Source organism: Adlercreutzia sp. ZJ304, assembly GCF_011039075.1.
GTDB lineage: Bacteria > Actinomycetota > Coriobacteriia > Coriobacteriales > Eggerthellaceae > Adlercreutzia_A.
Map to the genome: position 1 here is coordinate 115,344 of NZ_JAAKEG010000006.1, position 57,671 is coordinate 173,014.

General features: G+C 52.3%; 50 protein-coding genes and 1 tRNA gene (2 of these 51 cut by a window edge). 13 read left to right on the forward strand and 38 right to left on the reverse strand.

Annotated features, from left to right (window positions below):
- Positions 1 to 25, reverse strand: the start of a protein-coding gene (locus G7Y46_RS04790; protein ID WP_165252868.1) for a molybdopterin-dependent oxidoreductase. Its footprint begins 2,645 nt before the window's first position; only the first 25 of its 2,670 coding nucleotides appear in the window; its start codon is at positions 23 to 25; its stop codon lies off the left edge, out of view.
- A 152-nt stretch (positions 26 to 177) separates the two neighbouring features.
- Positions 178 to 696 (reverse strand): FKBP-type peptidyl-prolyl cis-trans isomerase, encoded by a 519-nt coding sequence (locus G7Y46_RS04795; protein WP_165062924.1) that lies wholly within the window; start codon positions 694 to 696, stop codon positions 178 to 180.
- A 240-nt stretch (positions 697 to 936) separates the two neighbouring features.
- Between G7Y46_RS04795 and G7Y46_RS04800 the strand changes: the two genes are divergently transcribed.
- Entirely contained in the window at positions 937 to 1,758 is an 822-nt protein-coding gene (locus G7Y46_RS04800; protein ID WP_165252870.1) for an SDR family oxidoreductase, read from the forward strand.
- A 1,174-nt stretch (positions 1,759 to 2,932) separates the two neighbouring features.
- On the forward strand, positions 2,933 to 3,943 hold the full coding sequence (locus tag G7Y46_RS04805; protein ID WP_165252872.1) for a hypothetical protein: 1,011 nt from the start codon (positions 2,933 to 2,935) through the stop codon (positions 3,941 to 3,943).
- Between the two features lie 59 nt (positions 3,944 to 4,002).
- Here the strand turns inward: G7Y46_RS04805 and G7Y46_RS09215 are convergent, their stop codons facing one another.
- The 7 genes from G7Y46_RS09215 to G7Y46_RS04840 form a co-directional block, all read right to left on the reverse strand.
- Complete coding sequence (locus tag G7Y46_RS09215; RefSeq protein ID WP_346773616.1) at positions 4,003 to 4,434, reverse strand: hypothetical protein; 432 nt, start codon at positions 4,432 to 4,434, stop codon at positions 4,003 to 4,005.
- Positions 4,435 to 4,651: 217 nt separating this feature from the next.
- Positions 4,652 to 4,909 (reverse strand): hypothetical protein, encoded by a 258-nt coding sequence (locus G7Y46_RS04815; RefSeq protein ID WP_165062921.1) that lies wholly within the window; start codon positions 4,907 to 4,909, stop codon positions 4,652 to 4,654.
- A gap of 427 nt (positions 4,910 to 5,336) precedes the next feature.
- Positions 5,337 to 6,101 (reverse strand): 4Fe-4S binding protein, encoded by a 765-nt coding sequence (locus tag G7Y46_RS04820; RefSeq protein WP_165252876.1) that lies wholly within the window; start codon positions 6,099 to 6,101, stop codon positions 5,337 to 5,339.
- A gap of 81 nt (positions 6,102 to 6,182) precedes the next feature.
- Positions 6,183 to 7,553: a radical SAM protein gene (locus G7Y46_RS04825; RefSeq protein ID WP_165252878.1), complete on the reverse strand. Its 1,371-nt coding sequence runs from the start codon at positions 7,551 to 7,553 to the stop codon at positions 6,183 to 6,185.
- A 358-nt stretch (positions 7,554 to 7,911) separates the two neighbouring features.
- Entirely contained in the window at positions 7,912 to 8,538 is a 627-nt protein-coding gene (locus G7Y46_RS04830) for an SOS response-associated peptidase family protein (RefSeq protein WP_165062918.1), read from the reverse strand.
- A gap of 14 nt (positions 8,539 to 8,552) precedes the next feature.
- A complete protein-coding gene (locus tag G7Y46_RS04835; RefSeq protein WP_241157051.1) occupies positions 8,553 to 8,786 on the reverse strand; it encodes a hypothetical protein in 234 nt (77 codons plus the stop codon).
- Between the two features lie 105 nt (positions 8,787 to 8,891).
- Positions 8,892 to 9,788 (reverse strand): LysR family transcriptional regulator, encoded by an 897-nt coding sequence (locus G7Y46_RS04840; RefSeq protein WP_165062916.1) that lies wholly within the window; start codon positions 9,786 to 9,788, stop codon positions 8,892 to 8,894.
- A gap of 127 nt (positions 9,789 to 9,915) precedes the next feature.
- Between G7Y46_RS04840 and G7Y46_RS04845 the strand changes: the two genes are divergently transcribed.
- The 7 genes from G7Y46_RS04845 to G7Y46_RS04875 all read left to right on the forward strand — a co-directional run bounded on the left by G7Y46_RS04845 (position 9,916) and on the right by G7Y46_RS04875 (position 14,627).
- A complete protein-coding gene (locus G7Y46_RS04845) occupies positions 9,916 to 10,560 on the forward strand; it encodes an SDR family NAD(P)-dependent oxidoreductase (protein WP_165252880.1) in 645 nt (214 codons plus the stop codon).
- 33 nt (positions 10,561 to 10,593) lie between these two features.
- Positions 10,594 to 11,043 carry an NAD(P)H-dependent oxidoreductase gene (locus G7Y46_RS04850; protein ID WP_165252882.1) on the forward strand — a complete coding sequence of 150 codons (450 nt, stop codon included), beginning with the start codon at positions 10,594 to 10,596 and terminating at the stop codon, positions 11,041 to 11,043.
- Positions 11,040 to 11,849 carry an aldo/keto reductase gene (locus G7Y46_RS04855; RefSeq protein ID WP_165062913.1) on the forward strand — a complete coding sequence of 270 codons (810 nt, stop codon included), beginning with the start codon at positions 11,040 to 11,042 and terminating at the stop codon, positions 11,847 to 11,849. The genes G7Y46_RS04850 and G7Y46_RS04855 overlap by 4 nt, the downstream gene beginning before the upstream one ends.
- A gap of 7 nt (positions 11,850 to 11,856) precedes the next feature.
- The gene (locus G7Y46_RS04860; protein WP_165252884.1) at positions 11,857 to 13,059 is read left to right on the forward strand and encodes an MFS transporter; all 1,203 of its coding nucleotides are present in this window, start codon (positions 11,857 to 11,859) and stop codon (positions 13,057 to 13,059) included.
- A gap of 119 nt (positions 13,060 to 13,178) precedes the next feature.
- Entirely contained in the window at positions 13,179 to 13,541 is a 363-nt protein-coding gene (locus G7Y46_RS04865; protein WP_165062911.1) for a cyclophilin-like fold protein, read from the forward strand.
- A gap of 3 nt (positions 13,542 to 13,544) precedes the next feature.
- Positions 13,545 to 14,066 (forward strand): flavodoxin family protein, encoded by a 522-nt coding sequence (locus G7Y46_RS04870; RefSeq protein ID WP_165252886.1) that lies wholly within the window; start codon positions 13,545 to 13,547, stop codon positions 14,064 to 14,066.
- A 36-nt stretch (positions 14,067 to 14,102) separates the two neighbouring features.
- On the forward strand, positions 14,103 to 14,627 hold the full coding sequence (locus tag G7Y46_RS04875; RefSeq protein ID WP_165252888.1) for a cyclophilin-like fold protein: 525 nt from the start codon (positions 14,103 to 14,105) through the stop codon (positions 14,625 to 14,627).
- Positions 14,628 to 14,930: 303 nt separating this feature from the next.
- On the opposite strand, the gene G7Y46_RS04880 is transcribed toward G7Y46_RS04875, so the two are convergent.
- From G7Y46_RS04880 to G7Y46_RS04895, 4 genes are all read right to left on the reverse strand, one after another.
- Positions 14,931 to 15,497 (reverse strand): hypothetical protein, encoded by a 567-nt coding sequence (locus tag G7Y46_RS04880; RefSeq protein ID WP_241157052.1) that lies wholly within the window; start codon positions 15,495 to 15,497, stop codon positions 14,931 to 14,933.
- Between the two features lie 287 nt (positions 15,498 to 15,784).
- Positions 15,785 to 16,351 carry a hypothetical protein gene (locus G7Y46_RS04885; RefSeq protein ID WP_165252890.1) on the reverse strand — a complete coding sequence of 189 codons (567 nt, stop codon included), beginning with the start codon at positions 16,349 to 16,351 and terminating at the stop codon, positions 15,785 to 15,787.
- An 89-nt stretch (positions 16,352 to 16,440) separates the two neighbouring features.
- Complete coding sequence (locus tag G7Y46_RS04890) at positions 16,441 to 17,859, reverse strand: ATP-binding protein (protein WP_165252892.1); 1,419 nt, start codon at positions 17,857 to 17,859, stop codon at positions 16,441 to 16,443.
- Entirely contained in the window at positions 17,856 to 18,314 is a 459-nt protein-coding gene (locus G7Y46_RS04895; RefSeq protein WP_206214171.1) for a helix-turn-helix transcriptional regulator, read from the reverse strand. The genes G7Y46_RS04890 and G7Y46_RS04895 overlap by 4 nt, the downstream gene beginning before the upstream one ends.
- Here G7Y46_RS04895 and G7Y46_RS04900 point away from each other — a divergent pair.
- On the forward strand, positions 18,307 to 18,732 hold the full coding sequence (locus tag G7Y46_RS04900) for a YraN family protein (protein ID WP_206214172.1): 426 nt from the start codon (positions 18,307 to 18,309) through the stop codon (positions 18,730 to 18,732). The two genes, G7Y46_RS04895 and G7Y46_RS04900, sit on opposite strands and share 8 nt — an antisense overlap.
- A 472-nt stretch (positions 18,733 to 19,204) precedes the next feature.
- Here G7Y46_RS04900 and G7Y46_RS04905 read toward each other — a convergent pair.
- Positions 19,205 to 19,281, reverse strand: a tRNA-Met gene (locus G7Y46_RS04905).
- A gap of 66 nt (positions 19,282 to 19,347) precedes the next feature.
- Positions 19,348 to 19,827, reverse strand: coding sequence for a universal stress protein (locus G7Y46_RS04910; RefSeq protein WP_165062903.1), 480 nt, complete (start codon positions 19,825 to 19,827; stop codon positions 19,348 to 19,350).
- 243 nt (positions 19,828 to 20,070) lie between these two features.
- Here G7Y46_RS04910 and G7Y46_RS04915 point away from each other — a divergent pair, with 243 nt between their 5' ends.
- Entirely contained in the window at positions 20,071 to 20,868 is a 798-nt protein-coding gene (locus G7Y46_RS04915) for an amidohydrolase family protein (RefSeq protein WP_165252897.1), read from the forward strand.
- On the opposite strand, the gene rsgA is transcribed toward G7Y46_RS04915, so the two are convergent.
- The 4 genes from rsgA to G7Y46_RS04935 are packed head-to-tail and all read right to left on the reverse strand — an operon-like array spanning position 20,858 to position 24,175.
- Positions 20,858 to 21,859: a ribosome small subunit-dependent GTPase A gene (gene rsgA, locus G7Y46_RS04920; protein WP_241157057.1), complete on the reverse strand. Its 1,002-nt coding sequence runs from the start codon at positions 21,857 to 21,859 to the stop codon at positions 20,858 to 20,860. The two genes, G7Y46_RS04915 and rsgA, sit on opposite strands and share 11 nt — an antisense overlap.
- A 7-nt stretch (positions 21,860 to 21,866) precedes the next feature.
- Positions 21,867 to 22,496, reverse strand: coding sequence for a hydrolase (locus tag G7Y46_RS04925; protein WP_165252899.1), 630 nt, complete (start codon positions 22,494 to 22,496; stop codon positions 21,867 to 21,869).
- Positions 22,493 to 24,019 (reverse strand): TrkH family potassium uptake protein, encoded by a 1,527-nt coding sequence (locus G7Y46_RS04930; RefSeq protein ID WP_165062900.1) that lies wholly within the window; start codon positions 24,017 to 24,019, stop codon positions 22,493 to 22,495. The genes G7Y46_RS04925 and G7Y46_RS04930 overlap by 4 nt, the downstream gene beginning before the upstream one ends.
- Before the next feature lie 12 nt (positions 24,020 to 24,031).
- A complete protein-coding gene (locus G7Y46_RS04935) occupies positions 24,032 to 24,175 on the reverse strand; it encodes a hypothetical protein (RefSeq protein ID WP_165062899.1) in 144 nt (47 codons plus the stop codon).
- A gap of 290 nt (positions 24,176 to 24,465) precedes the next feature.
- Between G7Y46_RS04935 and G7Y46_RS04940 the strand changes: the two genes are divergently transcribed.
- Positions 24,466 to 24,780: a type II toxin-antitoxin system Phd/YefM family antitoxin gene (locus G7Y46_RS04940; protein ID WP_165062898.1), complete on the forward strand. Its 315-nt coding sequence runs from the start codon at positions 24,466 to 24,468 to the stop codon at positions 24,778 to 24,780.
- A 464-nt stretch (positions 24,781 to 25,244) separates the two neighbouring features.
- On the opposite strand, the gene G7Y46_RS04945 is transcribed toward G7Y46_RS04940, so the two are convergent.
- The 6 genes from G7Y46_RS04945 to htpG form a co-directional block, all read right to left on the reverse strand.
- Positions 25,245 to 27,443, reverse strand: coding sequence for an FtsX-like permease family protein (locus G7Y46_RS04945; protein WP_165252901.1), 2,199 nt, complete (start codon positions 27,441 to 27,443; stop codon positions 25,245 to 25,247).
- Complete coding sequence (locus tag G7Y46_RS04950; protein ID WP_165252954.1) at positions 27,433 to 28,212, reverse strand: ABC transporter ATP-binding protein; 780 nt, start codon at positions 28,210 to 28,212, stop codon at positions 27,433 to 27,435. The genes G7Y46_RS04945 and G7Y46_RS04950 overlap by 11 nt, the downstream gene beginning before the upstream one ends.
- 453 nt (positions 28,213 to 28,665) lie before the next feature.
- The gene (locus G7Y46_RS04955) at positions 28,666 to 29,748 is read right to left on the reverse strand and encodes a sensor histidine kinase (protein WP_241157053.1); all 1,083 of its coding nucleotides are present in this window, start codon (positions 29,746 to 29,748) and stop codon (positions 28,666 to 28,668) included.
- Entirely contained in the window at positions 29,745 to 30,419 is a 675-nt protein-coding gene (locus G7Y46_RS04960) for a response regulator transcription factor (RefSeq protein WP_241157054.1), read from the reverse strand. The genes G7Y46_RS04955 and G7Y46_RS04960 overlap by 4 nt, the downstream gene beginning before the upstream one ends.
- Positions 30,420 to 30,430: 11 nt before the next feature.
- On the reverse strand, positions 30,431 to 32,323 hold the full coding sequence (locus G7Y46_RS04965) for a lipase family protein (RefSeq protein WP_165252903.1): 1,893 nt from the start codon (positions 32,321 to 32,323) through the stop codon (positions 30,431 to 30,433).
- Positions 32,324 to 32,644: 321 nt separating this feature from the next.
- On the reverse strand, positions 32,645 to 34,624 hold the full coding sequence (htpG, locus tag G7Y46_RS04970) for a molecular chaperone HtpG (protein ID WP_165252905.1): 1,980 nt from the start codon (positions 34,622 to 34,624) through the stop codon (positions 32,645 to 32,647).
- 229 nt (positions 34,625 to 34,853) lie between these two features.
- Here htpG and bfr point away from each other — a divergent pair, with 229 nt between their 5' ends.
- A complete protein-coding gene (gene bfr, locus G7Y46_RS04975) occupies positions 34,854 to 35,318 on the forward strand; it encodes a bacterioferritin (RefSeq protein ID WP_165063056.1) in 465 nt (154 codons plus the stop codon).
- A gap of 29 nt (positions 35,319 to 35,347) precedes the next feature.
- Here bfr and G7Y46_RS04980 read toward each other — a convergent pair whose 3' ends face one another.
- The 13 genes from G7Y46_RS04980 to G7Y46_RS05040 all read right to left on the reverse strand — a co-directional run.
- The gene (locus tag G7Y46_RS04980) at positions 35,348 to 35,566 is read right to left on the reverse strand and encodes a hypothetical protein (protein ID WP_165252717.1); all 219 of its coding nucleotides are present in this window, start codon (positions 35,564 to 35,566) and stop codon (positions 35,348 to 35,350) included.
- A gap of 378 nt (positions 35,567 to 35,944) precedes the next feature.
- Positions 35,945 to 43,948, reverse strand: a complete 8,004-nt coding sequence (locus tag G7Y46_RS04985; protein ID WP_165252907.1) for a hypothetical protein — start codon at positions 43,946 to 43,948, stop codon at positions 35,945 to 35,947.
- A gap of 28 nt (positions 43,949 to 43,976) precedes the next feature.
- Complete coding sequence (locus G7Y46_RS04990; RefSeq protein ID WP_165252909.1) at positions 43,977 to 44,792, reverse strand: hypothetical protein; 816 nt, start codon at positions 44,790 to 44,792, stop codon at positions 43,977 to 43,979.
- A gap of 42 nt (positions 44,793 to 44,834) precedes the next feature.
- Positions 44,835 to 45,629, reverse strand: a complete 795-nt coding sequence (locus tag G7Y46_RS04995; RefSeq protein WP_165252911.1) for a hypothetical protein — start codon at positions 45,627 to 45,629, stop codon at positions 44,835 to 44,837.
- A 319-nt stretch (positions 45,630 to 45,948) separates the two neighbouring features.
- Positions 45,949 to 46,578: a hypothetical protein gene (locus G7Y46_RS05000; protein ID WP_165252913.1), complete on the reverse strand. Its 630-nt coding sequence runs from the start codon at positions 46,576 to 46,578 to the stop codon at positions 45,949 to 45,951.
- Between the two features lie 89 nt (positions 46,579 to 46,667).
- Positions 46,668 to 49,064, reverse strand: a complete 2,397-nt coding sequence (locus G7Y46_RS05005) for an InlB B-repeat-containing protein (protein ID WP_165252915.1) — start codon at positions 49,062 to 49,064, stop codon at positions 46,668 to 46,670.
- A gap of 190 nt (positions 49,065 to 49,254) precedes the next feature.
- On the reverse strand, positions 49,255 to 50,889 hold the full coding sequence (locus G7Y46_RS05010; RefSeq protein WP_165252917.1) for a hypothetical protein: 1,635 nt from the start codon (positions 50,887 to 50,889) through the stop codon (positions 49,255 to 49,257).
- Between the two features lie 73 nt (positions 50,890 to 50,962).
- Positions 50,963 to 52,387, reverse strand: coding sequence for a leucine-rich repeat domain-containing protein (locus G7Y46_RS05015; RefSeq protein ID WP_165252919.1), 1,425 nt, complete (start codon positions 52,385 to 52,387; stop codon positions 50,963 to 50,965).
- Positions 52,345 to 53,112 (reverse strand): hypothetical protein, encoded by a 768-nt coding sequence (locus G7Y46_RS05020; RefSeq protein ID WP_165252921.1) that lies wholly within the window; start codon positions 53,110 to 53,112, stop codon positions 52,345 to 52,347. Before G7Y46_RS05020 ends, G7Y46_RS05015 begins: the two co-directional genes overlap by 43 nt.
- Before the next feature lie 42 nt (positions 53,113 to 53,154).
- Positions 53,155 to 53,949 carry a hypothetical protein gene (locus G7Y46_RS05025; protein ID WP_165252911.1) on the reverse strand — a complete coding sequence of 265 codons (795 nt, stop codon included), beginning with the start codon at positions 53,947 to 53,949 and terminating at the stop codon, positions 53,155 to 53,157.
- Between the two features lie 319 nt (positions 53,950 to 54,268).
- Positions 54,269 to 54,898, reverse strand: coding sequence for a hypothetical protein (locus tag G7Y46_RS05030; RefSeq protein WP_165252913.1), 630 nt, complete (start codon positions 54,896 to 54,898; stop codon positions 54,269 to 54,271).
- 89 nt (positions 54,899 to 54,987) lie between these two features.
- Positions 54,988 to 57,384 (reverse strand): InlB B-repeat-containing protein, encoded by a 2,397-nt coding sequence (locus G7Y46_RS05035; RefSeq protein ID WP_165252915.1) that lies wholly within the window; start codon positions 57,382 to 57,384, stop codon positions 54,988 to 54,990.
- A gap of 190 nt (positions 57,385 to 57,574) precedes the next feature.
- Positions 57,575 to 57,671, reverse strand: the final stretch of a protein-coding gene (locus G7Y46_RS05040; protein WP_165252917.1) for a hypothetical protein. The gene runs 1,538 nt beyond the window's last position; 97 of the gene's 1,635 nt are visible here — the last part of the coding sequence; its start codon lies off the right edge, out of view; it ends in the stop codon at positions 57,575 to 57,577.

Below are 57,671 nucleotides of genomic sequence, written 5' to 3' on the forward strand. Positions count from 1 at the left end.
CGCTTGCGACCTCATGCTCTGCCATATCCACTCCTCTCTTGTTTTGTCAGATTATTCCGACATTACAAAGGTAGGAGACGGGACTAAGTCAACTCAATTCTCAAAAAGGTATGCTTTGGCAAAACAGTTGACAGTTTTGCCAAATAGAACAAACCGGGTTACAAAAGAAAAGATTCGTCACTCATTATCATGTTCACAGTGAAGATGCGCCTTACACCCGCATTCCTTTTCATGATGGTATTCTTCGTGGCTTATCGCATCTTCTTCGGAGTTGATAATTTTTACTACAGAGATCTTGTAGTTAATAGCATTTCCCGCTAGTTCATGATTGTGGTCAAAAGTAACGGTATCATCTGAAACTTCGACTACCTTTGTCCGCATAGGCCCCATATCAGTGTTGAAGATTATATAGTCGCCAACAGGAAGAGCGTCTGCGTTTGGAATGTCTGATCTCGGAACTTTTTCAATAAGATTTGGATCGTATTCACCATAAGCATCTTTTGCTTCGACCCTCTGTGTGATCCGGCTATCTTTATCCAAACCGAGTAGAATCTCATTCAGCAGTGGCAGGATTTCTTTTTGCTGCAAGTCAATTTCTATAGGTATCCCACCTTGGCGATGGGTGTCGAAGAAGGTTCTTCCATCGTCAAGGCTAGCTGTGATGTGAATCTTAGCCTTGCTGTTTTTCTCTATCATCTCATCTCCCCTTTTTTTGAATCTATCAAGTGATTCGCGATCATGGAACTTCTCAATATGTATATTTGTATAACTTCTTCAGGAACTTTACTGGATTATGTCACCCGCATTGTTTGAGACATCTTTAATTGAGAATGGTAAGCAACGGGGATTAAGGGTAGCTTTAAATCACTTGCAAGTTCAGAAAGAGCGCATCGGTCTCTTTCTGGCTCGAGAACAATTTTGAGAGGACGATGGCGTATGGAAAGCGAGATGAAAGTAGATGTAAACAAGGCATTCGATTTAACTGGCAGAGTAGCACTTATCACTGGTGCTAGCTCATGGGGTATCGGATCCGCTTCGGCCGAGGCTATGGCAGAAAAAGGAGCAAAGGTTTTCTTAGTTGCACGTCGCGAGGAACAGCTAAAGCAAAAGGTTGAAGAGTTCGAGAAGAAGGGCTATACAGCTGCATATGCGGTTTGTGATGTTGAAAAAGAAGAAGAATGCAAGGCAGCAGTTGATAAGTGTGTGGAGGCGTTCGGTCGCCTTGACATCCTCGTGACGTCCGCAGGCAATGCTGGTGAAGCGCCCTATGAGATCGCAGACGAGTTCGATACAGACAATTGGAGATGGGTGCATAGCCTGAATCTTGATGGAAGCATCTGGTTCATGAAGTATGCATGGAAAGAGTGTTCAAAACACAAGGTTGGATCGATTATCTTCATCTCTTCGCTCGGAGCATTTACTGCAGATGGGTGTGCTGCATATTGCTCGACAAAAGGCGCTTTGCGAAGTCTGACAACCCACTTTGGTTATCATCTGGCGCCATTCGGCGTGCGCGTTAATAGTATCTATCCAGGATACATTGCTACAGATCTAACCAAAGAAGCATTCCTGAATCCCTATTCCAGCGGTAATTTCATCGAAAGGGTTCCGATGGGGCGTCTTGGTATGCCAGAGGATATTGCATACGGAGCGTTATTCCTTGCGTCTGACGCATCGGCATTCATGACAGGGCAAGGCCTCATCATAGATGGCGGTCAGATCATCGAAGGAAGGGGCTTTCTTGAGTATGAAGGATAAATTATAAGCACTGCGCCAGTTCTTACTTTTCCCATTCTCTTGACTACCTGACTCCCCTAGATCAGGTAGCCTTTTTTATGTTAATCCTCATTGAAGTAGACGAACTTTTCTGTATAGGTTCAGAGCTTTCCTAAGAAGTTATCTCTGGGCAACTGATGTATCTTCGGCTTGTTCGGTGGCTTGTTCGGTATTCCCGCTTGTTAGCGCATCATCTTGTTCCCCAGCCCAATCCAGGTGCATGAACCGATTCTTCAATACGTTGTCCTCCCCGAGCAAAAGATTCCTGAAGAACGTCTCCAAGCCCTTGGCATCCGATGCTGTCGTTCAAGTCTCAGATTGAGTTCTGTTTGCTTTTGGTCGCGGGGCATGATTTGGATCTTTGATCTCCGGGTTATAAACAGATATGGGCCTGTTCGCAGTTGAAACGAACAGGTCCATTGTTTATTCAGGCGCAATCCGACATTTCCATGTCCGATTCCAGCCAATCCATGCAGTGGCCGCAGGCTAGAATCTATCCGCCAGCGCAACGAGGCGTTCACATCTGATTACAGGGAGGTTTCCATGAGGCGCAGGAAGAGGGAGGTCCTCGACAAGGACGAGGTCTTCGGGATACTCGCGAGGTGCAAAACCGTGCGCATCGGGATGTTCGGCGATAGGTACCCCAACCACCCGCGAGGGCTACGAGCGCATTTGTAGGCGCGTGGACGAGCTGAGCGAGGGCCGTGACGCCTATCCGCTCATCGGCACGGAGCGGGAGCCTGAGTTCTTCGAGGAGCAGGACGGCTCAGTGGTGTTCGGCTGGGACTGGGTCAAGTGGTACGACGGGCAGCTTGCGGACGTGACGGACGTCTCCGATGCGCTTTCCGAGATCGCGGATGACGGCATCGCTTGCGCGCGGCGTGCCCGACCTCCGGATAACCGGCGTAACAGCCCGAGCTGCCAGCGAGATCAGAGCACTGGTCCTGGCGGCGATGAAGACGCGAGGCATCCGACTGCCGAAACGCGCCGTCACGGTCGACCTCGTGTTCGACGTGCCTTTCGAAGCGATAAGCGAGCTGAGTCTCGCCGTATATGCCTCGTTGGTCTCTGCGTCTGGGATAATATAGGAGCTTGACAAGATGTTTGCCCAGCTGAGACAAATTGTCCCAATTGGGGTCAAGAGGGGAGGACGGAAATGGGCGCAACGCGAAGTCAGAAGAGGACTTTGATCGCCTTCTGCGAGTTATGCATTGCCCTTTACACTTACGGCGTCATCTCTGCTTCATATATACCAAGCCATATCGAGGGCATCGTTTTGCCTCTCGACTTCATGGTTGGGATCCCGCTGGGCTTCTATATTCTCGTCGTCAGGCCGCGAAGGCTTACGCTGCTGGCTATCATCCCTGTCATCTGGATCGGATACGGGCTGAGCGTGATTGCGCTCGGGTCGCCCAATGCGGGCATGCTTCCGTATCTGCTCGCCGTGTTAATTCCTTTCGAGCTTGCCATCGCGGTCTGGGAATGCCTGAAGGTCGTCAAGGTCTACAGGTCTGCGAAGGCGAAGAGCGAAGACCCTGTTGTCTGGTTCAAGGAGACGATGCTCTATCTCGTCCGGAAGGACGCGCCTGCGAGCATGGCGGCAGCCGAGCTCAGCGTCTGGTACTACGCATTGCTCTCGTGGCGAAAGAAGCCCTACGTGCTGCCGGGCGAAAGGGTGTTCAGCTACCATAACGCGGGCGGCTATATGAACATGATGCTCGGTATCGCGCTCGCGTTCCCGGTGGAAATCATTGGCGTCCATGTCCTCATATCCCAGTGGAGCGTCGTCGCTGCATGTGTCGTCACGGCGCTCTCGATCTATGCGGCTATCTGGCTCGCAGGCGATGCGCGAGCCCGCGTGATGCGACCTGTCACGTTAGGCGATGGCTATATCCGTCTGGAATGCGGCATCCAGATGAAGGCAGTGGTTCCGTTTTCCGACATAGAAAAGGTTTGTTTTTCCGAAAGCGAAATCAACGCTTTTGCGAAGACGGACAAGCTCAACTATGGAACCTTTTACCAAGCGAACGTATGGGTTGTTGTTAAGCATCCAGTTGAAGTCAGCACGATGCTCGGAAAAAAGCGCGTACGCGTCGTCGGATTGAGCCTGGACAATCCGGTGGCGTTAAAGAATTCTCTATCGGAACAGGAGTCGAGAGGACAATGATAAGGCTCCCCGCCCCCATCGGGTTTTGGGAAGGTGCGTACCCTTTCAAGCCGAAGTTGTCAGCCGTGCATGCGGTTTAGCTCTGCATTAGCAGCCAGCGCTATGAGGCCGTTCGCCCAGCCGGCCAGCTGCTTTTGCAGGTCGGCATCATCCGTTGACACAACGATCTCCTGCCCGAAAGGCGCAACCCTCAAAATCGCATAGCCATCCTTCAACTCGGCCCTTCGTCCTCCCTGCCATGAGATGTTAATCCTTTCGTCGGCGAAAAACGGCTCCAGCTTCCAGAGGGTCATCTTGTTCTGGCCCTCCAAGGTAAGAACGAGCGAATCGCTGTTCTTGATATTCTCGTCGGTTTCGTTGAACTTGAACGTGCCGTGCTCGCTTGGAGTATAGAGCCGGTTGTTTGGGCGCTCCGGGTTTTTGCAATGGGGATGCCAAGGGTAGCGCTCGATGCCCTCTGGCCTGTCTAGCTTCTCTTCGACCTTCAGCAGTTCAGATGAATTTCTTCAGCTCCGTTTCGCGCGTGATAGGCGCTAGTCCCAAAATCCTATCAGCTTCACCTCGTCGTCGGGGCTGCCGTCGAGGCAGGGCAGCCCATCTCTTCCTGCCCCGTAGACGAAGTCGTAGACGCTCCGCAGGTTCTTTCGCAAAAGGCGAAGGGCGGTGCACCAGCCGCCGTGCTCGAGCCTCTTCTCTATCAGCAGGTCGTCAGGCACATCGTCGAGGCGGCGGCCAGAAGATCATTTCGCTGAGGTCGTCCAGGGCCAGCCATTCTTCGTCGCGAACGAGGCCGTCTTCGCCGAACAGCTCCGCAGGCTCGTCGGCAAGACCGCCGAACGCGTCTTGGACGCGGTCTTGCAGCTCTTGCTTCTCATGCTCGGGAAGGCTCTGGGCCTCGAGCAGCGTGTAGCCGAAGTAGCCGAGGACGCGCTTATGAACAGGCTCGAACTTGCGTACACAGGGCATGGGAGTTCCTCTCCATGAGGGAATGGGCAGTGCGTGACGCACATGGCGAGCGCCGCTCATGACGAGAAGCGTGAAGCGTCTCACATCTCCAATGCCTACTATCTTCGATCCCGCATCAAGTCGGGACGAAAGGAAGAGGTGCACATGCAAAATGTAACAAGGGAAAGAAGGGGGCTGCTCTCAGGGACAGCAGAGCCGGCAGGACTTGCAAGACTCACAGGAATCGCGGGGTTGGCACTGCCAGCAGAGGGACTGATCGTGACCAGCCCGGACAAGCCACGTGGAGCAGGCGCCTGCTTGCTGCGGGCATGGCCTTCTCGGTATTGAGCGTTGCGGTGTTCATCGCCTCCAGGCAGCCGTATGCGGGAATCGTCCGTTTCGCCCTTCTCGTGATAAAAGGATTCTTTTTGAGGTAGATTATGCGATTCTACAAAAACAGCTCTGGGTCCTTCTTCTCCATGCAGGCCTTCTTGATGGCCTTCGCGGCAACAGACACCATCATCTTGTTGATGCTGCGTGCATTCTTTGGGCAGACTTGGATGCAACGCATGCACGAGATGCAGAGGGCCTTGTTGGCAGCATAATCCTCCGAATTAATGGCGGCGGCTGGACACGCGCGTGCGCACTCTCCGCACGAGACGCAATTGCCGGTCACTTTGGGAACCAGCGGAACAGACCCCGCCTTCTTATATGGCGTGTTCCCAGGAACCTCGAACGGCTCGTTGGCCCCTGCTTGCATCTTCTCCTTTATTTCTTCAGCAAATTTCTTGAGAGCATCGACTTCGGGAAGATCGGGCATTCCCGTTGCATACTGGTGCATGATCGAATGCTCCGTAATGGCCGATATGGCGGCGATAACATCAAACCCCATCTTCTCGGCTGAATCCTTGAGCTCGAGCAGCGCATCGTCGTAAGCGCGGTTACCGTAGGCGATTACAACTATGGATTTCGAGCCCTGAGGATCGATCTTTTGCAAGCGCTCCAAAGCGAGCGCCGGAACCCTTCCCCCGAAGCAAGGCATCGATATAACCGAGAGGCCGACCGGATCCAAGACGAGATCGCTCTCGTTTACGAAGGGGTCCGAGAGGTCTATGGTCCTTATCTCGCCGCCGTCCGACAGCGATTCGCACAATACGCCGGCGATCTTCCCGGTTCCTCCTGTAGGGCTGAAGACTATGTTGTTGATAATCATCGTTCTTCCTCTCTTGGTCATGCCTAAGAGCCCGTGCGCTTCGGCAGCCGCGCACGGGCGGGGTCGTTCGCGGGCGGGGTCTTATAGCGAGCGTCCTTCCGCTAGCAGGACAACGCCCGTCTCGTCGATCTCTATCGGTTCGATGGAAGCGACCCAGCCATAGAGATACTCGTTCGCGGTGTACTTCAGCGGATGGCATGGATGGTCTGCACACTGCTTTCGCTCCCACTCGCAGTTCCCCTTGCACAAGGGCAGCAGCGAGCATTCCGGACATGCCGGGTCATCAAAGGGATACGCCGGCGCCAATCCCGTCGGGATATCGGTCGCGTCGCCTATCGAATCAAGGTTGAAGGCCAGATGATCGGTCCTCCCCATGCGGCCATCGCACTTGTACACATCTCCCATCGCATCAATGGCATAGTAGCGTTCCTTCTGGCCACGGCAGAATAGCGGTATCGGCTGGAGCAGCGCGGCGAATTCGGCAAATGCGTGCCCTTCTTCGCAGAAGCGCTCGCATTGAAGGCGCGAAAATTCGCGATGGTCCATAAGCGAGAAGCGCGGCTCGCAGAATCGGCCGCGACCGAACGTGCCGTAGTAATCGTTCAACTTCGCGCGGATTGCGCTCATGCCGAACCGTTCTTGGAGCTGCGAATTCAGTTCGCTGAGGCACGAGTCGTTCACCTTGTCGGTGTTCATCAGCACCGTGACGCCGATGCCCTCGCCGAGCAAATTGCCGATGCCATCGAGAACGGCCTCGTACGAATTGCCGCCATTTCTCATGGGACGCCGCCCGTTATGCACAGCCTCCGGGCCGTCGACGGTGACGAGGGCCTCGGTCACGCGGCTCCGTCCCAGCATAGCGGCTTCCTCAGCACCGATGCGCGTCGCGTTCGACACCATGTTCGCGCTGAATCCGAGACCGCGCTCCTCGCAGAAGCGCATGAGCCCGGCCGAAATAGCATCTATCGCATCGGGCATGAGCATGGGCTCGCCGCCGTACCATTGGACCTCGATGCTCTCGTACGGCTCCGCTTCGAAGGCCAGCCTTGCGAAGTCGACGATCTTCTTCTGCATCGACCGGTCCATCCTCTTGCCCGAAGAGCTGCGCCCCTCTTCGTAGCAGTAGGGGCAAGCGAGATTGCAAGTGTAGGTCGGTACTATGCAGAGCGAGAGCACCGAGGAATCCTGCTGTAGCGCGCGGTGTTCCGCTACCGCTTCGGCGAGCTCGTCACAGGCGGCAGCGACGAGAAGCCCCGATCTTGCCAGCTGGGCTACAGCTCTCGCATCTATTCTCGCAAAGTCGCTTTCTTCGAGCAGCGCGCTCATCCCGAGGACGGCCGCAATGCTCTCATCGACGAGCGCCAGCGCTCCTGTGCGAGTGTTGTAGACAATCGAGCCATCGCGGCTCTCTTGCAATGCGACGATGTTGTATCTGGAGGGCTTCAGTTCCATGGAGCCATTGTATCTTTCGCGCAAGGGCTGAGCAAGGACACGTTATCGTCACAGCCTCACGCTCGTCTTTTCTGTTGATTGAAATCCGAGGCGCGCCCCCAGCCATTGCGCTTACTTATTCAATTAAGGGACAAGAGGGACTGATTGCTTGAAGCCTAAATTGTCAAACCCATCCGACTACGGTTGTTTCTCTATCGAGCCTATCCGCGCTCTGAAGCTGAAACTCGTTGAATCCCATGAGAGACCGCCCCTTGATCGTCAGGCATCATTGAAATCAGATTGAGAGTCGGCCACAAGGTGAAAACTGGGCTGGTCTAGCCCTCTTCGAGGTCTATGCCTTCTTTTTGATCCAGCAGCACTATTTCGCAGCATCAATCTCCAGCCTGACCGACGAGCGGTCCGCGAGCTCCTGGTAGTCAGGTCCAAGCCAGAGAGGCAGCTCCTCCCGGCGGACGACGAGCGGCATCCGGTGGTGTATCGGCGCCATATCGGCGTTCGCCTCGGTCGTGACCATGGAGAACCGGTCGCCCTTCCATGTGCAGCCTATGAGTATCACGTCCTCGCCCGGCACCCTGAACTCGTACTGCCGCTTTATCGGCCTTCCCGTCTTCGGAGATACAAAAGTCTCGTCCCTGTGCGTCTCGTAGAACGACGCGACGGGGATGATGCATCTCCTGTGCTCCATGGAGTCGCGCCAAGTCGGCTTCATCGCGCTCTCGATGCGGGTATTGAAGATGACGCCGGACCTCCACGGCTCCTCGAAGCCCCAGCCCATCTCGCGGGCGGACAGGCTGCCCTCTTGCAGCTTCGCAATGCCGACGGCGGTGTCGAACTGCGGAACGATGAGCGGAGCCGCGGAGTTGGGGTATGCCTGGATCCTGCGCGCCGGCCAGTCCGGCTCGAAGTTGAACGCGGCGTCCAGCTCGATCTCCTTTACGATCTCAAGCACCTCGTCGAATGTGAATATGACGCATCTCCCGCACATGTTTCCATCCTTGCTCAGCAGACATGCCCGTCTGTGATTTTCTCCTCCACGAACCATCGCAGATCCTCGTGATAGAGGAACGTTTCCCTGCCGTTGATGACGACGGCGTAGCAGACCCCGTCGCCTCCCACGCGCTTGGAGGAGCGACGGCAGACCGAGACCACCTTCTCGATCGGATAGGTCGTCCCGTCCCACCACTGCACCGACATGGGACGCGTCCTGCCGTCCTCGTCGATGCGCTCCGTCACGCAGCCAGATTTCTTCGCCTACAGGTCAAATTCGCCTCGTAGCTCTGAATGGGGCTTTTGGAAAAGAGTTTCATTCCGCAAGAGAATAGATTAATGCAGATCGCGTCACGATGCCAGGCAAACACTGGCTATCTCGTTGACGAAGTCGCGTATCACAGCAGCGGGGTCTTTTGAATAGATCAGGCCATAGGGCACCCGATAGCTCCACTCCATGGGTAGCGAGACGAAGCCGGGATGCACGCCCTCCCACGCATCGAGTGTCTCCATGAGCATGGACTTCCTCTCGCATTCGTTGAAGGTCTCGATGCTGTAGAAGCGCGGGGTGTCTTCAATATTGATGTTCGAATAGTCTCTCTCGATCTCGCTTCGGAGAGAGTCCATCACCGGCGAGGCCCCCTTCTGGACCAGCATGATCGATTGCCCTTCGAGGTCGCTCCATGTCAAGGATCGCCTCTGCGCAAGTGGATGGCTTCTTGGAACCGCCACTTCGCATTCATAGAAACCGAGCTTCAAGACGCCGCATGTCCTATGCCAGGCGGGCGCATCGCATGGCCCGAGGAAACAATCGATATGCGACCCCAATTGGGAAACCACCGCGTCAAGCTCCGTGTCGTCGTCAAAGGGAACGACCTCTATGCCGAACTCGCTGTGCCGCCCTATGCGCGACCACACTTCGAGAAGCCTTGAGCAGGGGCGCAGAAGCGATGTACCTACCCTTATCGTCCTCTTCTCCGCCTCACCCAGTGCCTTTATCTCGCTGGAGGTGGAACCAGAGATCTCGTTCATCCTCAGCGCGCCCTCAAGCAGGATGCGCCCCGCTTCCGTCAGGCTAACGCCGCGATTGGTTCTGGCGAGAAGCTTGGTCGCTAATTCTGCTTCAAGCGAATCCATCTGCTTTTTGACGGAAACCGCTGACAAGAAAAGAACATCAGCGGCCTTAGAGAAACTGCCAGCCTCTGCAACAGCGAGGAAAGTTACTATGCGAGCATCGAGCAAACCCATGGACGAATCCTTTCTGAATTAACCACAAGTTAACACGCATTAGTTAATTGAACCATTCCGGGATTCATCGGTAAAGCCTAGAGTTAACGACATCAGATCAATCTCTAGCGCGAAAGGAAGGCAGAGCATGAGCAAGAAGGTCGTAGTTATCGGAGCAGGCCCCGGTCTCGGCAACGCAGTTGCAAGGAAGTTCGGCAAGGAGGGCTATGAGGTCGCGCTGGTTTCGAGGAACCAGGGTAATCTTGATGCTTACAAGAAAGAGTTCGAAGAGCAAGGCATCGTGACGACTGTCTACGTTGCCGATGTGTCGGACATCCCCGAGTTGGACAAGACGATCGAGGACATCCAAGCGGATCACGGCGATCCCGATGTGATCATCTACAACGTCGGAATCACATCTGTTGACGAGGATCCCCTGACCGCCGAAGACGTCAAGCGCCACTTTGCGGCAGATGTCGTTGGCGCATATGAGACCATACAGAAGTTCTCAACACCAGGCTTCGCCGAGAGGCGCGGCTCCATCATCCTGACAGGCGGCATCTTGGCCGAGTCTCCCTATCCCGGTTACGTCGCCCTCTCTATGGACAAGGCGGCCCTGAGAAACCTCGCGCTTGAAAAGAACCAGGAACTTGCCGATAGCGGCATCTTCGTCGGCACGGTGATGGTATGCGGGATCATCGGCGGCAACGAGCATTTCGACCCGGACAACATCGCCGAATCGTATTGGAAGCTGAACGAGACTAGGAACGCATTCGAGGTCAAATTCGAGTAGACGATCGACAGACATCTGAAAGCAGGAATGAACATGAGCACGCTATTCATCAACGGAAGTCCCAACAAGAGAGGAAACACCGCGCAGCTGGCGGATGTGCTCATGGAAGGGCGACCCTACGATACGCTCGATCTGGTCGATTACAAGATCTACGCCTACGGCCAGCACTTCGATGACGATCAACTGGACGAGGTGCTCGCCGCGATGGACGGCGCGGACACCGTCGTCATCGGGTCGCCGGTCTACTGGCACAACCTGAGCGGAGCGGTGCGAAACCTGCTCGACCGCCTCTACGGCGCGATCGACCATGGACGCTTCAGGGGAAAGCGCCTCGCGCTCCTCTTCCAGGGCGCGGCGCCGGCGCCCTGGATGATAGAGGCCGGAGAGTACTCCATAAAGAAGTTCTGCGAACTGTATGGCCTTGCCTATGTCGGCATGGCCACAACCAGGCGCGAGGCAGAGAAGCTCGGGGGCTCGCTATGACACCGCCGGCCACGCCTTCAATAGAGCTCGTCAACGGCACTGCCATGCCGATGGTGGGATATGGCACGTACCGCACCTCTTCAGCGAAGACCGAATACGCCGTGCGCGAGGCGCTTGAAATCGGATACCGCTCGATCGATACCGCCCAGTGCTACGGCAACGAGGACGGGGTCGGCAGGGCGCTTGCGGCTTCGGAGCTTCCTCGCGAAGAGGTCTTCCTCACCACGAAGACCTGGACGAACGGCTATTCAGATACGAAGCGCTCCATCGATCGCAGCCTCTCCGATCTTCGAACAGACTATGTTGACCTGCTTCTCGTCCATGAGCCTACAGGGGACATCCCCGGGATCTACGCCGCTCTCGAAGAAGCGTTGCAGGAAGGAAAAGCGCGCGGCATCGGCGTATCCAACTTCATTGGAGACGTGCTCGACGATCTATTGAAGAGCGCCCGTGTGAAGCCCATGGTCAACCAAGTGGAGACCCACCCCTATCGTCAGCAGGTCGAGCTGCAGAAGCGATGCTTCAATGACGGGATAATCATGGAATCATGGTCGCCGCTCGTGGCCGGGAGCAGGTCGCTTCTTCGAGACGAAGTGATAGGCCGCATCGCTCAGGTCCATGAAAAGAGCCCGGCACAGGTGGTATTGCGCTGGCTCGTTCAGCGCGGCATCCCCGTCATCCCCAAGACCCTGAACGCCGAACACATGAGGGCCAACCTCGCTATCTTCGACTTCGCCTTAACGAAAGGCGAGATGGCTGAGGTCGCCAGGCTCGACACGGGTCAGAGCCAATTCGGATGGTGGTAGGCACCACATGAGGGACATCGGCAAAATGAAGGCTGAAACTGCACCCGGGTTCAAGTTGACCGGACCCTTGGTCGCGCTACTGACGATCGCATCGGGCTTGGCCATAGGCAACCTCTATTGGGCACAACCCCTGCTCGTGCAGATCGCAGGAGAGCTCGACATCGCTGTTGCCGACAGCGGCCTGCTCATCACGTCAACGCAGGTCGGCTACGCTCTGGGCATCCTGCTCATCGTTCCCCTGGGAGACATATGCCCCAGGCGAAAGCTGATCGCGATCGTGATGCTTCTCGCTGCGCTTTCCCTGGTTGCGTGCGCTATCGCACCGAGCTTCCTGCTTTTGGCATTCGCGCTCTCCGCCCTTGGCATCACCACGGTATCGGGGCAGATCATCGTGCCGATGACGCGCGACCTCGCTGATCCATCGCAGCAGGGCAAAGCAGTCGGCACAGTTGCCGCGGGCATCACGATCGGTATCCTCGCCGCACGTACTGTGAGCGGGCTTGTGGCCGACCTCCTCGGTTGGCGCGCTATCTATGCCCTGGCGGCGGGTTTGAACCTCGCGCTTATGGCTGTGATCTGGAGGTGCCTGCCGAGGCTTGCGCCCAAGGAGCATGTTCCTTACGGGAGGCTCATCGGAGACGTGTTCGCGTCGATCTCGCGCTACCGTGCGCTCAAATGGATCCTCCTCACCAACGGCCTCGTGTTCGGCGTGGTGTTCAACCTTTTCTGGAACGCCGTGACCTTCCGGCTCGGAGGCGCGCCCTTCGACTTCACCACCTTTCAGATCGGCCTCGTGAGCTTAGCCGGGGTGACCGGTGCCGCAGGCTCGGTCGGCGTTGGAAAGCTGCAGGATAAGGGGCTCGGCATCCCTGCCGTAGGCGCGTTCATAGCCCTCTCGCTCGCGAGCATGCTCCTGGCGCTTTTCGCGGGCAGTTCCGTCGCGATCGTCGTTGTTGCTGCAGCGCTTTACTCCCTCGGCGTGCAGGGCGTGGGCGCGTTGAACCAGCTTCGCGTCATGGCCCTCGACCCCGTCAAGAGCAGCCGTCTCAACACAGTCTTCGTCTTCAACAACTTCGTGTTCAGCGCCCTTGGCAGCGCGGCCTCAGGACTGATCTGGGCGCAGGCAGGGTGGAGCGGGATCTGCATGGCGGCCTTAGCTGCGCTGTCTGTCTCCTTCGCCGGCTGGCTTGCAAGCCGGAAAATGAGCTAGACTACATCGACTACTACCTCATTCACGACACCCAGACCGTGTTCTACGAGAGCGAGCTGGTGAACAAGGCTGCCGATTGGATGATAGGCAAGTTGTTCTTCTAGGAAAGGAACTGAGAGATGAAGGTCCAATTGGAATTCGGGGATACCAAAGCCGTTTTCGCGACCCTAAACAACACCGAAACCGCCAAGGCGTTCGCAGAGGCGCTTCCCGTAACGTTGCACGTCGGCTCTTCTGGCATGGACTTCTGCGGGCAGATCGGCATGAGACTGCCCTATACGGAGTCGCAGGTTCACAACGGCTGGAAGAACGGACAGTTGAACTACAACCCGGAAGGCGGTTGGCTCGCTGTGTTCTATGGCGGCGAGGAGCAGTCGTCTGCCTATGGAGACCAAGTGGTAATGGGCCAACTGGATGACGGCGAGATAGAGAAGCTTCGCCAACTCGGCAGCTCCTATGACCTGACAATAAAGGCGGTGTAGCAGATGAAGATATTGGTTTTGCAGGGTAGCGCACGGAAGAACGGACGAACCTCAGCTTTGGCTCGCGCCTTCGCCAAGGGTGCTACTTCGGCAGGTCATGACGTGACCGTTATGGACGTGGCGAATATGAACATCCACGGATGTACCGGATGTGAATGGTGCCACACCAAAGGAAACGGCGAGTGTGTCCAGAAAGACGACATGGCGCGAATCTACCCGCTCTACGATTCGGCAGACATGATAGTGATTGCAAGCCCCATATACTACGGCTCGCTCACCGGCCAGATGCACTGCGCTATCCACAGGACCTATGCGCTTGGCAAACCTGCGGGCTGCAAGAAGATGGCGCTTATCCTCGACTCGGACGCAAATGGTGTATACGATGCCGCCGAGAAGGTCTACCACGGCTTCTTGCAAGGATGGTACGGGGTTGAAGACTGCGGCGTGTTCGAATATGCCGGGTCACGCGCGTCATCGCCTGAGAGTCTAGCAGAGCTTGAGGCGTTCGGTGCCAATCTAAGATAGGAGAAGCGAGTGGCCAAAAGATGCATGGCGCTCCTGATGGCTTCATTCGTGCTGTCCGGCATGCTTGTTTCGGGCTGCGCGGGAGCATCGAGCGATAGTGCCGAGTTCTCAAGTCCGGCAACTGAGGAGAGCACATCGCAAAGCGAGCCTGAATCGCCGACAGACGATAATAATGAGGAGGAACCAATGAGCCGCGATGCCGCCAGGGCTTCACGGGTAAGCGCCACCCTGAACGGCACAGAGTTCATCGTCGACCTAGCGGATAACCCGACCGCGAAGGCGTTTGCGTCAACGCTTCCAATGGAATGCGAGATGAGCGAGCTCAACGGCAACGAGAAGTACGTATTGCTCGACGAGGCGCTCCCGTCTGACCCGACGAATCCTGGCACCATCGAGGCGGGTGATGTGATGCTCTATCAGAATGCTTACATCGTCGTGTTCTACGAGACGCATGCCGCTGACTACGCCTATTCCAGAATCGGGAGGATTGAGAACCCAAATGGCTTGAGCGCGGCCGTGGGTACGGGGTCTGTTAGGACGTCGTTTACGCTGCTGCAATGACCCGATAACAACTGAGATGCGTTTGATATTGAAAAAAAAGTGAAGGGCTATGCTTGGTTGCTCGCAGTTGAGGGGCAACGCGAACGGCTTCGCCGCGAACTTTGTTATTGATGTTCCAAGAATAGCCGCCGTCATGATCGTAGCGCTCCACGTAGGAAACTCCACTCATGTCAACGCCGTTGCACTTCCCGGTGCCGAATCCTACGACGGGATGCGTCTTCCGACTCTGACGAAGGCATCCGGATAGAAGTACTCTTCTCAAGGGGGCCAACAGACGAAGAGCCTTCATGATCCCGTCCTAGCTCAGTAGATATGCCCGTCTGTGATTTTCTCCTCCACGAACCAGCGCGGGTCCTCGTGGTAAAGGAACGTCTCCTTGCCGTTAATGATAACGGTGTAGCAGATACCATCGCCCCCAACGCGCTTGGATGAGCGGCGACAGACCGAGACCACCTTCTCGATTGGATAGGTCTCCCCGTTCCACCACTGCACCGACATGGGGCGCGTCCTGCCGTCCTCGTCGATGCGCACCGTCACGTCCATCCAGGACTCGTCGAGCCCGAACGGCTCCACCTGGTTGGTGTATTCGTAGCAGATCATGCGGGCGAGCGTCGAGTACCTCTTGTACGCGGCATAGTCGGGCGGCACCACGATGAGCTCCGGGCACTTCTGCCTAGCCTGCCATATCGCCTCTGCGGTCTTCACGCCGCACGCCTTCGCCTCGCGCGACTTCGCGAGGATGATGCCGCTGCGACGCTCCGGGTCTCCGGCCACGGCCACCGGCCTGCCCCTGAGTGCAGGGTCGAGGTGCTGGGCCACAGACGCGTAGAAGGCGTTCATGTCGATGTGCATCACGGCGCGCTCGCGCAAGGGGGTCACCTCCTCGGTATAGGTACATTTGTTCGACTGTGAGACATCCAATGATGAACTCGCTCGCCTAATCCGTCAATCGAACAGACTGTGGATTTTTCGAGTCGGGTGGCGCTCGTCGCATTCCGGGGAAACGCGATGCCGAACCAGCATCATTCGAGCGCTCTGAGACGGGATGCCCACGCTCCTGGCTCGTAGGCGCAGGCTTCGGAGATGGTGGCGAGCTATGTCTGAGGCAGCCTCATGCCCGCTGGGACAAATTGCCCCAGTTGCCTCGGAGCTTTATGTTAGATTCGAATTATCTCCTCTGGCTTGGAGATGCTCAGCGACTTTAGCTTTCGTCTCGCTTCTTCGCGCAGCGTCAAAGCTAGATTAAAAACGTACTCGTACTGAAATGCGTAGCTCGTGAGCTCGTAGCAGTATCGGATTATCGGGAACGCATCTCTATTTTCATGCAGCTGCAGCATGAATTCGTCGCGATCGCGAGTATGGGTTCCTGGGCCCATGGGAAAGCTGCTCAAAACCGACTCTCTTGAATCGGCTTCGATTTTTGCGAATAACTCGTCCAGCTTATGCAGTTTTCCAGGCGTTTCGCACTGAGACAGCAATAGGGTTTTGAGGAACAGCTCACACGAGAATGATGCGTTGGCAAAAGCAGCTGAGCAGAAGACGTCTTCCAATCTTCCGAGGAGCATTGGAAGGCAGACGGTACGCAAGAACGAATCGGCGCTGTCGAAACAAGAGGACGCAGCCCTATGATAGTCCTCTTCCGTCTCCAGCTGCCTTTTCAGTTCCTTGGCGGTCTTGTTGAGGTCAAAATAGCCAAGCGGCTTCGAGTCGCACGTATCGTTCAAGGGTTCACCTCTTCGCGGTCTTATAGCTCCTGCTCACGCTAGACCAGCTGATATGCGTAGCTTGTTGCAACCAAGCATTTATCTAAGCCCTATTGTTCTTTGGACTCTACGACGATCCATCTACCCGCCTTGTCTGAACCTTCTCGGAGTAGCTTTCCGTTGTCCTGCAGTTCCTTCAAAGCACGCCTTACCGTTCTGACGCTCGCTGCGGTTGTTTCAGCGATTTCTTCTGCCGTGATGCCCGAGTCACGCGCAATTAGCTCCAGTATCTTTGCGTTTCTTGAATCCTTGCCCCTTAGCGGCGTTTGAGGATTCTTTACCGTGACATTTACCGTGTCATTTACCGTGACATCTGGCACTGTATCTCCTGGCGATACTTGTGCAAATGCATCGTTTCTGTGGAAAACCAGCTTGGTCCCGCTTGGAACCCGCACGTATTCGACCCTGATGTTGGCGGCATCGCACGATTCCTTGATCCTCTTGATGCCGGTCCCGTATGCCTCTATGTCACCCGACCGGTACAGCGTCCTGGAAATAAGAGGGTTGCGGCTGATGGACGAGTTGTCCTCACCGGAGAGATGACGGTCGGGATCCTGCCCCTCGATGAACCATCCCGGGCTCGTGATCTCAACCGCATCGCTGTAGATGTCCACGACTACCGCATCATAGGTCTGCCAATCGCGATGCGCGAAGGCATTCATCAGCGCCTCACGGATCGCAGCCCTCGGAATCTCGAAATACACGGGGCTGGGCCCGCCCGTGGATGTGTCGACGCGGTTCCGGATATTCGAGATGATGTAGTACTCGCCCTTGTCGATGAGATCGAAGAAGATGCCCGCCTCCTGCTTGAGGTCGAGGATGTCCGTCCTCGCATGGCTTGCGAGAATCCCCATCTTAATTCCCGTGTAGATCGAGGGGCAGAACAGAACGGCTGCCGCATTGCGCAGGTTGTCTCCCTCCAGCAGGCCGAGGCGCTCAAGCACCTCCTTGGCATTCGTGTAGGGAAATGGGATCCTGCCCTCCTTCTGCCCGCGCTCTACGAACTTGCGAAGAGTGTCCTCGTCTGCGTCATCGACGGTCTTGTCCGATATGCGCCCATCCCAAGGATTCACACGATTCTCGGCTTCCTTGAAATGATGGCGAAGCTGACTCGGAGACATGATGACGTCCTCGTCTGCCCTGCGGATGCGGTACTTCCCGTTGCATGTATACGGCCCATCGTCCCCGGAAAAGGCCACCTTCACGTAATCTCTGCCATCAGGCGTCTTCTCGTGGGCGACTATCGGGTAGATGGTCGGATCTATCGAGTTGCCGATCGCCTGGCTTATCTTGCGCAGGGTTGATTCCGACACGTCCTGCCCGCACACCTCGCCATCTGGATTGACACCGAAGTACAAGACCCCTTTGCCATGCTTGTTCAGGATGGCAGCGATCGACTCCATGCCTTCCTTCAGCTCGGAGGTCGTCTTCTTGAACTCCGTGTACTCGTCCTCTTGTCCCAGGTTCATCGCATCTCACCTGCCTCGTCTTCGTCTATCCCGCCGAAGTCGCCTCGCCAGAGGGCGTACTCGACCTGCGATATGTCGCCGCCCTTGAGGGCTTTTCGCTGCTCGTTCCACTTCTCCAGCGCCATGGCCATCTTCGGCGCATGCGGCGCGTTCGGATCCACGGCGATGACGACGCCGTTCTTGGTCTCCGCAGGCTCTACGCCGAAACCGGCCTCCTCCATCGTGAGGAGCGCATCCAGCACGTCGACAACGGTTTCAAGACCGCGGTCCCTAAGCGATTCCGGCAGGATCCCGAGCGCGCCTGCGATGTCTGCGATCGTTGCCTCGTCGGGCGTGCGGTCGCCCTTCTCGTAGTTCGCGATGGCGCTTTTCGTCTTGCCTATGGCATCGGCGAGCTGCTGCTGGGTCATCCCCGTCGTCTTCCGCGCCTTGCGTATCCGCTCGCCCGTGCCCAAGATCGCATCCTCTCGCCTCGCTTTTTTGTCTGTCTCCATTATCGCGCATCGTTCACGATTCCGTGCATCCACACCCACGGACGGCGAGCAGATCGACATCGTGGCCGAGAACGGGGACGCGCTCGTGTTCATCGACGTGAAGGCGCGCCGCGACGTCGGCAAAGGCTTTCCGAGCGAGAGCATGACCAAGCGCACGCGCGAGAGGCGCGAGAAGGCCGCCATACAATGGCTCAGAAGCGAAGGGATGGGCTATCGCGACCGACCGGTTCGCTTCGACAGCGTCTCGCTCCTGATGCTGGCGACCGACCGAGCCCTCATAAGGCACACCATAAACGCAATGGGTTGCGATTCATGCGCTCCGGCCGGGTGCGAGCCCGAGCCCGCGCCGGAATCCGAACTGGCCTGTGCGACCGCATAGCGACCTTCCGGTCGCATACGGCGTGGAGACTCCCTGGTGCTGACCGGGGAGTCTCGTTTCAATCATATCAGTTCACGCTATTGTGAACTTATGGTGTTATAATGGGGACGTATTACAAAGACGGCATGCGAGCCGCTTCCACACTTTCAGGCAAGCATGCCACAAGCAAAGGATGCGCAATGGGAACCATAGCCATCAGCAACTACAAAGGAGGCGCTACAGCGAAGCGTTGCTACCGCCAGGGCGAAACCATGCTGAGGATGCTTTCATCATAGCGACACCAACTGTGGAGAAATACAGATAATAACGGTTTTGTCCGTATGCCTTACAATGCGTTTGGTGCCAAATTGGTGCCAAGGCTGGTGCCAAATTGGTGCCAAGGCGATTCAAGGCATGTTTGAACGATAGGCATTTTGGCAAAGAAAAAGCAGGTCGGACAACCTTTTCAGATTATCCAACCTGCTGTTGCGGTTGGTCGCGGGGGCTGGATTTGAACCAACGACCTCCGGGTTATGAGCCCGGCGAGCTACCAGACTGCTCCACCCCGCATCGTTATGCCTTTATTGGCGAATCTCTATTCTACACCTATTGCTAAAAAATGCAAAACATACCTTACTATTTTACAGTAACCACAGGACAATTCGCCTCATGCAGCACCGCATAACTTACGCTGCCCAACATGCTGCGCAGCGCGCCTAGTCCGCGTCTACCCATAACTATCATGTCAATCTCATTGTCTTCCGCATATTCGCAAATACCCATTGCTGGCTTGCTAGCAGCCACAACATCTATCGTAACTTCGCACTTCAAATCGTCCAGCTGATCATCAAGCTGCTCTTCCACACTTTTTGCAGTATTGTTCTTGGCATTCGCCAGCAGCGCCTCGTATGTTTCCATGTCGGGAAAAATCTGCTGCACACTGCCAATTGGCTCTATGGGTGACTCAACTCCAACACCTACCGCCCCCAGCGGAATAACCGCAAGTATATGCATAACCGCATCGGGCATATCGCCAATCATATTCTTCGCCACATTAAGCGCGCCTTGCGACGGTTCGGATCCATCATAGGCAACCAGCAGATTCTTATACATCATTGAAGTCTCCTCACACAACAGTTCATACGTCGCACTAATTAACCTAATTAGCCCAATTAGCCTATCACGCATCACGACGCAAATCTAACAAATCAATGTTACCTCAACACAACACCAATAAACTGCCAAATAAAAGCCTGAAAGCAAACCGTTCCCAAATGCCATGCGGCAAAATCCACCAAGTATCAAGCAATATAAAGTAGAATCGAAAAAACCTGCCAACATAAACAAAGCGAGAATTACATGCCTGTAATAGATTGTCATTGTCATATATACCCCGCCAAGATAGCCGATCGCGCCGTGGAAGGAGTTGGCAACTTCTACAACATACACATGGATGCGTGCGGCGGAACATCGCAGGCGCTAATTGCCGACAGCGCACCAGCGCCAATAACCCACCATGTGGTACATTCGGTAGCCACGCGCCCCGAACAAGTACGCAGCATTAACAACTTTATCGCTCAAGAATGTGCTGCAAACCCGCACCTTATCGGCTTTATGACATTGCATCAAGATATGGAAGATCCGCTGGCGGAAATAGAGCGCGCCTGCGCAATGGGGCTTGTTGGCGTAAAACTTCACCCCGACACACAGCGCGTGAACATGGACGATGCGCGCCTAATGCGTATATACGAAGCTATCGAAGGTCGGCTGCCGCTAATAATGCACTGTGGCGATTACCGCTACGACTTCAGCCATCCACGCCGTATGCGAAAAATTCTAGACACATTTCCGAATTTAGTGGTGAACGCCGCGCATTTTGGCGGCTGGTCTATTTTTGATGTAGCCGTAGAATACATGGAAGATGCGCACTGTTTCATGGACGTATCTAGCAGCATGAAATTTTTGGGGAACAGACGCACCACAGAACTAATTCAGCTTTATGGCACCGATCGCATAATGTTTGGCAGCGATTTTCCCATGTGGAACCCGGCGGATGAATACCAACGCTTCACATCGCTTCCGTTTTCGCCCGCCGAATTCGAGAATATGACATGGCACAATGCCGAGAAATTTTTAGGACGCAGCATTAGCGATTAGCTTTACGGCTGCGCTTGCCGGGCGCTTTCTCGCGTGCCCGCCACCGCGCCTCTTCGCGACGCTGCTGCACATCTGCCGTTTCTTGGCGCAGCTGCATATACGTATTGAAGCGCTCCTGCGCCAAACTGCCCGACTCTACCGCCAAGCGCACAGCACAACCGGGCTCGCGCCCATGCTTGCAGTCGCGAAAACGACAGCTTGCAGCCAACTCTTCTATATCGGCGAAAGCTGCATCTATGCCTGCGTCTGCCTCCCAAAGCCCCAAGCCGCGAACTCCCGGCATATCCACTATACAGCCGCCATCTGGAATTGGGATTATTTCGCGATTCACAGTGGTGTGTCGCCCTTTTCCGTCAACTTCGCGAACATTTGCCGTGCGCCGCGTTTCTTCGCCGGTTAAAAAATTAATTAGTGTAGACTTCCCAACACCAGAACGTCCTATCAATACTGCAGTAGTACCCTTAGGCACTAGCTGCCTTACCCGCTCAACCGATTCAGCATCGCCATCCGCCATAACCACAACAGACACATCGGCTCCCACAAGCTCGTGCACCCGTTTGCGCACTTCGCGAACCGCCAGTTCGTCGTCTGCCAAATCTGCCTTAGTAAGCACTACAGCAACGCGCGCACCCGTTTCAAACGCCAAGACCAATTCGCGCTGAAGCCGCCGCATATTCACCTGCCCGACCGGCTGCGCTATTATCACTGTGTCGAAATTGGCAGCCAATACCTGAGGTATAGCACGCTCTGTAGGATCTTTACGTACAAGCTGTGTGCGGCGCTCAAGAATTTCCTGAATTACGCCAACATCGTGACCGCGCGGCAGCAACACTTGCACTTCGTCGCCTATAACAGCCCGACTTTCGCCAGTCTTTACAAGTTCGGTAGAATGCTCGCAGCGCACATTATGCCCGCTTCGCAGCGCAACCAGCGGAAGCCCCCTATCAAGCTTTACCACCTGTCCCTGTACAATTTCGTCTGCCGCAGACATACCCACACTAACGCCTTCGCTCGCCAAGATATCTATAAATGACGGTTAGCGCCGCACCAATTACTATAAGAACAAGCCCGGGCACAAAATGACTTGGATTGAATTGCGATTCGCTGATAGCGCCGCGCCCCACCAGCGCAACATGGTCGGCATGAATGCCAGTAAGACCCGTGTGTTGCGTGCAAGCCATAGTGAATGTACCGCGCACCTGCAATGTGGTTCCGCGCTTTCCATAAACTCCATAAGTATCTATTACGCGGGCAAGCGACCTTGGCATAAACACGTTTACCTCAGAATACGAGCCATCGTTAGCCTGCAGAGTTATCCAACAATAATCGGGCTGTAAATCATCGGCAATACAATCGCCAACCACCTCACCTGTAACTTGTACAGTTTGACCCTCCATGTACGAGTCGGCATTTTCCAAGTCGGCTATTGAAGCGTCGTAAATAAACGAACTGTCGGGAAGCTGTGTAGGGTTCATTAAATTTCGCGAATTTTCGGCACCCATATCGGATGCAATGCCACCAGCTTCGTCCGTTTTTACCTGCCGACCGCAACCAGTAAGCGTGCCACAAACAAGAACAGCCACCGCTAGCAAAGTGCATATAAACCGTACACAATTCGAATTTTTCATGCTGCACCCCTGCGTCTGCGGAATCTAGGCACAACACTAACAGCAACCTGCACCAACAATGCAAGCAACGCAATAAACTCCAAACGACCCACCCACATTTGGAAAATGTAAAATAACTCTAATGTCCACGGCATGCCCGGAGCCGCCACACCAGTGGTTATGCCGCCGTTCGATGTCATAGCAACCGATTCAAAAATGGCTTGCGTAGCTTCGTAGCCATGAGCAATGCCCACCAATGTCCCAATCGCATACGTTGTTACATACAAAATAAAAACGGTCATAGCCTCTTTCACGGCATCCGGCGTTAAAATGCGCCGCCCCAAATGGCTGTACGACACCACCACGCGCGCGCTGTCGGGCGCAATGGTTTCTTTAATGGTTGCCACTATCGATTTCGCAATTATTCCCACGCGATACAACTTTATACCGCCAGCCGTTGACCCAGCACTAGCGCCTACAGCCATAACAATGGCTATCGCCAGAAATGCACCCGAGGTAAAAACGCTTAACAGCTGGTTTGTGGTTACTACGGAAAATCCAGTGGTAGTCATAGCGGATATCAGCATGAATGTGCCGCGCCTAAGCATGGCAGATAAGTTCGAAAACAATGTGCTACCCGCAAGTGCCGCTGTAAGTACGCAAAGCATAACAGCTAGCCAGATTATTGTTGTGCGCGTTTCTATGTCGCGGAAAAATGTTTTCGTGTCGCCTTTCCACACATCGGCGTAGATAACGAAACTGATAGAACCCATCAGCATCAGAATCATCATTACAACTTCGATGGAAAACGAGTGGTAATACATAATTGATTGCTGCATTGGGGTGAAACCGCCGGTTACAAAGCCCGAAATAGATGTCCAAAACGCATGCAGCAGCGCACGAGCAGGCTCCATGCCATCAAGCAACATAAGCACGGTGACAACAATGGTGGCAACAATAATTACAATAGCGGTTATTTTGCTAATGAAGCGTGTGGTTTGCACTACGTTTGGCACCACATGTTCATTGCGACCTTCCGACCTGTAAAGCGCGCTGCCTATGCGCTTGCCAAATATCCCAAGCGAAAGCGCCACAACAATAAGCCCTAAACCGCCAAGCAAATGCATCATAAAGCGGAACATATTGTCTGCGTAAGATAGATGATCTAAATCGACAATTAGGCTGGCACCTGTTGTGGTTAGACCCGATACGCCGTCGAAAACCGCGTCTAAATATGTAGTGTAGTGCCCCGAAAAGTAAAGCGGAATAGAGCAGAAAATTCCCAGCACAATCCACGCAAGACCCACAACCGCTATAGCTTGCTGACGGTTTAAGCGCCCCGGCTGAATGCGGCAGAAGCGCAATGCCGAACCAACAACCAGCGCAATACCTATAGAGTAAAAGTAGCGAGCCGCCGGATCCCATTCCTGAAACACCAGCGCAGTAACAAGAGGCACCACCATTAACAATGCGGAAAATAACACCAACATTCCTAAGTAGTGTCCGACTGCTCGCAGGTCGTCAAATGTGAAACGCTGCCACATAGATGCGCTTAACTATCCTGCAGGAACAAGAACGCGAACTACAGCCATAAGAATCCAAAGCGCCACAATAAAACTAAAGAGCGCCAGAATAAGCATCCCCATACCGCGTAGGGCAGGTGCTGCTTTCTCACGTATGTCCGCAAAAGAATTATGCATGCGCACATTGTACCGCTGAACTTCCCATTAAGGTGAGACAACAGAGTGCGATTGTCAAATTCGCTCCTGTAAATTTTTACGTAATCTGCAAACCGCAAAATGGAACCAACTACTCTTTGCAAAAAAGGCGCACCATAAAGTATGAATGCATAGCCGTAGAACTGGGAAACAATAGCAAAAACTATTACCTCAGCAAATTATTGATGAACAAACCTATATATTGACATACTCAAGTCATAATTATATAATAATTCTATCATTATTATTGCTTTTAACTGATAGGATTCTATATGCCATGCATTATTCCATCTACCGATCTTCGAAATAATTTCAGCGATATTGAAGAGCTGGCTAAAAAGACTCGCGAACCTATTTACCTTACGAAAAACGGTCGTGGAAGCCTTGTACTTATGGATATAAATGCATTTGAGGAATATCAGGATGCAAGGGCATATCGCCATTACATTGACACGGCACTTGCAGAAGCTAAAAGCAACAAACTTGACGGAAAATCGAAATACTACGATATAGAGTTTGCGTTCGAAAAACTCCTAGATGAAGAAGACCCCGAAACCTCATTAGGAGTACTAGATGCAACGGCGTAGAATTCTTTTATTAAGTGATGCAATTCGAGATGTTCAGAAAATATACGATGACATTCTGTCTATTTCAAAATCAAAGACTGTTGCTCAAAATTATCTCAAGAAACTCAGGCATGAGTTGCGCCATTTGGAATTTACTGCTGAAGCTTGCACTCATTATGTATTAGACGATGGAAGCAGTACGGACTATCGTTTTTGTCCAGCGTGCAACTATATTGCGTTTTTTCGTTTGACCGAAAACGCAATAGAAATCGATAGGATACTTTATAGTAGATCAGATTTCATACGTCACTTAGATTTATAGCAAACTAAGACAGATTCTGTAGAGTTTCGCAATAGATTAGTCAAACAACAATCAAATTGCTAATTCAATCCCAATGTACGCCGCATAGGCAGAATCGAGGAAGCAAAATGAAGGCTGTGCAGCTTCTGAATGAAGCTTCCCCGATTCTTTATACATGAAGTGTCTACTTAGCGCCTTTCACCACATTGCGACTAGTTAGATACGTGACCAGCATGTACCCGCCATAAATAACCCCCACAAACGCAGCCGCCATAGCAATGGGCTCTACCACAGACACACCCAAAGCGTCGAACAGCTGCTCTGACATAACTCCAATAGCGCATGCGGAATGACACACTGCAACCACTAATGGAAGCAAGAAGTAAACGACCAGCTGCACCAAAAGCGAACGATTTATCATGCGCTGACTACATCCAATACGCGACAGCATGCGATAGCGCGGCAGCGAATCGGTAGTTTGCGACAACTGCTGTACAGCCAAAATAGCCGCAGTAGAAATAAGGAAAACAAAGCCGATATATAGCGCCAAATAGGTTATCAGCATCTTCAGACCACCCGATTGAGTAATCATTTCATGCGCAGTTAGCACCCGCGTAACCGGCCACAATAAACTTGCCCATTTATCATCGGCACCCGAAGTGCCTTTCTCGAAACCGCCCATATCCTTCGGCTGCGTAGCCGCAATAATGTCGCCTAAAGCCTCATCGTTTTGCACTTCGCTTTTTCCGTTTTCGGCATACATTACGTTCAGCACCGACCTAGACGGAATAGCACCCTGCGACCGCAAGTTGTCAATCGCATAATCGGGAACAACAATAGTAACCGCAGTAGCTTTTATAGCGTTGTCTTCAAGTTGAGTGTCCACCATGTCGCCCACAAACGTTAGCTGCGTACCCATTGCGTCTATCGTAGGTCGCGCCTCCACAACCATTTCGGCAACGTCTTTAGAAATGTCCATGTTGTTCACCATGACGCATTCATCGGCTTGAAGCTGCACGGGTGTCTGCCCTGTAAGCGCGCGTGCCGCATTTAAGTCGGAAAGCGAAATTACAAGCAAATTAGACTCTTTCAAAGTGGGCTGAATCTCGTTCAGCTTATCTAGCGCTTCAGACCCCACTTGCTCAAGAATGTTGCCATAAGTTGTACTGGGAAGAAAATAGAAATCTACCTGCGAGTTGTTAGCTATAGTTTCATCCCACAGCTGCGGCGCGTTCTCGCGCAACGCCGCCGCCATATCCCAGTTGTACGCCACTCCACTTTCGTAGCGCTCGGGCGCTTCTGCCTGCATAGCCTTAGCACGCGAATCGGGCGCCTCGGATGTATCGCGAATCGCCATCATAGTGTCTTCGCTATAAATTTCAGCACTTAACGTAGCGCTATATGGGTTCGCTTCTTCTATGCCATCGGTAAATACATTCACCAAACCCATTCCTATGGAAAACACCGTAATCGAGAAAAACAGCATTACGCACACAGCCCAAAGCGACAAAAACGCTGTGTTCACGCGGCTTGCAATCTGCCGCACGGTAAACGGCACAAGCCCACGCAAATACACACCGCGCGCATGCGTAAGCACCGCAATAACAAACCCAGCAAGCGACCAAAACAACATAAACGTGCCAATTAACATGCACACTGTAGCGCGTATAAAACGCGGGTCGTCCAGCATAACCATGCCACTTTCAATCAGCTGCTGATACGCATACGCCAAAACACCAACAGAGACAATGAAAACAACAAGGCAAACCCACGGGTTGCGCACTGCCACTTTCTGATTTTTAGAATCGGCGTACAAAAGGTCAATAAGCTTGCACCTGTTAACCGAAAACGTATTGAATATGGCAACCACCACATAGATAACCACAAAGCTAACAATGGTTACGCCAAGCGCCTCGGGCGAAAAGACGAACTGATAGTTTTTAATGGTTGCGCCAAACAGCGAAGCCGTGAAAAACGACATAGCTTGCGAAAGCAGAAAGCCCACCACAAGACCAAGCACCAACGAAACCACGCCCACCATAATCGTTTCAATAAGCATAATTAGCGACATGTTTCGCGAACTCATGCCAAGCAGCATATAAGTGCCAAATTCGCGCTTCCGGCGTTTTATAAGAAATCCATTCGAATACAGAATCAGAAATCCCAGCACACACGCGATAAGCCACGAAAACATGCCCATAAATACTTGCGTTGTTTCAAATTGGCGCACGTCGGCTTGCGATTCTAAGTCGAACATTACCTCTTGACTGCCAATGGAATTAAATGCGTAAAACACCGCAACGCCAAATAAAAGCGTTAGAAAATAGATAGTATAGTCGCGCACCGAATGACGAATGTTGCGCCAAGCCAGTTTAAGCAGCATGACCTACCTCGCCCCCAAGAAACGACACTACCTCCATAATGCGTGCGAAAAATTCCTCGCGCGACATTGCGCCGCGGCGAATTTCATTGAACAGACGCCCATCCTTTATGAACAACACGCGATTTGTAAACGATGCCGCATACGAGTCGTGCGTAACCATCATTATTGTGGCACCCATCTGCGTATTCATCATTTCCAAAGTTTCCAGCAACACGGCGGCAGAGCGCGAATCAAGTGCGCCCGTGGGCTCGTCAGCCAAAATTAGCTTCGGATCTCCCACTATTGCACGCGCCGCAGCCACACGCTGCTTCTGCCCGCCAGACATTTGATTGGGATACTTTTTCAGAACATCGGTCACGCCCAGCGTTTGCGCTATTTCATGCACGCGGCGCGAAATTTCCGCAGGTGGCACATGCTTAATAGTAAGCGCCAGCGATATATTCTCTATGCCATTCAGCGTATCAAGCAAGTTGAAATCTTGGAAAATGAAGCCCAATTCGTCGCGGCGGAATTTTGACAACGCCCGCTTCGACATAGTTGTTATGTCCTGACCATCCACCAAAATTTGCCCACTAGTAACTTTGTCAATAGTGGACACGCAATTCAAAAGCGTGGTTTTCCCGCTGCCCGAAGCGCCCATAATGCTTACAAATTCGCCTTTTTCCACGTCGAAACTGACGCCATCTAGCGCTTGTGTTATGGAATCGCGGCTTCCGTAAACCTTCTTCACCTGATGCACCGAAAGCGCCAAAGGCTGTTCACGCTGCATCTGAGTATTCATTGAATGCGCGGGAGTTGCATATACTTCTGCCATGATTAACCTCAAGCTTTCACAAGACGCGGCGACTCATACACAACAAGTGCGCCTATCGTTATTAGTATCGCTAATGAAACAGCAACTTTTCCTGCAGTTGTCATAGTTTCCTCCTATCTGCTGCCGGATTAAATGCGCCGGCAAACTGCAGTTAGAACTATGCGCTTGCGCCTTTCAAGTTGCCATCGAAGCACCTTACATTCAGCTTACAAGAATGTAAGGGTGCGGACAGACCACCTTTAGCGCATTCTGGAGACTTATTTGGTCAAAACTTCCAGCTTTCCACACTCAAACACACCTAATAGCCCCCGTCGAGGCATCATTGAACACTGTTTGCCCAGTGTCCTCCACAATTCAGGTCAACCGTAGGGCAGTTTAATCGTGGAAAGTCGGAAGTTTTGACCATTTTTAGGAAAATTTTATTCCCTGCTCGTGCAAACGCCTGCGATCGTGCGGAAATGAAAGCATAACACGCGTGCCCACGCCCTCTTCGCTAGCAAGAGAAACACCAAGACTTAGCCGCGCGCACATAAGCGACACAAGATAAAGACCCATCCCAGTTGCCGACCCGCTTTCCCTGCCATTGCTGCCGGTAAAACCACGGTCAAACACGCGCGGCATGTCGGCGGCACTTATCCCGCAACCATTGTCGCGCACTTCCAAAACAGTGCGCCCGTGCGGCGTATTGGCGGCTTCCTCAGTTGCCGTAAAACTTACCGAAGATGCCCCGTACTGCGCAGCGTTTGCCAAAATTTGACCCAGCATAAACACAAGCCAAGGCTCGTCGGATAAAACTTGCACATCGTCTGATATATCTATAGACGGAATGGTTTGCTTCTCTATAAGGAATCGCGCTTGGCGCTTGCACGCCTCGCGCGCCGCATGCGCCAGCGACACCTGACGAATTGAGTAGTCTTTGTTCAAGGCGGTAGAGCGGGCATAATAAAGCGCCTGATCGATCTGATTCCCCACGCGCTCAAGTTCGCGGGATAGCGCATCGGCATCCGCACCGCCCATGCGATCCAAAATTAGCTTCGCAGCCGCAATGGGCGTCTTAGCTTCGTGAATCCACAGTTCTATGTATTCGCGATATTCGGTCGAGCTGCGCTGAGCCAGTGTAAGCTCGGTATTCGACAAATCAGACAATCGCTCTAGTGCCGCATACGACAGGCGTCCCTCCAAAAACGAGGGCTCTTTTATAAGCGAAGTAACCTCGCAAGTATGGCGAATATCCTCGTTCATTTTGCAAACGCTGCGCCAATAGCGTGCGCGACGCACATACTCACACACAAGCAACAAACAAATACACAGAAGAATAAATACAGAAACCGCTATACAAGCCTGAAATCCCACGCCCAGCGTTGCGCACATACCATAGACACCCAGCACGCAAACACATCCAATAATAAGCGCAAGCCATCTATCGCGCAGATACCTGCCTACAGAGAAGCTGGGCTGAATGCTAAAGTCTTCGTCGAAGTTGCGCATCATATGACATACCCTATGCCACGGCGCGTTTTGATAAACTCTTCGCCAACGCCCAAATCTGAAAGCACCCTGCGCAGGCGATTTATGTTTACGGTCAGCGTATTGTCGTCTATAAAAGAATCTGATTCCCAGAGATGCACCATCAGTTGTTGGCGACTAACCACCTGCCCGGCGTTGCGCATTAGCATCTGCAATATACGCAGTTCATTGCGGGTAAGCTCCGCCCGCTTGCTGCCAAATATCACCGTTCCAGAAGCCTCATCTAACTGCAATCCGTCGTGCTCTAGCACAGGTAAAGCAGAAGCTGAACTACGGCGAAGAACACCTTGAATGCGCGCTATCAGAGTGGCTGGTCTATAAGGTTTCGTTACGTAGTCGTCGGCACCTAGCCCCAGCGCCATCACTTCGTCAAATTCGTTCTCTGACGATGTAAGCATTATTATTGGAACCGCAGATTTAGCACGTATATCGCGGCATACTTGGTGCCCATCGGCACCGGGCAGTTTTAGATCTAGAACAACGCAGTCGGCATTGGCTTGTAAGGCGCGCGCCGCCGCGCAAGAAAAATCTTCACAATGTGCAGTTGTAAAACCCTGCAATTCCAGCAGCCGCTCTAATTCGTCTCGCAGCGCGGTATCGTCTTCTATCACATAAATGTGCGCCATTTTAGCCATTCTATCGCTGTCTATTCGAACACAGCCACTAACGATCGGTTTTCCGCTACTCGTATGCGAAAATCGCGCGACGTATTCAGCGGCTCTGCCACCTTCGGATTGCGACCATCGGCATACCATCCCTTAAACGTAGAACCGCGCCCCTCGAATGCGCGCACAACTGCCCAATCGCCTGCTGTAAGGCACTCGGCACCTACCGCGTCGCAGCGCTTTCCTCCTTGCGTGCTAACACTTGCGCTCAAATTGCAACCGATATCAGTGTGACGAACCTCGGCTTTAGGTGCCAGCTCAGACCATGCAATAGTTGCTCCCGCGCCTATCTTTAGTGGACCATACTCATCTTGGCTGAGTGTGCGACCCATAGCATCTTGGCACGCCACAGTAACGCCAAACGAATGCCCGTCGCGGTCGCGCAGTTCTATACAGTAATCGTCTAAACTGCCATCCGCCATCCAAACACTTGCCGCGCATGTGTCGGAATCATAGTAGACCGGCAGCGCACCCTGCACATCTTTCACGCGCTCGACCGACCCCTTCCACACAGAAGCAAGTTTTTTACCGGACGCATCTTTAACTACCACATCAACTTCGCCATAAGCGGTAAAGCATGTCATGCGCGCATCTGCACTAGCCGGCAAATTCAGCCCCGCCTCAGCTGCAGCCATCATGCACGCCAAATAGCCCTCTTCACTATGGGTGCCCATTGTCTTGTTCGCCGGCACCGTATTCTTTAGGAAGTACTCCGCAAAACGCCGAAATGGACCGGGAGACAAACGCCCCATATTCAGCGACTCTTTAACAAAACGCGCCCCTTTGCTATGCCCCATTTCCGTAAAAATTTGAAAGTACTGCGCGAATGTTTTGCGCCCGAATTTCGTTTGACGCACTTTTGTATATGCAGTCGTCAGCGTGGGGCTTACGCTGGCAATATCGCGCACCAAACGAGCAGTTGGTCCAATGCTGTCAAATGTTGGGCGCTCGGTTTCAGCGAATTGCTCGAACAGCTGCGCAGCACGTTTGTAATATTCTTCAGTACCGCCCAAACACATGCGCTGCGCCGGCAAGTACATCGTTTTTCCGAAACGGCGAAAACCCCAATGTTCCAGCGGAAGCCGCGGAACGTAATCGCGCGGGTCTATTATGTTGAAGATGTTGTTGAAGCGCGCATCTTCCGCATCGGTGCGGCGCGTAACCGGCGGAGTTGCGAAAGCGTACACAAACACCTGCGCAGGGTCGAATTCGTCAGACTCGCACATATACGAACCAATTATGTTGGCAACTGCACCGCCTCTGCTGTGCCCTATAAGCCATATCTTCGCTTCGCTTGCAGATATTCCGCAGCGCTCAATATAGTCAGCAAAGTTGCTATAAGCCTCTTCAGCTGCCGCATCAAAGCCTTCATGATATTCAACGTTGTAGTTGCCATCGGCTACCGCATCTGCCACGTTTGCATTGCTGCGCCACTCGCAAGTGCGCGATGTACCGCGTACTGCCGCCACCACAAGCGGCACTTGCTTGCCCGACGCACTTGGGCTTGGTATCAGCTGATGCGCAAAAGCGTATGCAACTAAGTCTTTGTCGCGCTTGTAGTCTTCATCGTCTGTTTCGTTGCGATGCTTAAAGCTGCTTACATCTACATCTTGAAAACCCAACGATTCCAGCGCACCCACAGCATAGCGAAAGTTATTACGCTGAGTATTGCGCACCATCGATGCCGCCACAGCCATACTGGTAACAGCCAATTGCGAATTGAAAGAGTCGCTACACGCATTGAACCAATCTGAATTCCAAGGCACTTCACAAATAGCCTCTATTTCATGACGCGCACGACCCGCATCATGCTTAAAAGGCGAGAGAAACTTTATCTGGCGCTTTTCCTGAATTTCAAATTGAGAAGATGCCATATTGCCTCTGCTTCCTAGAAAATTGTATGAAGTAAGCCTACCACTTGTAAGCTGCATTCGTACTTCAGATATATTTCCTATGCAAAAGGCACGACCATGCCGTTCAACATATCAAGCGAAATTGTAAGCACGCCACCAAAAAAGCAAATAAAAAAAAGCGGAACCCTGCCGTATCTGGCAAGGTTCCAACATTAAAAACAACGTGCAGTAGTGCACCTGCGTAATTTACGCCTGCGAAACGCACCTGCGAAACGCGCCTGCGAAACGCGCTTGTGCAATTTACGCCTGCGAAACGCGCCCGCGCGATTTACGCCACGCAATTTACTTCATAAGGGCGCTTATTGCTTGGGCGAATGCCAGCGGATCGTCTATAGGCAAACCTTCTACAAGCATAGCCTGATCGTACAAAATGCTGGTGTAAGTTTTCACCTTGCCGGAATCGCCGCCTTCTTGCGCAGCTTTCAGAACCTCAAACACCGGATGCTTTGCATTCACTTCCATTACTACCTGCGCCTCGGGAACGCCCTCTTGGCTGCCGGGCTGACTTTTCAGCATTTGCGACATCTGAAGACTAACCGCACCCTCGGTGGTAAGCACCACAGGCGCATCGGTTAGGCGCGTAGACACTACTACTTTCTGCACTTTGCCATCTAGCGCCTCGCGCATCGCATCAAACAGCGACGCATTCTGCTCGGTGGCTTCCTCAGCTTCTTTCTTCTCTTCCTCGGTGGTAAGACCCAAATCTTCGCCGCCAACATTCTTTAGCTGCCACATGGTTGGGGCTTCGTCGCCCTCGCCGGTGCCCGGCTCTTCAAATGCACCCAGCGCCATCATGCAGAATTCGTCCACATTTTCGTCGCACAGCAACACGTCGTAGCCTTTTGCAAGCACCGTGGTAACTATGGGCATTTGCGCCAAGCGCTCACGCGAATCGCCCGCAGCGAAGAAAATGGAGTCTTGACCTTCGGGTGCCGCCGACACATATTCAGCCAGCGTTACCATGCGCTTTTCCTTAGCCGACCAGAAAATTAACAAGTCAGCCAGCACATCGCGCGCCTGCCCATACGTTGAATACAGGCCGTATTTCATGGTGCGCCCAAATTCCTTGAAGAAGCCCTCGTATGCCTCGCGATTGTCAGACAGCATGTTCGCAAGCTCGGTCTTAACCTTCTTTTCCAAGCGACGAGCAATAGCACGCAACTGCCCGTTGTGTTGCAGCGTTTCGCGGCTAATATTCAGCGTAAGGTCAGCCGAATCTACCACGCCACGCATAAAGCTAAAGTAGTCGGGCACAAGCTCTTCGCACTTATCCATAATAAGCACGCCGCTGCTATACAGCGCCAGCCCCTTCTTGTAATCCTTCGACCACATGTCCCACGGCGCGTGCGCCGGCACAAACATCAGCGCATCGTATGTAAGCGTGCCCTCTGCATGCAGGCTCATGGTGCGCAACGGGTCTTCAAAATCGTGGAAGTCGGTCTTGTAAAATTCGTTGTATTCCTCTTGGCTGACCTCAGATTTCTTGCGTTTCCAAATTGGAATCATGGAGTTGATTGTTTCCAGCTCAGTGTAGTTTTCAAACTGAGGCTTGTAGTCATCGCCCGCATCGTCTGGCTTCGGAAGTTCGCGGCTCTTAGTTACTTCCATCTGAATTGGGTAGCGCACATAGTTACTGTAGCGCTTGATAAGCTCGGTTAGACCGTATTCGGTGGCGAAAGTACCATAGCGCTCGTCGTCTGAGTCGTCTTTCAGGAACACTATTACGTCGGTGCCGTGTTCGGCGCGCTCGGCTGGCTCTATGGTGTAGCCATCTACGCCGTCGCTTTCCCAAGCCCACGCCTCGTCGGAGCCGAACGCGCGAGACACCACTCGCACGCGCTTGCCAACCATAAATGCGCTGTAAAAGCCAACACCAAACTGACCGATTATGTCTACATCGGTCATATCGGCAAGACCCTTACCGCCATCCGCTTCACCTTCGCCAGCAGCTTGTTCGGTCTTAAATTCGAACGAATCGCTATGTGCAATTGTGCCCAAATTCTTGTCTAGGTCGTCTTTGTCCATGCCGATGCCGTTATCTGACACGGTAACGGTGCGTTCGTCTTTGTTATAGCCCACCAAAATTGCCAAATCGGCACGATTTATTTTGCACGAATCGTCGGTTAAGCTGCGGAAATACAGCTTATCCACCGCATCTGACGCATTCGAAATAAGCTCGCGCAAGAATATCTCGCGATTCGTATATATGCTGTTAATCATAAGATCGAGCAGCTTTTTACTCTCGGTTTTGAATTTCCTCATCGTCTGCCTTTCAGCTTTAGAATTTCTACTCTATATTGTTTTCCGCATTTTAGCACTCTAACGCCTAGAGTGCTAATTCCGCATTGCGATATCGCCCAGCAAACGGCTAGATTGCAATACAGTAACGGTGGTGCAGGCAGGCGCTTGCGCACTTAGGTGCCCCCTAGAATGAAGTCGTGTCAATACAGTGTTTCAAACGACCGCAAAGCAAAATGAAAGGGGCACTTCCATGAAGGGCAACACAAAGCTTGTTAATAAACTGAACGACCTTCTAGCGGACGAATTAACCGCCATCAACCAGTACATGCTGCACGCCGAAATGTGCGAGGACTGGGGCTATACGAAGCTATCCCAGAATTTCAAAACCCGCGCAATTACCGAAATGCATCATGCCGAAAAGCTGATGGAGCGTATTTTGTTCCTAGAAGGCAAACCCATCGTTTCTAATCTGAACGAAATGCACATTGGTGCCACCGTGCCAGATCAGGTAGACAACGACCACGATCTGGAAGAACACACAATTAAAAACTACAACGACGCCATAAAGATGGCTAGCGAAGTTGGCGACAACGCAACGCGCGACGTTCTGAAGGATATTCTGATGGACGAAGATCGCCACGCAGATGAACTGGAAGAATTACAGGATCAGATGGAGCAGATGTCTCTGCAAATATTCCTGTCCACCCAAGTGTAGGGCTAGCGTCGCACGTTTGCGCAGTCCGTTTATGTGGCGCACACAGCCCGCGGCACACAACGTGTAGTGCGCAGCCCGCGACACACAACCCGCAATGTACAACGTGCGGTGCGCAGCCCGCGACACACAACCCGCAATGTACAACGTGCGGTGCGCAGCCCGCGGCGCATCATCTCATTGATGTCGATGGTCCCATCCTCGCGAAATGGAAGGTTTTCGAGCGTTCCTTTATCCTGTAAAGTGTCCATGGTGGCCGTTGCCTTTCTGCTGAATCGGTTACTTTCACAAAAACGATTCTAGGCAATGGTCACTTCTATCTCAAAGTGACTCCTGACACCAACTTTCGGCACACGATCAAAATTTTCCGAAAAAATGGTCAAAACTTCCGACTTTCCATGGTGAAAAACGTGAAATTCTGCCTACTAGTACACTGGCATCTCCTGTTTGCCCAGTGTTCTCCACAATTCAGGTTGGCTATGCGGCATGCCAACCATGGAAAGCCGGAAGTTTTGACCATTTCTCTGTCGGTTTTTGCCTAATTGGCTAGAAAAGAGGCTTACGCAAGCTTTGGGGTTCGCTTGCGTAAGCCTTTGAGTTTAGAGTCTGCAATACTGATTACTAATTTACTAATCGCGCGGCTTACGAGCGTGAACGCGACGGTTCTTGCGACTGTTCGTAAGCACAAGCACCGCAGTCGCCCCACACGCCACCGCCAAAAGTGCACACATAAGAGCTGCGTTCATATCGCCTGTCTTCGCAAGCTGGCTTAAAGCGCCGCCCAAAGTGCTTGGCACGCGAACAAACTTATTGCCGGAACCAGACGATACAATCGGCGTAAATGTAACCTCTAGCGTATGCGTATTGCCCGCCTTTTCATCCTTGGCTTTGTAAACATACTTAGTAGAACTGTAGAATTGCGATATTCCATCTACGGAAATTGACGAAACCGTATACCCAGTATCGGGCATGAAATTGTACTCGGCATCTGCCGTTAAGTCGTAAGCCATAGTCCCCGACGGGCTTACCGTACCATGCCCGGTAGAAGACGCCGTTATCTGATACTTTTGGTCTTTGCCGACATTACCGCCGCTACCACCGCTGCCGCCATCGCCGCTGCTGCTGCCACCACTACTGCTGCTTTCGTCGCGCATAAAAGAGTAACTAATTGTCGGGTTCGCTTTTGTAGTGCGCAAGCGCGTAACGGCGGCCGTCTCAGATTCTGCCGCATAAGCTTTTTGCTTGAAACAACCCTCATCTATTACGCCGGGATCTATAACCTCAAAACCATCCAGTTCAACGCTTTTCACCTTATAGCCTGCATCGGCAACGGCCTCAATAGATATCTCCTGCCCAATAGAGACGGGAATGTTCTCGCCATGACGCATAACATGACGATATATCTTGCCGTCAACCACGCGCGTTACTACCAAATAGCCGCTGTCTGTTTGCGTGCGAACATTGGCAAGATTGTCGAAGTAAAACACATCGGCTGGCGAATTTTTATCGGTGGCATTTACGCTAACCTGAGGCACACTTCCGTCGGCACCAGCCACTACGTTCCAAGTAAACGAATCATCTGCCGGATTGTATTCCAAATTCGCATCTGGATGCGCACCGTTAAAGCTGTCCACCGCACCTTGAATTATCTTGTCTGCATCCTCGCTGCTGGTGCCGCTAGGTATTTCAGGCACAACAAATACATTGTCGCCAATCTGAATCTTCGTTATATCTTCGCCGGTAGCCGGTGTAGCCGTCATGTTAATAGTGTCGCCCGGAGCAACATATGCATCGCTTCCCGAAGGCTTAACCGATGCGCCTCCGCTAGACTCAACTTCAACCTTTGAAATTGAATCTTTATCGTATATGCAGCTATCTGCGCTCTTCTTAATAACAACATTCAGTACAGTGTCTTCGCGAATATCGTTTACAAGCACATACTTGTAGGGCTGCGCTGCATCGCGGGCACCTTCAAGCCCTGTGCCACCTATGTCCATTATCGGAAGCGGAGTTGTCTTGCCCGCAGAAGAAACATTTGCAGAAACCACTTCATAGCCATCGTTTGGCATTATGTAGAACTTCTTGGAAGAGCCTTTGGGCAAACTTGCATAAGTAGGCGACACACGGCAGAAGTTTGCGCTGCCAGCACTTGAATCTTGTATGCGCACGTCTACATTTACGTCTGCATCCGGCTCGAAGTAAGACGAGCCATCCGTATTGGCGAACTCAGCCACAAATCTTAAATCTTGCGAAACGGCAGGCACAGTGTAGCTAAGCCCAACCACTCCACTAGTAACATCTGTTTGCTCACCTGCCGCATGCACAACAAGTCGTTTCAGAAGCGCTCCATTGTCAGGCTGAAGCGTGAACGTAAAGGGCTTGCCATTTGCAACCTGAACACACCCCGCCGGATACACATTGCCGGGTCCATTAGCAGAAACGCTAACTGCGTGGTTCGTATAACTAGGCACAGTTTCGCCCGCACCCACAGGCTTAAACACCGCAAACACGTCCATGTTGGAAGACACTTCGCGCAGCGTGAATGAATTCCCGTCAACAGCAATTGGGTTTTTAGTGCCATTCTTCATAAGCACATACGCACCATCAACTTTGTAGCCCTCATCTGGAATTAGCGTGAAAGTCTGCGCCGCATGCGCTCGCACAACATTCGTGCCCGCTGGCGACACAGCACCACCGCTGCCCTCAACACCAGCGTTCACAATATATGACACATCTTCATTTATTTCAGCATTATCAAGCCCAGTGTTAGGAAGTAACGCTGCCTCAAATTCTGCAACTAGCCTGTATGTGCCACTACCGCGATAAGCAAGCGGAACGCGAACACCAGATTCGCCCGCTTCGGGCGCATAAGTGCTGCCTACACGTGAACCTGCTTCATCTATAAAGTACGCCTGTTTAACAGCAAAACCATGATTTGGCAGCACCTCAGCTGATTGCGCCGCGCCCGATTTTACGAACACAACCCCACTGGGACTAGCATAGCCCTTACCAGAGCCACCAAGCGTTAAGTCGTAAGCTGTGAAGTTCTCAACCGCCTGAGTGTCGCTAACAAACACCGCCACCACAGAGTGGTCAGCCTGAATATTTGCGAACGTGTATTGCCCGCGCGCCACATCGGCTGCACTTACGTATTCGCCAGCCAAAACGTTGCCGTCGGAATCGACCGTTCCATCAATTGCAAGGTAACTTAGCTTGTGTCCCGCATTTGCTTTCGCGGTGAACACAAGATTTGCGCCAGCATTCACCAGCGTGTCGCCCGCAGGCGTTATGGTGCCACCACCAACAGCCTGCGCTTTTACGGTGAACTTTTCGTATTCGGGAAGTTGCTCAGCTTCGCTACCAGATGCTGAATTGAACACAACCAGCACACGCATGTCGCACGATATGTTGCTAAGCGAATAGCTGCCGGCAACTTGGCGCAAGTCGCTGTGGTCAGAAGCATCGAAAATTGACGCTTGCCCAACCTTTATATAAGTAGCGCATCCACTTTCCGGGAAGAACGAGAACGCCTGCGCGCCGCCTGCCGGCACCTTCATCGTGGTCTTACCGCCAGCTTGAGTAATGTTTCCCGGATAAACAGAGCCCGCGCCTTGCACTTCTACTTCTATCGAATATTCATCGCGCTGAACCTCAGCCGCGTTTTTCTCAAACTCAGCATTTATTCCCACGGTGCTGCCGCCAACATTTGAGGCGCTGCTAATTTTTAACGTGTAGGTGCCATTGCCGTTGTTCACAAGCTGAACACCACTGGCACCAGAAGCATTCAGCGACACATCTTTAATATGGTATTCCGCCGTAGGCTTCACAGTAAATGTGTATTCATTTATCTTGCCAGCTTCGCTTGGCACAACTGCCTCGTACACGGAAGGCTCAATAGTGCCACCGTATCCTGCGCTTGCTTCTATGCGCACGCGCGCATCTGTTGACGGCGGCTGCTCTTCATCGCCAAGCGCAGGCGTGCCACCCGGTTCTGTTTTGTCCACTTCGGCAAACGTGGCAACCAGCTTGGCAATGCTTGCGCCACTGTACCCTTGCGCCGCAACAAATTCCTCTATGGAAGCCACATCAAGCGTCCAGTCGTTTGTTTTCGCAGCATTGGCTAAATCGGCTCCGCCAAGCGTTTTTATTTCGCCATTTTCTAGACGCATGTCAACCGTAACGCTGGTCAGGTCTACCACTTTCGCACTTGCGCTAGCTGCATTCGCAATGAATGTGAAGGCTGTATTCTTGCCTTCAACCAGCTCCACCGCACCAGCGGGCGAAACGCGCCCCGGTCCCTTCGCTTCCACAAGCACAAGCGAGGTATCTGTCACAACGTTTTCGTATTCCACCACAACAGAGTGGTCCGCCGACACATTGAACAGCTCAAGTGTGCTGCCGCTTACATCAGCCACAACCGGTTTTCCGTCTAGCCGCACATCTTTAATGCGCCAGCCAGCGTCGGGAATAAACGTAACGCTAATGTTTGCGCCATCGTTAACATCGGTTGCGCCCAAAGGCGAAACAGTACCGCCACAGCTGCCCACCACACTGGTCTCTATGCTGTGCACACGCGGCACAGGTTTGCCCGCCTCGGGTGCAAATTCCACCCGCAAGTCGGTATCTTTCACAACATTTTCAAGCGTGTATTCGCTAACGCCAGCAGCCACTTGCACGCCGTCAACATAAACTGCGCGCACAACGTAGCCTGCCTTATTCACAAAACTGAATGTTTGCGACGCGCCCGCCGCCACATCTACGCCATCTTGCCCTTCGCACATGCCGGGAGAAATGTATCCCGCACCAGACGGTCCACTTACGCTGGTAGATACATGCCAAGTTTTGTCGTTTATGCTTTGCGCCGTAAATGTGGCTATAACATTTATGCGCCCCGTGTTGTCCGCGCTATCGGTCTTAGCGAAACGAGTTATCAAATCGCTAGGCAGCGCATAGGTAAATGTGTCGCCCGCATCATTTGCGGTTATGCGGCTATCGGTCGGGCTTATTTCGGCTTCGTATTTATCGCTTTCAAATTCACCCGTAACCTTCAGCGCCGCAAAACTGTAGCCTTCTTGCGCCTTTATGCTAAACGACAGGCTTGCGTCAGCTAAAACATTTTGCAGCCCCGCGGGCGATATGGTGCCACCAGTAAGTGCAGCAGATGTAACCGCCACCACTTTCTTGTTGATCGGTGCTACCTCGCCCGGGTTTAGCTTAGCGAATTTCACCAGTACAAGCGTGTTTTCATCGACCGTAATAGACAGCGTACCGGCGCTGGCAAGGCTAGTTACCACACGCGAGGTGCCCTCTATGGGCGCGCCGTCTGCATCTAAATCTTGCAGCGTTACGCAATCTATTCTGCTATCTTTATCGGGAATAATAGAGATGCTTTGCTTTTCTCCCGCACTTGTCCAAGTGGTTCCCGAAGGCGTAGTAGTACCCGTACCCGTGCCAGACGCATCAGTACGCACCACCAACATGCGCTGCGTATAGTCAGGGTCTTCAGATTCTAACTTCTTGAATTCGGCATACACCTTATATTGCGCCGTGCCGCTAGACGCAGCCTGCGGAATAAACGAAAGCGTGTTGCCAACAACATAGGGCACGTCAATTCCTGCCGCATCCTTGTACGTGGCATTTGTTACATCTACCATCTTGCCGCCACCAACCGACAGCCAAATGCAACTTAGTTCATACCCCGTTTCTGGAATTAGCGTGAACGACTGCGCCACGCCACAATTAACGCCCGCGTAAACCCATTCGCCCGCATCGTTTTGCACACCCGCCGGATCAATAGTGCAGCCCGCATTCGCCGCTAGCACAATGTCGGCTTTCGCGGGCTCGGGCGCTACATCGCCGCCACTTCCCGCTTCTGTAAAGTAAACATCTATTGCGAAGGTTGTGCCCTTATAAGTGTTTGCATCAAACACCCAGCTCCACTTATCCGTTAAATCGGCAAATGCAACCGTTGCCGTTTCGCCTTCATTCGACGAAATTTCTATACGGTCTACGTGAGTGTCTTTGTATTCGTCGCCTTCAAGACGGCTAAAATTCAGCGTTAGCTTGCCGCTTTCCGCATCTAGCGTGTGCTTGCCCTGCGGCGCAACATTGCCACCGTGCCCAGCCACGTCAACCGTTTTCAAAGTTGCCGGAATGTCAGGGTCGGCTTCGGGGAAAAGCATCGGACACACCGAAACATTGCCCACAGCCTTAAAGCTAAGCGTATATGTGCCGCTTGAATTTTTCGCCAGCGTGTAGCCATCTTTGCCGCCAGCTGCCATCAGCTCATCTGTTGTATAAGTGTTCTCGCCTACAACAATTTTCCCAAGCGTATAGTTCTTGGCTGGCGTTATGTATATCTCTACGTCTTCACCAGCATTTACGCTATAGGGCGATGTGCCCTCCATATTGGTTTCTATGGTGGCTCCAGCCACACTTGCAGGCACGCTTATCTGCACTTTGTCGCCCACGAAGCGCACAACAACATTATGATTTGCCCGCACATTTGTAATTGTAAGCGTGTATTTTTGCATGCCCTCCGCGGCGCTAACCGCCACGCCGTCAAGCTCTAAACTGCCAATTGTGTACCCCTCATCGGCATTCACGCTAACATGTTGGAAATCGCCCGCAACCACCGTAGCGCTGTAATTTGTTATGGGGTGCTGCCCGCTTTCGTCAACACTTACGCCAAAATTTCCGCTGCCTTCAGCTATTTCACCGGTAACGGTATACGTTACATGCGCAGGCGGAATGCCGGGCGCAAACACCACCTCTATGCTGGTGTTATCGTGCATGGTACTTAAAGTATACGTGCTGCCAGTAACAGCAACTTCTACTCCATTAACTTTCAGGCTTTTTAGGCACGAGCCCTCGCCCGGAAAGAGATTCAAATACACCGGCGAGCCCGCCTGCACCATGTTAAAAGTCTTGGAACCGCTGAATTTTGTGGTGTCGCTGTTGGTGGGCACTTTGTCCGCGCCCAGCACAACTGTGTCTACCGACACTTCGCCCGACGCGCCTGTCTCAGACGTGCTGCTAACATCCAACTTCCAGTAGGCGTGAGACTCAGCTTCAGATTCGGTGTATTCGGTGAATGTGATGCTTATCGTTACATTCGTTGCTGCCGCCGTGTCGCTTAGCGTAATGAAATTTGCACCTAGAGTGTATTGGTCGGCATTAAGCCCCGAAACTACCACATCGCTTGCGTTTGCCAGATAGAAATTTTCGCTCGGGCTGAAATAAAACGTTGGGGTTGCGCCGCGCGCAAATTCCTTCGCGTGCGCCTCGTCTATGGTGCCACCCGTAGCGCTGGTGGTTACTTGGAATTTTTGCGTGCTTTTATAAGTAATGGCGAAAGCGCCCGGAGCCGCACCCAAGTTTTTCACGGAGAAAGTGACGTGCGCAGGGGTGCTTGTGCCCGTGCCCGTGCCCGCACCCGAGCCAGCACCCGCGCCCGCGCCCGAGCCTTCGCCACCTTCGCCCGCACTTTCCGCCGGCTTAAACGTAAGTTTATCTGTGCTGTCAGCCGCATTCGCGTATTCATTGCTGCTGCCCACGCGTTTGTACTCTACGCGCTTCACCTGCCCGTCCACCAACGCAAGCACACTAATTGTGCCATCTGCCTTGTCCGCCAAATCGGCACTTACAGGAAGCGTTACCGTATCAACCTGCTTGTACAGTTCGTTTACGTTGAAAAGCGTGCCATTCGTTACGTCTAGCTGGTAAGCCGTATCTATGGCATTTGCGCCCGCTTCGCTTTGCAGTGTGGTAAATGCCGGACTAGCTGCACCAGATGCAGCTGCCGCCTTAATATTTGTAGCCTCAAGTGTCGCGTGACCGTAGAAAGCACCTGTCATGTAAAGGTTATCGGGGTTCGCCTCGTCGGCATTAATGCGATCTTTCAGGAAGTCGTCTGGCACTATCCAGAAATTAACAACGCATTCGGGCGCCTCTGCAGCGCCTGTTGTAACTATCTTGAAATCGTAAGAGCCGTAGAAATAACTTGCGTTTTCGTTGCTTATTGATTCTTCGGCGAATTCTTCCAGCGCGTCTTTTAACACAATGGTAACTACGGGCGCGTTGCCGCCATCTTCCACCACTCCGCCCGTAAGCTGCTTCGTAGTGCCACTAGATTGAAGCGTGCCGTCGCTCTTGAAAGCCGTGCGCGTAACTTCCAGCGAATATTCGTAGCCCAGCGCGCCGCCGTCAAGCTTTTTCGGAGCGCCCTTTTCGTATTCCACAACCAAATTGCCCGACGCTTTTTCGGGATCAGCCACATCATCTATGGTTGCATTTTGCTGCGGACCCGTCCAGCGCGTCCAGTTGAATTCCGAAAGCGTGCGCACAGAAACAGACGTGGAAGCGCCTTCGGTAGTAGCCTGCGCTGCTTCTCCTGTGTGTTCAGTGGCGTATTCATCTGCCGCCTCTTGCACGCCTTCATGTTCGATGCGCTCGGTGTTTTCCTGCGTGCGCGTGTAATCTGCGCCCGCAGCTGCACCCGCAGTCGCAGTCGCGCCGGGTGTGGATGCCCCGCCCGCACCGGCGCCCGCAGCCAAAGCCGCCGCCGGAGTAAGCGACGTAACCATGCAGCACGCCACCACTATTGCCAGAATTTTCTTTGCGATGCTTTCCATGATGTTCCCTTATCCCAAATCCCTTTACTTACCCAAGCACTTTCACTACTACCTTGGCTGCCGCCTGCCCAACTTCGTCTTCCGTCTCCATGTCGTAAGCGAAGAAATTGGCTGTGCAATCGTAGGTGCCTGCCGGCAGCGCAACATCTAAGGTGTCGGTTTGAATGTGGTGGTTCGGTTCAACGTAATCGGTCGTGTATATAACTTCGCCCGTGTCGTCGCGAACGACCTCTACCCGCATCAGGTAACGGTTGTTCGGGACGTTCTCTATGCGCACCTCGCCGGGTGCGGTGCCGTTTTCGAACTCAATCACGGACGCGATGGAAATGTTGAACATGCCTTCTTCTACCACGCGGTCTAGCTCGGCTTGAATTTCGGCATCGGTCTTGCCAGCAAGCTGACCTTGGTCGCCCTGACGCGCACCACGCCCGCCGCCGCTGCACATGTTGAATGCCAGAAGCGCCGCAAGAATTAGCGCGACTATGGCAACTATTATGCCTATCCAAAACCCTGCACCATGCTTGCGTTTCCTGCTTTCCTGCGCAGGTTGCAGCGGCTGTTGTGCGTGCGGTGCGCGCTGCGCGTGCGGTGCGGAAGCCGCCGCCGTTGCCGTTGCCGCCGGTCGCGCTTGTTGCTGTGCCGCGTTTGCGCCCGACTGCTGATGTGCCGCATTTGCGCCCGACTGGGGAGCCGCCTTGCGGTTGGCTCCCCATGCTATTCCGTATTCATATGCGCGTGAATTTGTGGCGCTTTTGGCGCTTTCACCTAAGGGCGCATCCGAAAATGCGTCCTGCGTATTCTGGGAATTTGCGCGCTTTGCGCCCTGTGTATCGTCATATGTCATTAGATAGCCTTGTTCATTCAGTCGGACTTTTTGGTTTTAGGATTAAGCACCCGCAGGAGTAGTAGGAACAGGATGAGGACTGTCAACAACACCTTCAACAGCATCTACACTAGGAGCAAAGGTGTATTTAATCTTAAATACTTCCATGTGCATGCCATCTTTTACCTGATTGAGAAGCTGAGAGTTAGAACCTTTCATAGTGATACTATAAGGATTATCTGTAATCGTTCCTGCATTATCAACAGACTGTTTAGGGAGTACCCAATTAAGAGTTTCACCAACATTAACTGCTTCAGCCTTTTTATTTTCTTTTAGTTGCATCTTTGTTCCGCTATTACCTTCAAGAGTTATATACAAATTACCAAAATTATCTCCAGACTCATTAGGGAGCTTCGAATCAGGTGTGCCAGCCTTTGCCAAACTTGAATCGTTAACAATCTTCCAACCAGTAATATATGTATCACTAGCGTTTTTACAAAAATCCCAATCAATCTTTGAAACTTTCAGATCGAGACTCGTTGATTTATTAGTCAGCTTATAAACATCAGAGCTTGGGCACTTTAGACCTTCTCCAGCTGTGGTCGAACCTACAACATCAGCATATACAATAGCCTCAAGCGGAACTTGTACAGAGATGTTAGAGATATAGCTTTTTACGCCAACAGTTGTGCCGTCTGTGCCTGTGCCACTTGGTAAAGATGTATTACTGTACGTATTGCCGTTTATTTCCGAAAGCGAACCTGCAGGCTCACCTTCTGCAAATGCTGGCAGCGCGCAACCGATAGCAAGCGCGGCGCTAAGCCCTATAGCACCCAATACCTTACTAGTCTTCTTCATGGCTAATCCTCCTTTAGTTTTAAGCCATTTCCTACTTGCGTTTATGTTCAAGCTGGTTTCCCTACCAGCTAGATACCGTTTTGTTTCAAAATGTTTCACGTGAAACATTTTTGGGCGAACCCCAAGAGGTTGGAGAGCGAAGACGTGCTCACAAAGCGAGTTCCGCAGCGAACAGAAATGTTCTGTGAACATTTCTGCAGAGCGAGGACTGTAGAGCGACTGAGCATATCCCCGCTCTCGCCCCAGCATGCATCCCCCGCTCTTTCCGCAGCCTGCTCGCCCCAGCATGCGTCCTCCGCTTCTCCATCGCACCCTGCCCTTACCCTTCTACATTCAGAGTTATCTTTGCGGCAGCCTGCCCCACTTCCTCGTATGTGTTTTCATCAAGCGCTGTAAACGTGGCAGTTGCCGGATACGAACCCGGCTCTAAATCGCGGGTAAGCGTGATTTTTTCAATAAACTGATTCGGCTCAAGCACGCCGCTTTCGTAAAGCACGCTGCCGTCTGAATCATCCGTAATAGTTACCTGCATGTTGTAGCGATTACCCGGCACATTCTCGATGTACGCCGTGCCATCGCTTGTCCCATTCGCAAACGGAATAACGCTGGCAATAGAAATGTTGAACATGCCTTCCTCAACCACGCGGTCAAGCTCAGCCTGCATTTCTTCTTCGCTCTTGTACGGCGCTTGACCGGTCTGCGCGTTAGGGTCAATCAGGCTGCTGCCGTTGCATGCGAACAGCCACACAAGCACCCATATTGCAATTGCCACCACAACAACGCCCAGCACCAAAATTATTGTGCGCTTGGCATTTTTGCTTGGCTGCGTCGGCGCGGCAGCAGGCTTCGCAGAAGTTGTGCGCTGTACGCCGTCGCCCGCCTGAGTACCTTTTGCGCCATAGTTCACACTTGGACGCTTGCCGTTCTGTTTGTTCAAATCGTTTGCCATGTTTATCCGTTTCGTCTATCGCCTATATTTGTAAGACCACAACCACGTGTGGCGTGCGCCGGCACACTCTGCATGCGCCGGCGTATTACCTACGCGCTCGGACTGCCCCAAAGCTCGCTTTCGCCGGGAGTAGTCTCGGTGCTATAGCGCACCGTGTATTTCAACTTCGCAATGTCGGAATAAGTGTCTGCCTGCGAAAGTTTTGCCTTATCAGCCTCGAAGCCGTTTAAGCCAAGGTTGAAAGCCACCTGCGTAACAGCCTGCGCAGTTGAACTTGCCGCTTTAGCAACCACAATGTTGCTAGGTGTGCCGACGACAGGTGCGCGCTCGCCCAAGAAGTAGTTGTAGGTAGCAGCGCCGCCCGTGCCCAAGCCCGAAAGCTGCAGCCACACCTTTGCATTGCTGATACTTGTACCTACGTTGGTTTCGCCAAACAACTCTGTTGCAGCCGCTTCACGAGCGTTTATCTCTTCGGCAGTTCCAGCCTCGCTTATAGACACAATTTCCAGCGGCTCTACAGTTTGCGAAGTGAAGTGCCACGGGCTGTCATCTGAAGCCGCCGTACCGTCTGATGTACGTTTGGCGCTAACTTCACCAGTTGCCAAGTCGAGGTCCATCTTTATGTCCACCGGAATATCTACATTTACAATTAAATTCCAGCGAGCATAAAGCGTAATGGTGTCGTAATTCTCGCCTGCAGTTGCCTTGTTGGCTAAATCCTTCAAGCTGTCGGTGCTAAGCGCACTACCTGCCTGCCACGAACACCAGCCCTTACTTGTAGCTCCGGTGTCGCCAGCTTCGGGCACCATTATGGGCACATACCAGCTGTCGGTTAGTTTCACATACCCGTCCACCCCATACGTGCTATCCACTGTGGGAAGCGTAGGCTCGGCAGCGTCGGAGTAGTCGCCCTTCTTACCTAGGTCAACCCACTGATATATACCTGCATCAACGCCGGTTTTGCGGAAAGGCGCACCGCCACTTACTTTTACGGTCGCATCATCAAAGCTGCTTACTTCAGTGGCTGTACTGTTTACAACAAGCGCATGATCCTTCGGCGTAGCAGACGCGTACTTCACAAGCAGCCACTTCGTTGTAAGAATCTCTGTCCATGTACCACTTATAACAACGTTTTGGTTTGGCATTGTTATGGCGCCATTTGTGATTGCTAGACCTTCAGGCTCTGTTACAACCCACTCGAAGTTATAGTTGTCAGCCGTAGGCTTGCTGGGCAGCGTATAGGTTTGCCCATAGCGCACGTTTGCCACATCGGTAGGCCATCCAGTAATAGCACTGTCTTCTGGAACACCTTCACCCGTAGGCTTCACGAAACTAATTGAGTAAGTTAAACGATCGTAATAAACGCACAGCGTATCGTTTGCGCCGCCCTCGCGCTTCATCCAGCTAGATAACACATTGCCAGAGCTTTTTAGCGCAAAACCCTCGGGCGCGGCGGGCGCAGTTACCGTTATGTCAGCGTCGGTTAGTGCCCTGCCCGCAAGTGCAGCAGACATATCCTCATCTAGCGTATAGTCATTATCGTTTGCGTTTTGTAGGTAAACATTTACCTCATAGTCTTGCTCAACGGGGCTCCACTTGGCTACAAACTGATAATTGTCAGCATAGCGAACTTGGAAAGTTTGCCGCGGCTGATACAGCTTAGCCGCAACACTAGCGCCTTCGCCCTCGGTTACAAGCGTGCCATTAATGCGCAGCGCCCAACCATCGAAGTCGTAACCCGTGCACTCCGGAGCATCGGGCACAACAACGGTAGCGCCAGTAGTTACATCACCTAGTACCGCATCTTGCACACCGCCGCCAGCTTTACCACTCCAAGAAACAGTGTTGCCGCTGCCATCTTTCGTGTAAATAATTTGATTGTGAGCGCTTTGGTACAGCAGCGCATCGTCACCCACTAAGTCGTAATCTATAAAAGTAGCATGCGCATTGTTCGTAATTTTTATACCAAGTGTGGTTTCGGCAATTACCTCGCTGCCGGAAGACGAAACTGTAGAGCTGCCCGACTCGTCAGGGTTCGGCGAACTGTTCGTAATCTTGATGCCCAGCCACATGTTTGAAGTTACTTCGGTGTCGCCAGACGAAACAGTCGTGTTGCCAGAAACACCGTCCACCACAGCCGCGCTGTTCGTAATCTTGATGCCCAGCCACATGTTTGAAGTTACTTCGGTGTCGCCAGACGAAACAGTGGTATTACCCGTTACGCCATCTACCGCAGCAGCACTATTCGTCAGCTTAATGCCAAGCGTAAGTGTCGCATCGACGTAAGGCGTGAAGCCGGGTTCCTCTTCGTCTGTAATCGTATAGCTATAAGTTTCGGCATGCGCACGCTGCGTAAAAACACTACCCGGACAAAGCCCCAGCACCAGCGCCACGGTCAGCACGCAAGCAAGCGCTGCCGGCAGGTCGCCGGACATTTTTTGCCGCAGCAATCTGCATCTGTCAGCTAAACCAGCTAAACCTGCCATTACAAAACCCCTTTACGTATAAGTATCCAAGCCACAGCATTAGTGGCTAGTAATAGTATTTGTGAAATTGATGAATAGGGTTCGGGAAAATTTGCCCAAATTTTGGCACTACAGTGCAGTTTTACACCCCACCGAACCCTATTCGGTTGTTAATGTGCTAGTTAAAAATTGGAAATGAATCAGCTAACTCCTACAAAGCAAACCCCGGACGAACTGGATAAGGATCAGACCAATGAGAGTGACCCGTTCTATTTCCATTTCCGTTGATATGAAAAGTATTCCCTGCTCCACCATAATCTCCGGTTATGTAATCGCATGAAACACCGGCATAGCTAGCCGGCACGCCAAAACCACCAACCGCACACATTCTGTTACGCTGATCATATTGATAATATCGATACAGGTCTTGTGATGATCCACACATTCTGCTAGCACTTATAGCAAACAATCGAGTCCATAGCCCTGCCGCATTCGGTGAGTCCATTAACATAACATTGCTTGTTACATTACTGCAAACATCATAGAAATAACTAATACCATTACTTTGGTCATGCATTTCCAAACTATTAGTGTGCAGAGGAATCTCGGTTTTCAGATTATTATGTAAATACGTTTCTAACGAAGTGAAATATCTAAGCAACTCTGCATAATCTGCATCCGTGTAGGAAGCCTCTTTCTCTATCGGTCTAAAAAAGCCATACATGTTTCCAGAAAGCACTTTACTTGGATCTTTCTTTGAATGTACCGAAAAAGAACGCTTATTAGTATCTTGAATTGGTGTATTGCCTATAGCTCTCTTAAATTGAAAAACAATATTATCTTTAGTTTGTGTTTCATCTATCGCAGCAGGATCTTCCATGCTGTCTACGTAAGAGTCTAAAACAACAACTTCTTCGTAATTGTTACCCGTGCCAAATTGAATCTTGCATGTATATCTAGAGGGGTCTATCGCCAAATCTCTATAATGCGTGCAATACGGAGATTTTTCACCCTTGCTTTTTATATCGGCAACTTGCTTTTTAATATCATCAAGACTGTATACTTGATTGTATTCATTATCTATTAAATACATCGGCACATTTTCTGCCTCTAATTGCGCAGCATTTTTACCATTGTAGCTACCACTAACCCAGCTGTAATCAAATAACGGATATCCCGTGCCTGTTATAGTTACAGTTAACTGAGCGAGTTTATTTACAACATCGTAGTTGTATTTGCCTTCACCCGGTGTGGTGCCAGCAACAACTAAATTGTCAGTATTAACAGCATATTTTGCATCTTTCACTTGATCGGTGTTCGTTAAATTCAGGCGGAATGTACACTGTGCTGTACTATTCCTGTTAGCACCGATATACACGCCTGCACCCTTTTCCACGGTGCTACCAGTTGTAGCATCGCCCGGACCGAAATCTATTCTTTGCGATTCGTCTTCAGTCAAATACAAACTAAACAGCGGGTCTTCCGCACCCACTGCAGGCTTGCCTTCCGTGCCATTCATTTTGTAGAACAGCTTTGTAGCGCCTAAATCTTTACTTACAATTTGAGACACATAGGCATTAGTCTTGCCGCTATTCACCAAGCTGAAATCTGACGTAATACTTGAAGCCGGATTCGAAACGTCGTAGCCCTCTTCGCCACCAAACGTAACAAATAGAGGCACTGTCATGCACACATTCGCGCCCACCTGCGGCACAGGGTCATTTGCTGCATACGCTTTTGATTGGTCGCTCCCAAATGCGCCGGCAGCAAACGGCGTCATGGTAAGCGCCATGGCGGCGGCACATGCGATAGATGTCGCACGTTTTAAGATGCTTGTCTTCTTCATTTCCCTTCTTCCTTTTCCAAATCGGGCACGCGTGTGCCTAGACCTAAATCTAAAATCCCCGGGTGTTGTCTATTTAATTGAGAGGTATTTCTATATGCGCGGTGCCGTCTAGCGTGGGCACGTCAAGCGCCAGCACAAGGCTTATGCTGAAGTTGCCGGCGCCGGTCTGCTTTGCCGTTACGGTGCCTGCGTCAATATCTAAGCTGATATATTTGGCTTTGTAGCTGCATATTGGCTGCACAGCGCCCGGCGCATATATGTAGCCGTTGTCGTCTAGCAGGCTGACGGTTTGCCCCACCTTCAGGTCGTTCAAATTTTCGGCGGCTTTCACGCCGTAGGGCATAAGGCGATTGCCCGTGGTTGGCAAGCCCACCTGCCAGTTGTATACGCCTTGCGCGTTGTAGGGCACATACACGCTTGTGCGCGTGGCACCAAGAAGCACGGTGGGCGACACGTTGGCGGTGGCGAAGCGGTCGGCAATTGTTAGGTTGTTTAGCCCGGCGAATACTTCGCTGCCAATTTGCGCGGCGGCTTGCGGCACAATGAACGTGGTAAGCGCCGTGTTTGCAAATGCGCGGTTGCCGACAGTTTCCACGGTTTCGGGCAGATGCGCGGCTTTAAGATTTGTGCAGTTTTCGAATGCGCCTTCGCCAATTGTTGTTACGCTTGCCGGGATGTTGACAATTTGCGGCGCTTGCAAATTTGAGAAACCGGCTGGCGCGATGGTCGATACCTTGTATTCCACGCCGTTAATTGCGCCGGCTTCTGGGATTGTTAGTTCTGCGGGCGGTTCGGCTTTGCCGCTGTCGGCGCTTGCGACTTCGCCGTTGTCGGCGCTTGCGACTTCGCCGTTGCCTTCGCCTTCACCGCTGTCGGCGCTTGCGGCTTCGCCGTTGCCGGCAGCTTCAACGTTACCTTCGCCTTCACCGTTACCTTCGCCTTCACCTTCACCGTTACCTTCGCCTTCACCGTTGCCAGCCGCCCAGCTGACTGCCAAGGTGTAGTCGGGTAACAGCGTGTAAGCAAAGCCCGATTCATTTTCTGCAGGCGCTGCCACATCGCCCGGCTGCGCCGGAGTTACGAAATGAGTAAATCCAGCCGCTTCCCATGCGACGGTATTGCTGGTAACAACTGTTGCGTTGGCAACAGTTTCGCCGCTGAACGCGGGTATTGGCGTGGTGGTTTGCACATCGCTAGATGCCGCACCGCCTTCCGCACCTTCCGCACCTTCCGCAGCTTCCACCGCTTCTACAGCTTCCGCGCCTTCCGCGGTTTCCGCATTTGCTTGCTCGTTTGCTTGCTCGGCTTCGCTTTCGGAATTAGCAACCGCTATGCTGGCAACTTCACCCGTGCTAACGATTGTGCGCAGATCAGCATTTCCCCAAAACGCGCCCTGCGATATGGCGGTGCACTCAGGAGCCAAAGCCACACTAGCACCAATGCCAGCAGGAGCAGCTATGAGTGAGGACAAGTCGTAGCGAAGAAATTGGCTGTGCAATCGTAGGTGCCTGCCGGCAGCGCAACATCTAAGGTGTCGGTTTGAATGTGGTGGTTCGGTTCAACGTAATCGGTCGTGTATATAACTTCGCCCGTGTCGTCGCGAACGACCTCTACCCGCATCAGGTAACGGTTGTTCGGGACGTTCTCTATGCGCACCTCGCCGGGTGCGGTGCCGTTTTCGAACTCAATCACGGACGCGATGGAAATGTTGAACATGCCTTCTTCTACCACGCGGTCTAGCTCGGCTTGAATTTCGGCATCGGTCTTGCCAGCAAGCTGACCTTGGTCGCCCTGACGCGCACCACGCCCGCCGCCGCTGCACATGTTGAATGCCAGAAGCGCCGCAAGAATTAGCGCGACTATGGCAACTATTATGCCTATCCAAAACCCTGCACCATGCTTGCGTTTCCTGCTTTCCTGCGCAGGTTGCAGCGGCTGTTGTGCGTGCGGTGCGCGCTGCGCGTGCGGTGCGGAAGCCGCCGCCGTTGCCGTTGCCGCCGGTCGCGCTTGTTGCTGTGCCGCGTTTGCGCCCGACTGCTGATGTGCCGCATTTGCGCCCGACTGGGGAGCCGCCTTGCGGTTGGCTCCCCATGCTATTCCGTATTCATATGCGCGTGAATTTGTGGCGCTTTTGGCGCTTTCACCTAAGGGCGCATCCGAAAATGCGTCCTGCGTATTCTGGGAATTTGCGCGCTTTGCGCCCTGTGTATCGTCATATGTCATTAGATAGCCTTGTTCATTCAGTCGGACTTTTTGGTTTTAGGATTAAGCACCCGCAGGAGTAGTAGGAACAGGATGAGGACTGTCAACAACACCTTCAACAGCATCTACACTAGGAGCAAAGGTGTATTTAATCTTAAATACTTCCATGTGCATGCCATCTTTTACCTGATTGAGAAGCTGAGAGTTAGAACCTTTCATAGTGATACTATAAGGATTATCTGTAATCGTTCCTGCATTATCAACAGACTGTTTAGGGAGTACCCAATTAAGAGTTTCACCAACATTAACTGCTTCAGCCTTTTTATTTTCTTTTAGTTGCATCTTTGTTCCGCTATTACCTTCAAGAGTTATATACAAATTACCAAAATTATCTCCAGACTCATTAGGGAGCTTCGAATCAGGTGTGCCAGCCTTTGCCAAACTTGAATCGTTAACAATCTTCCAACCAGTAATATATGTATCACTAGCGTTTTTACAAAAATCCCAATCAATCTTTGAAACTTTCAGATCGAGACTCGTTGATTTATTAGTCAGCTTATAAACATCAGAGCTTGGGCACTTTAGACCTTCTCCAGCTGTGGTCGAACCTACAACATCAGCATATACAATAGCCTCAAGCGGAACTTGTACAGAGATGTTAGAGATATAGCTTTTTACGCCAACAGTTGTGCCGTCTGTGCCTGTGCCACTTGGTAAAGATGTATTACTGTACGTATTGCCGTTTATTTCCGAAAGCGAACCTGCAGGCTCACCTTCTGCAAATGCTGGCAGCGCGCAACCGATAGCAAGCGCGGCGCTAAGCCCTATAGCACCCAATACCTTACTAGTCTTCTTCATGGCTAATCCTCCTTTAGTTTTAAGCCATTTCCTACTTGCGTTTATGTTCAAGCTGGTTTCCCTACCAGCTAGATACCGTTTTGTTTCAAAATGTTTCACGTGAAACATTTTTGGGCGAACCCCAAGAGGTTGGAGAGCGAAGACGTGCTCACAAAGCGAGTTCCGCAGCGAACAGAAATGTTCTGTGAACATTTCTGCAGAGCGAGGACTGTAGAGCGACTGAGCATATCCCCGCTCTCGCCCCAGCATGCATCCCCCGCTCTTTCCGCAGCCTGCTCGCCCCAGCATGCGTCCTCCGCTTCTCCATCGCACCCTGCCCTTACCCTTCTACATTCAGAGTTATCTTTGCGGCAGCCTGCCCCACTTCCTCGTATGTGTTTTCATCAAGCGCTGTAAACGTGGCAGTTGCCGGATACGAACCCGGCTCTAAATCGCGGGTAAGCGTGATTTTTTCAATAAACTGATTCGGCTCAAGCACGCCGCTTTCGTAAAGCACGCTGCCGTCTGAATCATCCGTAATAGTTACCTGCATGTTGTAGCGATTACCCGGCACATTCTCGATGTACGCCGTGCCATCGCTTGTCCCATTCGCAAACGGAATAACGCTGGCAATAGAAATGTTGAACATGCCTTCCTCAACCACGCGGTCAAGCTCAGCCTGCATTTCTTCTTCGCTCTTGTACGGCGCTTGACCGGTCTGCGCGTTAGGGTCAATCAGGCTGCTGCCGTTGCATGCGAACAGCCACACAAGCACCCATATTGCAATTGCCACCACAACAACGCCCAGCACCAAAATTATTGTGCGCTTGGCATTTTTGCTTGGCTGCGTCGGCGCGGCAGCAGGCTTCGCAGAAGTTGTGCGCTGTACGCCGTCGCCCGCCTGAGTACCTTTTGCGCCATAGTTCACACTTGGACGCTTGCCGTTCTGTTTGTTCAAATCGTTTGCCATGTTTATCCGTTTCGTCTATCGCCTATATTTGTAAGACCACAACCACGTGTGGCGTGCGCCGGCACACTCTGCATGCGCCGGCGTATTACCTACGCGCTCGGACTGCCCCAAAGCTCGCTTTCGCCGGGAGTAGTCTCGGTGCTATAGCGCACCGTGTATTTCAACTTCGCAATGTCGGAATAAGTGTCTGCCTGCGAAAGTTTTGCCTTATCAGCCTCGAAGCCGTTTAAGCCAAGGTTGAAAGCCACCTGCGTAACAGCCTGCGCAGTTGAACTTGCCGCTTTAGCAACCACAATGTTGCTAGGTGTGCCGACGACAGGTGCGCGCTCGCCCAAGAAGTAGTTGTAGGTAGCAGCGCCGCCCGTGCCCAAGCCCGAAAGCTGCAGCCACACCTTTGCATTGCTGATACTTGTACCTACGTTGGTTTCGCCAAACAACTCTGTTGCAGCCGCTTCACGAGCGTTTATCTCTTCGGCAGTTCCAGCCTCGCTTATAGACACAATTTCCAGCGGCTCTACAGTTTGCGAAGTGAAGTGCCACGGGCTGTCATCTGAAGCCGCCGTACCGTCTGATGTACGTTTGGCGCTAACTTCACCAGTTGCCAAGTCGAGGTCCATCTTTATGTCCACCGGAATATCTACATTTACAATTAAATTCCAGCGAGCATAAAGCGTAATGGTGTCGTAATTCTCGCCTGCAGTTGCCTTGTTGGCTAAATCCTTCAAGCTGTCGGTGCTAAGCGCACTACCTGCCTGCCACGAACACCAGCCCTTACTTGTAGCTCCGGTGTCGCCAGCTTCGGGCACCATTATGGGCACATACCAGCTGTCGGTTAGTTTCACATACCCGTCCACCCCATACGTGCTATCCACTGTGGGAAGCGTAGGCTCGGCAGCGTCGGAGTAGTCGCCCTTCTTACCTAGGTCAACCCACTGATATATACCTGCATCAACGCCGGTTTTGCGGAAAGGCGCACCGCCACTTACTTTTACGGTCGCATCATCAAAGCTGCTTACTTCAGTGGCTGTACTGTTTACAACAAGCGCATGATCCTTCGGCGTAGCAGACGCGTACTTCACAAGCAGCCACTTCGTTGTAAGAATCTCTGTCCATGTACCACTTATAACAACGTTTTGGTTTGGCATTGTTATGGCGCCATTTGTGATTGCTAGACCTTCAGGCTCTGTTACAACCCACTCGAAGTTATAGTTGTCAGCCGTAGGCTTGCTGGGCAGCGTATAGGTTTGCCCATAGCGCACGTTTGCCACATCGGTAGGCCATCCAGTAATAGCACTGTCTTCTGGAACACCTTCACCCGTAGGCTTCACGAAACTAATTGAGTAAGTTAAACGATCGTAATAAACGCACAGCGTATCGTTTGCGCCGCCCTCGCGCTTCATCCAGCTAGATAACACATTGCCAGAGCTTTTTAGCGCAAAACCCTCGGGCGCGGCGGGCGCAGTTACCGTTATGTCAGCGTCGGTTAGTGCCCTGCCCGCAAGTGCAGCAGACATATCCTCATCTAGCGTATAGTCATTATCGTTTGCGTTTTGTAGGTAAACATTTACCTCATAGTCTTGCTCAACGGGGCTCCACTTGGCTACAAACTGATAATTGTCAGCATAGCGAACTTGGAAAGTTTGCCGCGGCTGATACAGCTTAGCCGCAACACTAGCGCCTTCGCCCTCGGTTACAAGCGTGCCATTAATGCGCAGCGCCCAACCATCGAAGTCGTAACCCGTGCACTCCGGAGCATCGGGCACAACAACGGTAGCGCCAGTAGTTACATCACCTAGTACCGCATCTTGCACACCGCCGCCAGCTTTACCACTCCAAGAAACAGTGTTGCCGCTGCCATCTTTCGTGTAAATAATTTGATTGTGAGCGCTTTGGTACAGCAGCGCATCGTCACCCACTAAGTCGTAATCTATAAAAGTAGCATGCGCATTGTTCGTAATTTTTATACCAAGTGTGGTTTCGGCAATTACCTCGCTGCCGGAAGACGAAACTGTAGAGCTGCCCGACTCGTCAGGGTTCGGCGAACTGTTCGTAATCTTGATGCCCAGCCACATGTTTGAAGTTACTTCGGTGTCGCCAGACGAAACAGTCGTGTTGCCAGAAACACCGTCCACCACAGCCGCGCTGTTCGTAATCTTGATGCCCAGCCACATGTTTGAAGTTACTTCGGTGTCGCCAGACGAAACAGTGGTATTACCCGTTACGCCATCTACCGCAGCAGCACTATTCGTCAGCTTAATGCCAAGCGTAAGTGTCGCATCGACGTAAGGCGTGAAGCCGGGTTCCTCTTCGTCTGTAATCGTATAGCTATAAGTTTCGGCATGCGCACGCTGCGTAAAAACACTACCCGGACAAAGCCCCAGCACCAGCGCCACGGTCAGCACGCAAGCAAGCGCTGCCGGCAGGTCGCCGGACATTTTTTGCCGCAGCAATCTGCATCTGTCAGCTAAACCAGCTAAACCTGCCATTACAAAACCCCTTTACGTATAAGTATCCAAGCCACAGCATTAGTGGCTAGTAATAGTATTTGTGAAATTGATGAATAGGGTTCGGGAAAATTTGCCCAAATTTTGGCACTACAGTGCAGTTTTACACCCCACCGAACCCTATTCGGTTGTTAATGTGCTAGTTAAAAATTGGAAATGAATCAGCTAACTCCTACAAAGCAAACCCCGGACGAACTGGATAAGGATCAGACCAATGAGAGTGACCCGTTCTATTTCCATTTCCGTTGATATGAAAAGTATTCCCTGCT

Bases quoted from the DNA above. Each gene is read 5' to 3' on its own strand.
- G7Y46_RS04840 (WP_165062916.1), bottom strand. From the start codon at position 9,788: ATGGGTTTGCTCGATGCTCGCATAGTAACTTTCCTCGCTGTTGCAGAG.
- bfr (WP_165063056.1), top strand. From the start codon at position 34,854: ATGAAGGGCAACACAAAGCTTGTTAATAAACTGAACGACCTTCTAGCG.
- G7Y46_RS04845 (WP_165252880.1), top strand. From the start codon at position 9,916: ATGAGCAAGAAGGTCGTAGTTATCGGAGCAGGCCCCGGTCTCGGCAAC.
- G7Y46_RS04860 (WP_165252884.1), top strand. From the start codon at position 11,857: ATGAGGGACATCGGCAAAATGAAGGCTGAAACTGCACCCGGGTTCAAG.
- G7Y46_RS04820 (WP_165252876.1), bottom strand. From the start codon at position 6,101: ATGATTATCAACAACATAGTCTTCAGCCCTACAGGAGGAACCGGGAAG.
- G7Y46_RS04910 (WP_165062903.1), bottom strand. From the start codon at position 19,827: ATGATGTATAAGAATCTGCTGGTTGCCTATGATGGATCCGAACCGTCG.
- G7Y46_RS04990 (WP_165252909.1), bottom strand. From the start codon at position 44,792: ATGACATATGACGATACACAGGGCGCAAAGCGCGCAAATTCCCAGAAT.
- G7Y46_RS04825 (WP_165252878.1), bottom strand. From the start codon at position 7,553: ATGGAACTGAAGCCCTCCAGATACAACATCGTCGCATTGCAAGAGAGC.
- G7Y46_RS05000 (WP_165252913.1), bottom strand. From the start codon at position 46,578: ATGGCAAACGATTTGAACAAACAGAACGGCAAGCGTCCAAGTGTGAAC.
- G7Y46_RS04865 (WP_165062911.1), top strand. From the start codon at position 13,179: ATGAAGGTCCAATTGGAATTCGGGGATACCAAAGCCGTTTTCGCGACC.
- G7Y46_RS04890 (WP_165252892.1), bottom strand. From the start codon at position 17,859: ATGAACCTGGGACAAGAGGACGAGTACACGGAGTTCAAGAAGACGACC.
- G7Y46_RS04955 (WP_241157053.1), bottom strand. From the start codon at position 29,748: ATGATGCGCAACTTCGACGAAGACTTTAGCATTCAGCCCAGCTTCTCT.
- G7Y46_RS04870 (WP_165252886.1), top strand. From the start codon at position 13,545: ATGAAGATATTGGTTTTGCAGGGTAGCGCACGGAAGAACGGACGAACC.
- G7Y46_RS04855 (WP_165062913.1), top strand. From the start codon at position 11,040: ATGACACCGCCGGCCACGCCTTCAATAGAGCTCGTCAACGGCACTGCC.
- G7Y46_RS05035 (WP_165252915.1), bottom strand. From the start codon at position 57,384: ATGGCAGGTTTAGCTGGTTTAGCTGACAGATGCAGATTGCTGCGGCAA.
- G7Y46_RS04995 (WP_165252911.1), bottom strand. From the start codon at position 45,629: ATGAAGAAGACTAGTAAGGTATTGGGTGCTATAGGGCTTAGCGCCGCG.
- G7Y46_RS04985 (WP_165252907.1), bottom strand. From the start codon at position 43,948: ATGGAAAGCATCGCAAAGAAAATTCTGGCAATAGTGGTGGCGTGCTGC.
- G7Y46_RS05020 (WP_165252921.1), bottom strand. From the start codon at position 53,112: ATGACATATGACGATACACAGGGCGCAAAGCGCGCAAATTCCCAGAAT.
- G7Y46_RS05030 (WP_165252913.1), bottom strand. From the start codon at position 54,898: ATGGCAAACGATTTGAACAAACAGAACGGCAAGCGTCCAAGTGTGAAC.
- G7Y46_RS05025 (WP_165252911.1), bottom strand. From the start codon at position 53,949: ATGAAGAAGACTAGTAAGGTATTGGGTGCTATAGGGCTTAGCGCCGCG.
- G7Y46_RS04925 (WP_165252899.1), bottom strand. From the start codon at position 22,496: ATGAAAAATTCGAATTGTGTACGGTTTATATGCACTTTGCTAGCGGTG.
- G7Y46_RS04960 (WP_241157054.1), bottom strand. From the start codon at position 30,419: ATGGCTAAAATGGCGCACATTTATGTGATAGAAGACGATACCGCGCTG.
- G7Y46_RS04815 (WP_165062921.1), bottom strand. From the start codon at position 4,909: ATGCCCTGTGTACGCAAGTTCGAGCCTGTTCATAAGCGCGTCCTCGGC.
- G7Y46_RS04940 (WP_165062898.1), top strand. From the start codon at position 24,466: ATGCCATGCATTATTCCATCTACCGATCTTCGAAATAATTTCAGCGAT.
- G7Y46_RS04795 (WP_165062924.1), bottom strand. From the start codon at position 696: ATGATAGAGAAAAACAGCAAGGCTAAGATTCACATCACAGCTAGCCTT.
- G7Y46_RS04935 (WP_165062899.1), bottom strand. From the start codon at position 24,175: ATGCATAATTCTTTTGCGGACATACGTGAGAAAGCAGCACCTGCCCTA.
- G7Y46_RS04945 (WP_165252901.1), bottom strand. From the start codon at position 27,443: ATGCTGCTTAAACTGGCTTGGCGCAACATTCGTCATTCGGTGCGCGAC.
- G7Y46_RS04830 (WP_165062918.1), bottom strand. From the start codon at position 8,538: ATGTGCGGGAGATGCGTCATATTCACATTCGACGAGGTGCTTGAGATC.
- G7Y46_RS04805 (WP_165252872.1), top strand. From the start codon at position 2,933: ATGGGCGCAACGCGAAGTCAGAAGAGGACTTTGATCGCCTTCTGCGAG.
- htpG (WP_165252905.1), bottom strand. From the start codon at position 34,624: ATGAGGAAATTCAAAACCGAGAGTAAAAAGCTGCTCGATCTTATGATT.
- G7Y46_RS04875 (WP_165252888.1), top strand. From the start codon at position 14,103: ATGGCTTCATTCGTGCTGTCCGGCATGCTTGTTTCGGGCTGCGCGGGA.
- G7Y46_RS04800 (WP_165252870.1), top strand. From the start codon at position 937: ATGGAAAGCGAGATGAAAGTAGATGTAAACAAGGCATTCGATTTAACT.
- G7Y46_RS05005 (WP_165252915.1), bottom strand. From the start codon at position 49,064: ATGGCAGGTTTAGCTGGTTTAGCTGACAGATGCAGATTGCTGCGGCAA.
- G7Y46_RS04980 (WP_165252717.1), bottom strand. From the start codon at position 35,566: ATGGACACTTTACAGGATAAAGGAACGCTCGAAAACCTTCCATTTCGC.
- G7Y46_RS04930 (WP_165062900.1), bottom strand. From the start codon at position 24,019: ATGTGGCAGCGTTTCACATTTGACGACCTGCGAGCAGTCGGACACTAC.
- G7Y46_RS04950 (WP_165252954.1), bottom strand. From the start codon at position 28,212: ATGCAGCGTGAACAGCCTTTGGCGCTTTCGGTGCATCAGGTGAAGAAG.
- G7Y46_RS05010 (WP_165252917.1), bottom strand. From the start codon at position 50,889: ATGAAGAAGACAAGCATCTTAAAACGTGCGACATCTATCGCATGTGCC.
- G7Y46_RS04850 (WP_165252882.1), top strand. From the start codon at position 10,594: ATGAGCACGCTATTCATCAACGGAAGTCCCAACAAGAGAGGAAACACC.
- rsgA (WP_241157057.1), bottom strand. From the start codon at position 21,859: ATGTCTGCGGCAGACGAAATTGTACAGGGACAGGTGGTAAAGCTTGAT.
- G7Y46_RS04965 (WP_165252903.1), bottom strand. From the start codon at position 32,323: ATGGCATCTTCTCAATTTGAAATTCAGGAAAAGCGCCAGATAAAGTTT.
- G7Y46_RS04915 (WP_165252897.1), top strand. From the start codon at position 20,071: ATGCCTGTAATAGATTGTCATTGTCATATATACCCCGCCAAGATAGCC.